The organism is Streptomyces sp. NPDC002446 (assembly GCF_053595675.1).
Genome location: NZ_JBSFYC010000024.1, coordinates 56,769 through 101,745, shown reverse-complemented (window position 1 = coordinate 101,745; position 44,977 = coordinate 56,769). Strand labels below are relative to the sequence as shown.

36 protein-coding genes (1 of these 36 running past the window's edge) are annotated in these 44,977 nt (G+C 70.9%); 30 read left to right on the top strand and 6 right to left on the bottom strand.

The features are described from left to right. The 3 genes from ACWD6P_RS16415 to ACWD6P_RS16405 form a co-directional block, all read right to left on the bottom strand. Positions 1–1,110 (bottom strand): Hsp70 family protein (locus ACWD6P_RS16415; RefSeq protein ID WP_451444766.1); only part of this gene is annotated, 1,110 nt, incomplete at its 3' end. A 217-nt stretch (positions 1,111–1,327) separates the two neighbouring features. Continuing rightward, a complete protein-coding gene (locus ACWD6P_RS16410) occupies positions 1,328–2,389 on the bottom strand; it encodes a type III polyketide synthase (protein WP_451444765.1) in 1,062 nt (353 codons plus the stop codon). A gap of 204 nt (positions 2,390–2,593) precedes the next feature. Continuing rightward, positions 2,594–3,799 carry a cytochrome P450 gene (locus ACWD6P_RS16405; RefSeq protein WP_451444764.1) on the bottom strand — a complete coding sequence of 402 codons (1,206 nt, stop codon included), beginning with the start codon at positions 3,797–3,799 and terminating at the stop codon, positions 2,594–2,596. A 426-nt stretch (positions 3,800–4,225) separates the two neighbouring features. Between ACWD6P_RS16405 and ACWD6P_RS16400 the strand changes: the two genes are divergently transcribed. From ACWD6P_RS16400 to ACWD6P_RS16390, 3 genes are all read left to right on the top strand, one after another. Next, on the top strand, positions 4,226–5,035 hold the full coding sequence (locus tag ACWD6P_RS16400; RefSeq protein ID WP_451444763.1) for an S-methyl-5'-thioadenosine phosphorylase: 810 nt from the start codon (positions 4,226–4,228) through the stop codon (positions 5,033–5,035). 348 nt (positions 5,036–5,383) lie between these two features. Next, entirely contained in the window at positions 5,384–6,559 is a 1,176-nt protein-coding gene (locus tag ACWD6P_RS16395) for a PP2C family protein-serine/threonine phosphatase (RefSeq protein ID WP_451444762.1), read from the top strand. Between the two features lie 452 nt (positions 6,560–7,011). Next, positions 7,012–7,980 (top strand): quinone oxidoreductase family protein, encoded by a 969-nt coding sequence (locus ACWD6P_RS16390; RefSeq protein ID WP_451444761.1) that lies wholly within the window; start codon positions 7,012–7,014, stop codon positions 7,978–7,980. A 102-nt stretch (positions 7,981–8,082) separates the two neighbouring features. Here ACWD6P_RS16390 and ACWD6P_RS16385 read toward each other — a convergent pair whose 3' ends face one another. From ACWD6P_RS16385 to ACWD6P_RS16375, 3 genes are all read right to left on the bottom strand, one after another. After that, on the bottom strand, positions 8,083–8,676 hold the full coding sequence (locus tag ACWD6P_RS16385) for a hypothetical protein (RefSeq protein WP_451444760.1): 594 nt from the start codon (positions 8,674–8,676) through the stop codon (positions 8,083–8,085). Positions 8,677–8,699: 23 nt separating this feature from the next. Beyond that, positions 8,700–9,422: a hypothetical protein gene (locus ACWD6P_RS16380; RefSeq protein ID WP_451444759.1), complete on the bottom strand. Its 723-nt coding sequence runs from the start codon at positions 9,420–9,422 to the stop codon at positions 8,700–8,702. A gap of 723 nt (positions 9,423–10,145) precedes the next feature. Then, on the bottom strand, positions 10,146–10,733 hold the full coding sequence (locus ACWD6P_RS16375; protein WP_451444758.1) for a TetR/AcrR family transcriptional regulator: 588 nt from the start codon (positions 10,731–10,733) through the stop codon (positions 10,146–10,148). A 74-nt stretch (positions 10,734–10,807) separates the two neighbouring features. Between ACWD6P_RS16375 and ACWD6P_RS16370 the strand changes: the two genes are divergently transcribed. The 27 genes from ACWD6P_RS16370 to ACWD6P_RS16240 all read left to right on the top strand — a co-directional run. Further along, positions 10,808–11,263 (top strand): MarR family winged helix-turn-helix transcriptional regulator, encoded by a 456-nt coding sequence (locus ACWD6P_RS16370; RefSeq protein ID WP_451444757.1) that lies wholly within the window; start codon positions 10,808–10,810, stop codon positions 11,261–11,263. Further along, positions 11,260–12,312 carry an ATP-binding cassette domain-containing protein gene (locus ACWD6P_RS16365; protein WP_451444756.1) on the top strand — a complete coding sequence of 351 codons (1,053 nt, stop codon included), beginning with the start codon at positions 11,260–11,262 and terminating at the stop codon, positions 12,310–12,312. Before ACWD6P_RS16370 ends, ACWD6P_RS16365 begins: the two co-directional genes overlap by 4 nt. After that, on the top strand, positions 12,272–13,135 hold the full coding sequence (locus tag ACWD6P_RS16360; RefSeq protein ID WP_451444755.1) for an ABC transporter permease: 864 nt from the start codon (positions 12,272–12,274) through the stop codon (positions 13,133–13,135). Before ACWD6P_RS16365 ends, ACWD6P_RS16360 begins: the two co-directional genes overlap by 41 nt. Before the next feature lie 354 nt (positions 13,136–13,489). Then, complete coding sequence (locus ACWD6P_RS16355) at positions 13,490–15,322, top strand: sugar-binding protein (protein WP_451444754.1); 1,833 nt, start codon at positions 13,490–13,492, stop codon at positions 15,320–15,322. Positions 15,323–15,462: 140 nt separating this feature from the next. Beyond that, positions 15,463–18,396 carry a helix-turn-helix transcriptional regulator gene (locus tag ACWD6P_RS16350; RefSeq protein ID WP_451444753.1) on the top strand — a complete coding sequence of 978 codons (2,934 nt, stop codon included), beginning with the start codon at positions 15,463–15,465 and terminating at the stop codon, positions 18,394–18,396. Positions 18,397–18,759: 363 nt separating this feature from the next. Next, positions 18,760–19,140, top strand: a complete 381-nt coding sequence (locus ACWD6P_RS16345; protein ID WP_451444752.1) for a hypothetical protein — start codon at positions 18,760–18,762, stop codon at positions 19,138–19,140. Between the two features lie 129 nt (positions 19,141–19,269). Further along, positions 19,270–19,926, top strand: a complete 657-nt coding sequence (locus ACWD6P_RS16340; protein WP_451444751.1) for a hypothetical protein — start codon at positions 19,270–19,272, stop codon at positions 19,924–19,926. Between the two features lie 48 nt (positions 19,927–19,974). Further along, on the top strand, positions 19,975–20,361 hold the full coding sequence (locus tag ACWD6P_RS16335; RefSeq protein WP_451444750.1) for a hypothetical protein: 387 nt from the start codon (positions 19,975–19,977) through the stop codon (positions 20,359–20,361). A gap of 3 nt (positions 20,362–20,364) precedes the next feature. Beyond that, positions 20,365–20,784: a hypothetical protein gene (locus ACWD6P_RS16330; protein ID WP_451444749.1), complete on the top strand. Its 420-nt coding sequence runs from the start codon at positions 20,365–20,367 to the stop codon at positions 20,782–20,784. Positions 20,785–21,090: 306 nt separating this feature from the next. Further along, on the top strand, positions 21,091–21,387 hold the full coding sequence (locus tag ACWD6P_RS16325) for a hypothetical protein (protein ID WP_451444748.1): 297 nt from the start codon (positions 21,091–21,093) through the stop codon (positions 21,385–21,387). 705 nt (positions 21,388–22,092) lie between these two features. Further along, positions 22,093–23,571, top strand: a complete 1,479-nt coding sequence (locus ACWD6P_RS16320; RefSeq protein WP_451444769.1) for a sugar transferase — start codon at positions 22,093–22,095, stop codon at positions 23,569–23,571. Between the two features lie 82 nt (positions 23,572–23,653). Then, positions 23,654–24,979: a nucleotide sugar dehydrogenase gene (locus tag ACWD6P_RS16315; RefSeq protein ID WP_451444747.1), complete on the top strand. Its 1,326-nt coding sequence runs from the start codon at positions 23,654–23,656 to the stop codon at positions 24,977–24,979. Next, on the top strand, positions 24,969–26,234 hold the full coding sequence (locus ACWD6P_RS16310) for a glycosyltransferase family 4 protein (protein ID WP_451444746.1): 1,266 nt from the start codon (positions 24,969–24,971) through the stop codon (positions 26,232–26,234). Before ACWD6P_RS16315 ends, ACWD6P_RS16310 begins: the two co-directional genes overlap by 11 nt. After that, positions 26,231–27,604: a Wzz/FepE/Etk N-terminal domain-containing protein gene (locus ACWD6P_RS16305; RefSeq protein WP_451444745.1), complete on the top strand. Its 1,374-nt coding sequence runs from the start codon at positions 26,231–26,233 to the stop codon at positions 27,602–27,604. Before ACWD6P_RS16310 ends, ACWD6P_RS16305 begins: the two co-directional genes overlap by 4 nt. Beyond that, entirely contained in the window at positions 27,601–29,163 is a 1,563-nt protein-coding gene (locus ACWD6P_RS16300) for a Wzz/FepE/Etk N-terminal domain-containing protein (protein ID WP_451444744.1), read from the top strand. The genes ACWD6P_RS16305 and ACWD6P_RS16300 overlap by 4 nt, the downstream gene beginning before the upstream one ends. Before the next feature lie 3 nt (positions 29,164–29,166). Further along, entirely contained in the window at positions 29,167–31,092 is a 1,926-nt protein-coding gene (asnB, locus tag ACWD6P_RS16295) for an asparagine synthase (glutamine-hydrolyzing) (RefSeq protein ID WP_451444743.1), read from the top strand. Between the two features lie 26 nt (positions 31,093–31,118). Then, entirely contained in the window at positions 31,119–33,311 is a 2,193-nt protein-coding gene (locus ACWD6P_RS16290; protein WP_451444742.1) for a bi-domain-containing oxidoreductase, read from the top strand. After that, positions 33,308–35,293, top strand: a complete 1,986-nt coding sequence (locus ACWD6P_RS16285; RefSeq protein ID WP_451444741.1) for an alginate lyase family protein — start codon at positions 33,308–33,310, stop codon at positions 35,291–35,293. Before ACWD6P_RS16290 ends, ACWD6P_RS16285 begins: the two co-directional genes overlap by 4 nt. Before the next feature lie 8 nt (positions 35,294–35,301). Then, positions 35,302–36,834 (top strand): right-handed parallel beta-helix repeat-containing protein, encoded by a 1,533-nt coding sequence (locus tag ACWD6P_RS16280; protein ID WP_451444740.1) that lies wholly within the window; start codon positions 35,302–35,304, stop codon positions 36,832–36,834. Between the two features lies 1 nt (position 36,835). After that, positions 36,836–38,116 (top strand): O-antigen ligase domain-containing protein, encoded by a 1,281-nt coding sequence (locus ACWD6P_RS16275; protein ID WP_451444739.1) that lies wholly within the window; start codon positions 36,836–36,838, stop codon positions 38,114–38,116. 2 nt (positions 38,117–38,118) lie between these two features. Further along, complete coding sequence (locus tag ACWD6P_RS16270; protein ID WP_451444738.1) at positions 38,119–39,342, top strand: glycosyltransferase; 1,224 nt, start codon at positions 38,119–38,121, stop codon at positions 39,340–39,342. Next, positions 39,343–40,614 carry a class I SAM-dependent methyltransferase gene (locus ACWD6P_RS16265; RefSeq protein WP_451444737.1) on the top strand — a complete coding sequence of 424 codons (1,272 nt, stop codon included), beginning with the start codon at positions 39,343–39,345 and terminating at the stop codon, positions 40,612–40,614. Beyond that, the gene (locus tag ACWD6P_RS16260) at positions 40,611–41,438 is read left to right on the top strand and encodes a glucose-1-phosphate cytidylyltransferase (protein ID WP_451444736.1); all 828 of its coding nucleotides are present in this window, start codon (positions 40,611–40,613) and stop codon (positions 41,436–41,438) included. Before ACWD6P_RS16265 ends, ACWD6P_RS16260 begins: the two co-directional genes overlap by 4 nt. Next, positions 41,435–42,112, top strand: a complete 678-nt coding sequence (locus ACWD6P_RS16255) for a PIG-L deacetylase family protein (protein ID WP_451444735.1) — start codon at positions 41,435–41,437, stop codon at positions 42,110–42,112. The genes ACWD6P_RS16260 and ACWD6P_RS16255 overlap by 4 nt, the downstream gene beginning before the upstream one ends. 3 nt (positions 42,113–42,115) lie before the next feature. Further along, positions 42,116–43,141 (top strand): NAD-dependent epimerase/dehydratase family protein, encoded by a 1,026-nt coding sequence (locus ACWD6P_RS16250; RefSeq protein WP_451444734.1) that lies wholly within the window; start codon positions 42,116–42,118, stop codon positions 43,139–43,141. After that, the gene (locus ACWD6P_RS16245; protein ID WP_451444733.1) at positions 43,138–44,460 is read left to right on the top strand and encodes a DUF4910 domain-containing protein; all 1,323 of its coding nucleotides are present in this window, start codon (positions 43,138–43,140) and stop codon (positions 44,458–44,460) included. Before ACWD6P_RS16250 ends, ACWD6P_RS16245 begins: the two co-directional genes overlap by 4 nt. Continuing rightward, positions 44,457–44,977, top strand: partial view of a hypothetical protein gene (locus ACWD6P_RS16240; protein ID WP_451444732.1) — the 5' portion only. Its footprint extends 763 nt past the window's final position; only the first 521 of its 1,284 coding nucleotides appear in the window; its start codon is at positions 44,457–44,459; its stop codon lies beyond the right edge, outside the window. The genes ACWD6P_RS16245 and ACWD6P_RS16240 overlap by 4 nt, the downstream gene beginning before the upstream one ends.

Here is a 44,977-nt window from a genome sequence, read left to right as displayed (position 1 = left end):
GTCCAGCAGGAGGACGTCCTTGACCTCGCCCTTGAGGACACCGGCCTGGAGGGTGGCGCCGATGGCGACGACCTCGTCCGGGTTGACGCCCTTGTGTGGATCCTTGCCCGTCAGCTCCTTGACCAGCTCGGTCACCGCCGGCATCCGGGTCGAGCCGCCGACCAGGATCACATGATTGACATCGGAGAGCTTGATCCCCGCGTCCTTGACCGCGTTGTGGAACGGCGTCTTGCAGCGCTCCAGAAGGTCCGCGGTCAGCTGCTCGAACTGGGAGCGGGTGAGCTTCTCGTCCAGGTGCAGCGGGCCGTCGGCGGACGCGCTCAGGTACGGCAGGTTGATCGTGGTCTCGGTGGCGGCCGACAGCTCGATCTTCGCCTTCTCGGCCGCCTCCCGCAGCCGCTGGGTGGCCATCTTGTCCTGGGACAGGTCGATGCCGTACCCGTTCTTGAACTGCTTGGTCAGATGCTCGACGATCCGCTGGTCCCAGTCGTCGCCGCCCAGATGCGTGTCGCCGTTGGTGGCCTTCACCTCGACGACGCCTTCGCCGATCTCCAGCAGCGAGACGTCGAAGGTGCCGCCGCCGAGGTCGAAGACCAGGATCGTCTGGTCGTTCTCCTTGTCCAGTCCGTAGGCCAGGGCCGCGGCGGTCGGCTCATTGACGATCCGCAGCACCTTCAGCCCCGCGATCTCCCCCGCCTCCTTGGTGGCGGTGCGCTGCGCGTCGTTGAAGTACGCCGGAACCGTGACGACGGCGTCCGTCACGTCCTCGCCCAAGTACTGCTCGGCGTCGCGCTTGAGTTTCTGGAGCACCCGCGCGGAGATCTCCTGCGCGGTGTACCGCTTGCCGTCGATGTCACCGCCCCCCTCCGGGAAGCGCCACTGGGCGTCGCCCATGTGGCGCTTGACCGACCGGGCGGTGCGCTCGACGTTGGTCACGGCCTGCCGCTTGGCGATCTCGCCCACGAGCACCTCGCCGCCCTTGGCGAACCCGACCACCGACGGAGTGGTGCGGGTCCCCTCGGCATTGGTGATGACCGTGGGCTCACCGCCCTCCAGCACACTGACCACCGAGTTCGTCGTACCGAGGTCAATACCCACTGCGCGTGTCATGGTTCTCTCCTCACCCTGGCCACAGGCCCTCTCACCTGCTGGTATGGAGAGAGCACCGGCTCCACCCTCTGGATAGAGCGCGCCGCGACACCTGTCAAGATGCCCAGATTCACGGCATATGTACCCTCGGTCTGTACCCTCGGTCGCCGTGGGACTGTGACGCGCGCGTGACAGGCTGTGACGCGCGCGTCGGGACAGTCCGTGACTGCCGTGACTGCTACGCCGTCGCCGGAGCCGACGTCCAGGTGCCCAGCGCCATCTCGGCGGTGATGCCGGGACCGAAGCCGGCCAGCAGGCCGCGGTGGCCGTCCAGGGAGGACGCCTCGTCGAACATCCGGGCCAGGGCGTCGAGGATCACCGCGCTGGCGATGTTGCCGTACTCGGTCAGCGTCGCCCGGCTGAACCGGAACGCCTCCGGCGGTACCTCCAGGAAGCGGCTCAGGTCGTCCAGGATGCGCGGACCACCCGCGTGGACCAGGTAGAAGTCCAGGTCGCCGGCGTCCCACTGCTGCTGCTGTGCCACCGCGCGCAGGGCCGGGGCGAGCGGCTCCATCGTTCCCGGCACCCGCTTGTCCAGCAGGAAGTGGAATCCGGTGGACCGCACCGCGTAGGAGATCCAGTCCTCGGTGTGCGGGATGAGGTACGAGCCGTTGCGCTCCAGATGGATGCCGGTGCCGCCCTTGCCGCGGACCACGGCGGCGGCGACCGCGTCGCCGAAGAGGCCGTTCGACAGCAGCGACCCCACGCCCAGATCGGTGGGCTGGTAGCACAGCGAGCAGAACTCACACGCCACGATCAGCGTGTTGGCGTCCGGGTACGCCGTGCAGAAGTCGTGCGCCCGGTTGATCGCGGCGCCACCGGCGGCGCAGCCGAGCTGGGCGATCGGCATCTGCCGGGTCTCCGAGCGGAAGCCCAGAGTGTTGATGAGCCAGGCGGTCAGCGCCGGCATCATGAAGCCGGTGCAGGAGACGTAGACGATCAGGTCGATCTCCCGTGCCTCCAGCTCGGCCTGGTCCAGTGCCTGACGCACCACGGCGGGCACGCGGGCCTTGGACTCCTCTTCGTAGACGGCGCTGCGGGCATCGAGCCCCGGGTGCTTGAGGACCTTGTCGATCGGCTGGATCAGATGGCGGGTCAGCACGCCGGTGTGCTCGATCAGCCGGAGAACCAGTTTCAGCTGCGAATGATCCTTGTGCAGCCGCCGTGCCAGTTCCAGGGTGTCTTCCTGGGTGATGACGTATTCCGGGACGGCTATCGCTGGTTTGCACAGAACTGCCATGGGATCCACTCCTTGCAGACTGTGGTCCGCCCAATGCACATCCCTGTGCTGAATTCGATGTGGCGGGCCTTCTTCGGAGAAGGGAATCTCTCGAAGAAAATGAACTCTCCCCGAAGGATGAACTCTTCCCGAGCAGATGGGCCAACTACCCGAACAACGGTAATCCAGGCGGGTGAGTTCCGCACGCCCGCCTGTGGCGCACCGTCACCAGGAGACCGGAAGCTCAAGCGGGTAACGCCAGATCGAGGTCTTGTTCCACGGTACTTCCTCGGCCGGCTTCGCCAGTTTCAGCTCCGGGAAACGCTCCAGGAGGGCGCTGAGCGCGACTTGGAGCTCGGTGAGGGCCAGCGGGGCACCCAGGCAGTGGTGCCCGCCCCAGCCGAACGTCATGTGCGACGGCCCCTGGCGTTCCAGATCCAGCTCGTCGGCCCGCTCGAATTTCTCGGCGTCCCGATTTGCCGTCAGATAGGAGACGTGCACGATGTCCCCGGCCCGGATCGTCACCCCGCTCAATTCCACGTCCTCCAGGGCGACCCGGGGAATACCGACGCCCTTGCGGAACGGAATGAACCGCAGCATCTCCTCGATCGCCTGCGGGAGCAGCTCGGGGCGGGCCCGCACCGCGTCCAGTTCGGCCGGTCGGGTGAGCAGCGTGTAGGCGAGGTTGCCGATCTCGTACGTGGTGGTGTCCTGGCCGGTGATGAGCAGCACCATGGCCATGACGGTCAGTTCCCGCTCGTCGAGCAGCTCGTCGCCGTCACGGGCCGTGGCCAGCGCGCTGATCAGGTCGTCCCCCGGGTTCCGGCGCCGCTCGGCGGTGAGCGTGGCGAAGTACGCCCGCATGTCGGCCTTGGCCCGTACGGCGTTGTCCTTGTTGTCGAGACTGGTGTCCATCATCGTCCGGGCGTGCCCGCGCAGCCGGTCGCGATCGCCCTCGGGGATGTCGAGGACCTCGCAGATCGTCGTCAGGGGCAGCGGGGACGCCAGACTCTCCATCAGGTCGGCCGGCGGGCCGTGCCGCTCCATGCGGTCCAGCAGCTCGTCCACGACGTGCTGGGTGCGGGTCCGCATGCGCTCCACCTGGCGCGGGGCGAACGCCTTGGAGACCAGGCTCCGCAGGCGGCTGCTGGCGGGCGGGTCCATCACGTTGATCGCCTCGTCCTGGACGATCGGCTCCGGCGTCATGCGGGGGAAGTCCCGCCCGACGATGGCGTGGCGGCTGAAGCGCCGGTCGGTGGTGACCGTGCGCACGTCCTCGTACCGCGTGACGAGCCAGGCCTCACCCTCTCCGTACGGCAGCTTGATGCGCGCGACGGGTTCCTCCGTCAGCAGACGCTTGAGCGTCGGATCGAATTCCAGGGCCTCGGCGTAGTCGAACGGGCAGTTCCAGACGTTGGATCCGGATTCCATGATGGCTCCCGAAGTCAGAGGTGCGGACACGAAGTCAGAGGTGCGGACACGAAGTCAGAGGTGCGGACATCATTTCCGACCTCTCATTATCGCGAAACGGGAGGAAGCGGGGCTGCCGGGCGTTCGCGCATTGCGCCGAATGGGTGGTGGGGCGCAATTCCGGCCGCCCGCGATTCCCGCCCGGTACCGGAAGTCGTGGTACTCGCCGTGGTACTCGCCGCACTCCTCGCCTGCCGAAATCTTTACCAATTCGCCGGCCGAGTTGCTCACCGCGCTGATTTCTGCACTGTTTGCCACCCGGTGACCGGGCGGGGTGTCATACGGCGCGGGACCCCGCCGGGAAGCCCCTAAGCCTCTAAGCCTCTTCGAAACGCCCTTCCCGCAGAAGGCGGAGGGCGGCCGCACCACCTGACCGGGACAGGACACATGACCACCACCCCCACCGCCGAGTTCGCCGTCATCGGCGGCAGCGGCTTCTACGAGCTCCTCGCGGACGCCGAACGCATCACCGTCGACACCCCCTACGGCGCGCCGTCGGAAGGGATCACCCTCGGCGAGGCCGGCGGCCGGCGGGTCGCCTTCCTGCCCCGCCACGGACGCGGTCACGCCCTGCCCCCGCACCGGATCAACTACCGCGCGAACCTGTGGGCGCTGCGCTCCCTGGGCGTCCGCCAGATCCTCGCCCCGTGCGCCGTCGGCTCGCTCCGCCCCGAGCTGGGGCCCGGCTCCGTCGTCGTCCCCGACCAGCTGGTGGACCGTACGAGCGGCCGCGCACAGACCTTCTACGAGGAGGGCACCGTGCATGTCTCGTTCGCCGACCCCTACTGCGCGCACGGCCGCGAGGCGGTACTGGAGGCGGCCGCCGCGACCGGCGCCGAGGCGACCGACGGCGGCACCATGGTCGTGATCCAGGGGCCGCGGTTCTCCACCCGGGCCGAGTCGCAGTGGTACGCCGCCGCGGGCTGGTCGCTGGTCAACATGACCGGCCACCCCGAGGCCGTACTCGCCCGTGAACTCGCCCTCTGCTACACCGCGGTGGCGCTGGTCACCGACCTGGACGCGGGCATCGACGCCCACCACAGCGTCTCCCAGGAGGAGGTCTTCAGGGTCTTCGCCCAGAACACCGAGCGCCTGCGCGGCCTCGTACTCCACACCCTCGACCGCCTCCCCGAGGAGCGCAGCTGCCTGTGCCCGGGCACACTCAGCGATATGAGGCTGCCGTTTCGGCTGCCGTGACGGGGCGGACTGGTCTGGCGGTCCGGGCTGGTCTGGCGGCCCCGGCTGCTCTGACGGGCCCGACTTCCGTGACGGCGTCGACTGCTCTGACGGGCCCGACGGCTCTGAGGCGCACGCCGGGTGACATGCCGCAGACGGCGTAATGGGCGGGCGGGGCCGTTGCGGCGCGCAAGGCTGTGGCGTCGGGGCGAACAAGGCTGTGGCGTCGGGGCGAACAAGGCTGTGGACCTTGATCACGGTCGTATCAGGAGCCCGTGGGTGAACAGATCGGGTGAGTCGGTCTTCGAACGGTGCCGGCGCGACCGTCGGCCGGGCCGCGGCCGACCGGCAGAGAGGCGCGCCGCGAGGGTGACGCGGAGCGGCTTCGAGGTGCCCCGTCCCCCGGCCTGGATGCGCTGGCTGCCGGCCGCCTACGTCGTGTTCGTGATGCTGCTGGAATGGGTGACCCCCACGAAGTGGGCGGTGAGCTTCCTGCTCATCGCGCTGCCGGTGGTCGCCGCCTACAGCCTCGGTCCCGTCAGCGTCGCCGCCGTCACGGTCTTCGCCGTCGTGCTGCTGGGCGTGATCGCCGGCACCCCGTGCTGTACCGGCCACAACCTCCACCAGCTGTGGGAGAACTACCACGTCGCCGCATACATCGCCACCGGCCTGGTCGGTGTCCTCGGCGTGGCGCTGGCCGCCCACCGCCGGCGCCAGGAGCGGTACCTGGTCCGCGTCAACTCGGTGGCCGAAGCCCTGATGCGCACCCTGCTGCGGCCGGTGCCGCACCGGGTGGGACACGTCCTCGCGGCCGGCCTCTATCGGTCCGGAGAGGTCGGCACCATGGTCGGCGGCGATCTCTACGACATCCGCGCCACCGAGTCCGGGGAGCGCGCCATCATCGGCGACGTACGCGGCAAGGGACTGAAGGCGGTACGCACCGTCGCCGACATCCTCGGCAGCTTCCGCGAGGCCGCCTACGACCAGCGGGACCTGCTGTCCGTCGCGGCCCGTATGGAACGGCGGCTGGCCCGCGAGGCCGAAGAGATCCGCGACGACGAACTGTTCGTCACCGCCGCCCTGATCGAGTACGACGCTCTCGCCGGCCGGGTCACGATCGTCAACCACGGGCACATCGAACCGGTCCTGATCTCCGGCGGCGAGGTGACGGCCCTCGTCGGACCGCCCGCCCTCCCGCTCGGCCTGGCCACCCTCGCCGACGATCCCCCCGTCTCCTACACCCACCCCTTCGCCCCCGGCGACGTCCTCCTCCTGTGCACCGACGGCCTGATCGAGGCCCGCGACCACACCGGCGCCTTCTACCCCCTCCTCGACCGCCTCCGCCACCGCTTCGCCGACCGGCCCACGCCCGGCCCGGACGACGTGATCGACTTCCTCAACACGGATCTGCCGCGCCACACCCGCGTGTTCCACGACGACGTGGCGATCCTCGCGATCGCACCGCACGCCGTCGACGGCCGCCCAGCGGCGGTCGCTTGGGACTCCCGGGATACTTGGGAGTCTTGGGACTCGCGGGACTCTTGACTGGCTTTTGGGGGTTGGTGCGCGACGGGCGTCATGTGATCCCCGTTGGCAGCCGGGTGTCAGCCGTCAGACCTGTTGTCAGCCGCCAGGTCTGTTGTCGGTACTCAGTGCTCGGGACTCGGTACTTAGCGCTCAGCCGCCAACCCCCATCGACCCCCGTCGACGCGCCGACCCCATCGACCTCCGCCGACGCGCTCCGATCCCGTCGCTCCCTGCTGGCTCGCGGCCGATCGCATCGATCCCGTCAATCTGGCCGGTCCCGTTGATCCGGCCGATCCCACTGATCCGGCCGATCCCATTGATCCGGTTGATCCGGATCACCTCAGTCTCTGGTGAACCACGGGAATACCGCCCGGTCCCAGCGCCGTTGTGGCCACGCAGGGGGCGCTCGCATCCCCTACGGGATGTGTTCGCCTCCCCCCTAAGGCCTGACAAAGCTGGGAGCGACGTTCATGCGTGCCATGCAGTTCGAGCGGTTCGGTGGTCCGGAAGTCCTGACGGAGGCCGATGTGCCGGACCCGGTGGCGGGGGCGGGCGAGACGCTCGTCGAAGTGGTGGCCGCGGGCGTCAACTTCGGTGACATCAAGCAGATCGCGGGCGAGCACACCGACGGTCCGTACGCGCCGAAGGGGCCGCTGCCGCTGATCCCCGGCCTGGAGGTGGTCGGCCGGACCGCGGACGGTCGGCGGGTCCTCGGGTACGTGCGTCAGGGGGGTTACGCCGAGAAGGCGGTCGTCGCCGACCGCGACCTGGTCGCGCTACCGGACGGTGTGAGCGCGGGCGAGGCGCTGGCCGTACTCGTGCAGGGGCTGACGGCGTGGCATCTGCTGCGGTCGGTCGCCCGTATGAGCCCTGGCGAGAGCGTGGTGGTCCATGCCGCCGCGGGGGGAACGGGCAGTCTCGCCGTCCAGTTGGCCCGGGAGTTCGGGGCGGGCCGCGTCATCGCCACGGCGTCGTCCGACGAGAAGCGTGCCTTCGCCCTCGAACTCGGCGCGGACGCGGCGATCGACGGCCGCGCGGAGGACTACAAGCAGCGTGTCCTCGACGCCAACCACGGACGCCCGGTCGACGTCATCCTGGACGCCATCGGCGGCCCGGTCCTCGACTCCGCCTTGGACGCGCTCGGATATCTGGGGCGACTGGTCACCTACGGCGCGTCGTCCCGGCAGGCCGCCTCGGCCATCGCGCCGAGCCGCCTCGCGGTGGAGAGCCTCACCGTCGCCGGCTTCTGGCTCATCCCGCTCATCGCCCGGCACGGGGCCGGTGGCGCCGTGCTTGAGGAGTTGCTCGGGCTCATCGCGCGGCGTCGTCTGCGGCCGCTGGTCGGCGCGGAGTACGACCTTGCGCGCGCCCGCGACGCCCACGAGGACCTGCTCGCCCGCCGCACGAAGGGGAAGTTGCTCCTCCGCCCTCGGGGCTGAACGTCGGCCGTGCGGGGTGAGCAGTGACGCTTCGCTCAGCCGCACCGGCATCGTCCGCATGGACCCGCGCGGACGAGCTGGTGGCGGCTTGAGCATCAGTCTCTAACGTGCGTCCGAGGGTGCGGGTCGGCTTCGGCGCCGTGCTGCTGGTGCGGTTACGCCGGGCGGCGTCTGGTGTGCGTCCCGTGCCGCGTCGACGAAGCTCTCCAGCGCTGCCCAGAAGGGGCTGTAGGCCGCGTCGAATGCGCCGCGTCCCTCGGCGTCACCGGCCAGTTCGGCTTTGACGGCGGCGTAGAACGGGCCGGTCGCCTTCTGGAGGGCGAGCGCCGCGGCCGATGCCGTGGGCGGGCCCTCCAGTTCGACGACGCGTGCGCAGCGGCGGATCTTCGCGTACTCGGCGACCTCCCGGTCATGCAGGTCTTCGAGCATGACGGTGCGTTCCTCGGAGTCGGGCAGCCGCAGCGCAGCGGAGATCTCCCAGTACAACTCTCCCATCTGGTGGGTCTGTTCGATCAGATCCAGATAGGCGGTGCGCCGGCTCTCCCGCAGCCGCTCGGTGCTCTGCGAGCGTGCGGCGATCTCGGCCTGGATCCTGGCGGCCTGGGTGTTGCCGCGGCTGGTGACCCAGCTGGCGAGCACGGCCGTGCCACCGGTCACCGCCGCGATCGCCAGAGTCCACCATGTGCTGTCACTCACGCGGCGCCACAATACCGATCCGCCTAGGACGGGAACTCGCCCGGTGGCACCTCACTGGTGGTCGCATTGCCGCCGATCACCTTGTTCAGAGTGAAGGTCAGCACCGTGTACTGCGTCCCCCCGGCCACCCGCACCGTCCGGAAGTTCGCCTTGTCGTCGAACTTCTCGAAGTTGCACTCGCGGGTGAAGGAGCGCTTGGCGCCGTTCCAGTCCACACCGGTCGTGAAGTACACGGTGTACGAACCGCTGTTGACGCTGCGTATGGTGGTGCTTGAGCCCTTGCGTATGTATACGGAGAACGCCGTTCGCTTGCTTTGGGCCAGGGTCACCACCGCATCCGTGCGGGTGCCGTTGTTGATCGTCAACCGCCCCAGCCCGCCCCGGCTGCCGTCGCGGATGAAGGCGCCGTTGGCGAGCCGCCGGTGCTTGGCCTTCTCCGTACGGGGCAGCTTCAGCGTGGCGTCATAGCCGAGCGCGCTGAGCGCACGTCCGGCTTCCTTGACGCTCTGCGGGCTCTGGGCCGAGCCGAGTTCGACACGCGGTGAGGCGGCGCAGCGGCCGCCCTCGCCACGGGCGCTCTTGAGGTCCTGCCCCAAAGCACGCAGGGAAGTGGCGAGTTGGCTGTTTCCGGCGCTGGCGTTGTCCGGTGTGCGGACCGTCTGCAGTGCGTCCGCGGCAGCGTCGGCCCTGGCGGCGGCGGTGTCGAGGGCCTTGTCCAGCGATCCGCCTTCGTGTGCCCTGTCCACTGCGCGCAGCGCGCTGTCTAGCGGGCGAAGGGCCTTGGCCAGCGACTGGCGATAGGCGCCGGGGTCGACGGAGGGAGTCGGTGGTGTCGCGGGGCTGGTCGACGAGGCGGAGCCGCCCGCCCTGTCCGCGCTCGCGCCGTCCGACGAACAGGCTGTCAGGGAGAGGGAGAGGGAGAGGGAGAGGGAGAGGGAGAGGGAGAGGGGGACGGAGAGGGCGAGGATCGCTGCGCGGAGAGCGGTAGTCCGGCGGGTCTGTCGACTCTGTCCTCCTCGTCGCCTCGGTGCTTGCTGTGGCGCCCGTGTCCGCCGTTGTTCCCGTTCCGGCCGTTCCCCTCGTCCCGGCTGCGATCCCCGTTCCGGCCGCGGTCCTCGTCCCGGCCGCGGTCCTCGTCCCGGCCGCGGTCCTCGTCCCGGCCGCGGTCCTCGTCCCGGCCGTTCCCCCCGTTGCTGCCGTGCTTCGCTTGCGGTGTGTGTTGCGTTGTCCGTCGATGTCGCGCTCGTGCGCACAGACGTATACCTGAGCATGAGCCCCCGATTCCCCCGTCACCTCCGGTACCCCCGGTACCTTCGGATTCCCCCAACTTCCGGCAATGGCCGGAAGAACCAGACTTCTCCGCCCACATGTGGCTGTCAAGGCCGTCCATCGAGGCTGTGGACAACGTGCGGCCGCCTGGAATTGCCGACCGTGTCGGTGCTGGTCGGCAGCCGGTGTGCGGAGGGCGCTCAGGCAGCGGGGGAGAGGCCCTTGAGGGCCTGGTCCACCGCCTCGGTCAGATAGCCGTGGTCGGCGGCCTTCTCCATCACCCGCAGCCCCTGCGTGAACGTCACCAGGAACCGGGCCGCGCTGCGCACGTCCGTGCCGGGCGCGAGCTCCCCGTTGGTGCGGGCGCGCAGCAGCAGGAAGGAGAAGGCCTCCTCCAGCGCCCCGAGTGCGGCGCGCAGCCGGTCGGCGGCCTCCGGGTCACCGGGCAGGCGTTCCATCACGCCGTGGGTCACCATGCACCCGGTACGCTCCGGGTCCGCGAGCGCGGCCTCCACATAGGAGAGCAGGAACGCGCGAAGGGCGGGCAGCGCCGGACCGCTCCCCGACAGCTCCTCCCGCGCCTTTACGGCCTCGCCCGCGCTGTAGCGTTCCAGGGCCTTGAGGTAGAGGTCGTGCTTGGAGCCGTAGGCCGCGTACATGCTGGAGCGGTTGATCCCGAGCGCCGCCACCAGATCCTGTACGGAGGTGCCCTCGTACCCCTGGCGGCGGAAGGTCTCCGTCGCCACCGCGAGCGCGGCGTGCGGGTCGAACTCCTTGGGTCTGGCCATGGGGCGTGATGCTATCGCGTGCACCCGCGTGTGCTTCCTGGCCGCTAGCTCTCACTCAGAGCTAAAATCAGGGTATGGCTGCAGGGGAGTTCCCCGATTCGCTCGCCGATGTCCTGGCCGGTGTCCAGCGGCTGATCCGGCGCCGGCTGTGGAGCGGGCTGACCGTCCCCCGACTGCGCGGCGCGCAGGTGGAACTCCTGCGGCTGGTCTCCGCCCGCCCCGGCATACGGGTGTCCGCCGCCGCGAAGGAACTCTGTCTCGCGGGCAACTCGGTCTCCACCCTCGTCCATCAGCTCAGCCGGGCCGGCTATCTGCGCCGCGAGACCGCCCCCGACGACCGGCGCTCGGCCCTGCTGTTCCCCACGGCCGCGGCCCGGTCGCGGCTGCGTGACTGGGAGACGCGGCGCAGCGCGCTGGTACGCGAGCAGGTCGCGCGCCTGCCCGAGGCCGACCAGGCGGCGCTGGCCGCCGCCCTGCCGGCGCTGCGCAGGCTCGCTCACAACCTGCACGAGGAGGCGGAGGGCGGATGACCACCGGCGACGCGCGCAGACCGGGACCGGCCGCCGAAGGGGGACCGGCCGCCGAAGCGGGACCGGCCGCCGAAGCGGCGCCGCCCACGCCCGCTCCCGATGCCGTGACCTGCCGCGCTCTCCACTACGCCTTCGGCGAGACCAAGGCCGTGGACGGCGTGGACCTCTCCGTACGCGCCGGTGAGGTCTTCGGCCTGCTCGGCCCGAACGGTGCGGGCAAGACCACCACGATCCGCTGTATCACCACGCTCCTGCCCGTCCCGGCGGGCATGGTGCGGGTATTCGGGCATGACGCGGCGAAGGAGCGGATGGCGGTCCGCCGGCTGCTGGGCTACGTACCGCAGCAGCTCTCCGCCGACGCCGGACTGACCGGCCGCGAGAACGTCGCCCTGTTCGCCCGCGTCTTCGATGTCCCGCGCCGTGAGCGCGCCGCTCGTGTCACTCAGGCGCTGGCCGCCGTCGGTCTCACCGACGCCGCCGGCCGGCTCGCCAAGACGTACTCCGGCGGCATGATCCGCCGTCTCGAACTCGCGCAGGCGCTGGTCAGCGCGCCGCGCCTGCTGATGCTCGACGAGCCGACGATCGGCCTCGACCCGATCGCCCGCACCAGCGTCTGGGAACACATCAACGCGGTACGGGCCGCCACCGGTATGACCGTGCTGGTGACCACGCACTACATGGACGAGGCCGACCAGTACTGCGACCGCGTCGCCCTGATACACCACGGCCGTATCCGCGCCCTTGGCACACCGGACGCCCTCAAAGCCGCCCTGCGCGCCCGGCGCCGCGCAGACCGCACTGCGGCGCCACCTGCCACGGCACCGGCACCGAGCCCGTCCACGGCACCGAGCCCGTCCACGGCTCCGAGCACCTCCACCGCCCCCGGGCCATCCACCGCCCCGAGCCCCTCAGCCACATCGCGCTCATCCGACGCCGTGCCGACTCTGGAGGACGTCTTCCGGGACGTCGCCGGCAGCGGCCTCGACGAGCAGGCAGGAGACTTTCGCGATGTCCGAAGCACCCGCCGCACGGCCAACCGGGTCGGCTGACACCACCACCGGCGCCGGGGGACTGGATCTGCTGCTGGCCCCACCGCGCCCCCGCACCGGGTGGCGGGTGCTGCCCGCCAGAGTCGCCGCGATGTGCGTGGTCGAGGTGCAGAAGCTGCGCCACGACCGGACCGAGCTGTACACCCGCGCCGTCCAGCCTGCCCTGTGGCTGCTGGTCTTCGGCGAGACCTTCACCCGCATCAACGCCATCCCGACCGGTGGCACCCCGTACATCGACTATCTGGCGCCCGGCATCATCGCGCAGTCGGCCATGTTCATCGCGATCTTCTACGGCATCATGATCATCTGGGAGCGGGACGCCGGCATCCTCACCAAGCTGCTGGTCACGCCCACCCCACGGTCCGCGCTGATCGCCGGCAAGGCCTTCGCCGCCGGGGTGAAGGCGCTGATCCAGGCCGTGGTGGTGATCGTCATCGCGGCGCTGCTGGGCGTGGCCATGACCGGGAATCCGCTGCGGCTGATCGGTGTGGCCCTCGCTGTGATCCTCGGTTCGGCCTTCTTCTCCTGCCTCTCCATGACGATCGCCGGGATCGTGCTCACCCGCGACCGTCTGATGGGTATCGGCCAGGCCATCACCATGCCCCTCTTCTTCGCCTCCAACGCCCTGTATCCGGTGGCGGTCATGCCCGGCTGGCTTCAAGCGGTCAGCATGGTCAACCCCCTGAGCTATCAGATCGATGCCCTACGCGGCCTCCTCCTCGGTACACACGCTCATCTGGCCCTGGACTACGCCGTTCTGACGGCGGCCGCCGCCCTCGGCATCGCTGCCGCCTCCTCCCTTCTGGGTCGTCTGGCACGCTGACACGCCCACCTGCCCGTCATCTCGTCCCAGTACCCCTTCGCGGGCCCCTGCCCGCCCCTGCCCACCCCTGATCACTCATGGTTCCCACGGTACGAGGCACCACTGACAACGCCCGAGGACGCCCAAGGACGCCCAAGGACGCCCGAGGCACAGGCTCCGAGTGGCATGGTCCGCGCGGATCTTGGAGCGATGCGTCCGTCCGCAGGCGACGGGTGAGGGTGCGCAGCTGCCGTACGCGCTTCCGGCGTCGGTGCATCACTCACTCGGACGGATCCCGGCCGGTCGTCACCTGCGGAAACGCTTCGGGGCCGCAGCCTCTGACGGGAGCGCCGACGGCACGGAAGGGGACCCGAGATGTTTCTGCGGCACGCCACAAGAACGCTGCTGGGCCTGGTCCTGGGCCTCGGCCTGAGCCTGGCGGCCGCCGCGCCCCTCCCCACCGCGGCGGTCAGCGCGCAGCAGCCGCCCGGGGCGGTACGCGCATCGGATCCCGCGCACACCGACGTCCTCTTCATCGGGGCCCACCCGGATGACGAGTACCAGTCCCTGGCCGCCTTCGGGCAGTGGAACGAGCGGGACGGCCAGAGCGCCGGCGTTGTGACGATCACCCGCGGTGAGGGCGGCGGCAACGCGGCGGGCCCCGAGGAAGGCGCCGCGCTCGGGCGGATCCGGGAGGCCGAGGAACGGTCGGCCCTCGGGCCCGTCGGCATCCGCAACGTCTTCTACCTCGACAAGCCGGACTTCTGGTACACCCTCTCCGCCCCGCTGACCTCCCGGGTCTGGGACGGCCCGCCCCGGCGGCCCGACACCCTGGAACGGCTCGTCCGGTTGATCCGCGCCACCACCCCCAAGACCGTGGTGACGATGGACCCGCGCCCGTTCGACCAGCACGGTGGCCACCAACTCGCCGCCCGTCTGGCGGCCGAGGCGTACCGGCTGGCCGCGGACCCCGGCGCCTTCCCGCGGCAGATCACCGAGGAGCGGTACCGGCCCTGGCGGCCGGCCCGGCTGCTCGCCCAGAACTGGCGCTTCAAGGGACCGGTCGGTCCCGGCTGCGCCGCCGCCCAGGTGCGCGACCCGGCCACCGGGCTGCCGCAGCAAGGCGTCTGGGAGGGCGAGTGGTCGCAGAAGTACGGCACCACCTGGGCGCAGCAGGAACGCAACGCGGCACGCAAGTACGTCACGCAGGGCTTCGGGACCCTCCCCGCCGAGCTCAGCACCCGTCGTGACCGCCTCGGGTGCGACTGGTTCTCCGTACTTGCCGTGGACGGCAAACCGGTGCCGGCCCCCGTCCGCGAACAGCGGCAGCTGCGCCCGCTGTTCGCCGAATTCCGGGCCTGGACACAGAAGGCGGGGATGCCATGGCTCGCCAACGACGCCCAGCCCGACTACCCCGACCCGCCCGCCACCACGGTCCCCGCCGTCTCGCGCACGCCCGAGGTCGACGGCGCCGGCTCCCCGGGCGAGTACCCGGGCGAGAGGATCGGGCTGGTGCACTGGCAGGACGCCGAGTGCGCATCGGCCGACGACTGCTCGGCCTCCGCCCGCCTCGTCCGGCACGGCGATGACCTGTACGTCCTCGTGGAGGTCCACGATGACGTGAAGGGCAGTGCGCTCGGCGGGGACGACTGCAAGCGGCACTGGCGCACCGACTCGGTCGAGATCGGCCTCGACCCGCGCGGCGACGCCGATGACACCTCCGCCACGTTCAAGGCCGGCATCCTCCCCTTCACCTCCGGCGGCGGGCCGTGCGCGGCCAGGGATGCCGACCACCGTCAAGGGCCCGCCCACGAGACGGCCCCGGGCCTGGAGGTCGCCTCCAGCGTGAGCGAGCCGTACGACGGCTACACCGTCGAGGCGAAGATTCCGCTCCATGCGTTGCCGGCCACCGTCGATCCCGGCGCGATGACGGCGAACATCCTCGTCTACGACTCCGACGCGACGAACGGGGCGGGGCGGTCGCGGCTCGCCTGGTCGCCGTACGGCAGTGCCCAGGCCGATCCGTACGTCTGGGGCACGACACGGCTGCCCGGCTACAGGCCGTCCGGTGAGCGGCCGCCGTACAGGAAGCCGGTGATTCCGCTGGAGGCGGCGCGGAGCGGCGGCTCTCCGGCGTCGGCCGCCCAGAGCCGCCGCACCGGCGTACCCCTCGCCGCGGGCCCCCGCCGCCCCCGCAACCGGCCCTGACCTCGGCCACCGGCGCCTCCTCGCCGCTGAGGCGGTCACCCCGCCCCGCGCATCCGCCCCGCGCATCCGGTCGCCCGGCGCAGGCAACCGCGTCGCTCACAGGGACGTCTCGAAAGCCAGACGAAAGCCAGACGAGAACGATGAGAGTTGAGCAACTGGTGACGTTCGGGCATTCCCGCGATGCGTGTGGTGACGACTGGCCGCTGGTGGGGCGCGAATGCGAGCTCGCTGCCATCGACGCGGTGGCCGCCGACGTCCTCTCCGGCCGGGTCCGCGTCGTACAGCTCGAAGGTTCGGCCGGCATCGGCAAGTCGGCCCTGCTCAGCACCTGGTGGGAGCGTCACGAGCAGTTCCGGGTGCTGCGGGCCCGCTGCCACCCACTGGAGCGCGACTTCGCATTCGGGGCGGTGCGGCAGCTGTTCCGGCCCCTGCTGGCGGACGTCTCCGAAGCCGAGCGGGCGGCACTCCTGGCGGGGACCGGACCGGCCACGCTGCGGGCGCTGGACGATGCCGCCGCCACCGATCCACTGCCCGAGGCGGCGGACGTGACGGCCTCGACATTACGAGGACTTGACGATCTCGTCGCCCGGTTGTCCCGCCGGCAACCCCTGCTCCTGGCGGTCGACGCCCTGCAGTGGATCGACCGGCCGTCGCTGCGGTGGCTGGTCCACTTCGTCGGACGGGCCGACGGCCACCCCGTGCTGATCGCCGTGACCACCCGCAGCGCCGACGCCAGAAGGCTCGATCCGCTGTTCGCCGAGCTCGTTCGCCCCGCCAACTGCCACACCGTCGTCGTGACGGCGCTCGACCCGGACGACGTGGCGAAGCTGGTGCAGACGGTGTGGGGCGCCGAGGAGCCCGATGCGGCCTTCTGCGCCGCCTGCCACGCCGCCACCGGCGGGCACCCGCTGTTCGTCCGCGCGCTGCTCCACCAGGCGCGGCGCAGCGGGGTGCGGCCGACGACGGAGTTCCGGGACCGGATCCCCACGGTCACCCTGCCGAGTCTCGGCGCGGAGATCTCCCACCGGCTCTGTCAGGCCTCCGACGAGGTCGTGGAGGTGGCGCGGGCGCTGGCCTTCCTGGGGGACCGCAAACCTCCGGAACTGCTCGCCGCGTACTGCGGGACCGGGCGGGCCGTGGTGCGGTCCGCGGCACAGGACCTGCGGTCGCTCGGCCTGCTGCGGGCGGACGGCGACCCCCGCTTCACCCATCCCGTCGTACGCGACACCGTGCTCGGCACGCTCTCGCCCGAGGAGCTCGGTCTGGGCCACGCGCGCGCCGCCCAGGTGTCCTGTCTCAGCGGACGTCCCGACGAGGAGGTCGCGGCCCATCTGCTCGCGGCCGGCCCCGTGCACGGCTCCTGGGTCCTGCCGGCGCTGCGCAGAGCGGCCGCCGAGGCGATACGCCGGGGCGCACCGGAGACCGCCGTGACCTATCTGCGCGCCGCGCTGAACCAGCCCCTGGACGGCCCCGAACGTGCCCGGGTCCTCCTGGAACTCGGCATCGCGGCCAGCCACTACGACGCCGCCCTGGCCATCTCCTGTGTGACCAGCGCGCTCGAAGGGCTGCCCGACGAGAAGGCCCGCAGCGACGCCCTGGGAGTCCTGGCCTACTCCCTGCTCCTGTCGTGCGGCTCCCGTACGGACCTGTCGAGCGTGGACCGGAAGATCGCGGCGCTGTGCGACCGGCCCACGGCGGGCTCGGGGGCGGCCGATCGCGAGCTGGCGTTGCGGATGACCGCGCTGCGCTCCTGGATGGAGTTCGAGCGGCCGTCCGCTACCGGCCCGGCTCCGGAGCCGTCTCCTGGTGCGCCCGACGAACTGGCCGACCGCACCGCGGGGGAACGGCAACTGCTCGCGATACATGCCTTCGGCGCCCTGCGAGCGGCCGCGCCCGCCCCGTACGTCGCCGGGCTCATCGAGCGCGCCTCGGTCAATCTTCCGGCGTTCTCCCACGATCTGTTCCCGCTGCACTACTTCGTCGCCCAGACCCTGCTCTACCTCGATGACCTCGATACCGCGGAGCACCTCAACCGCCATCTGGCACGGGAGATCTCGGGCAAGGGCATGGAGCTGCTCGTCTCCTCCCTGATGGTCTACCAGGCCGCGCTGGCGCTGCGCCGCGGGAACATCGCCGCAGCTCTCCGTACGGCGCAGGCCGCCGCGGAGCAGGCTTCCCCCACCGGGAGGCTCCCGTACGCCCTGTCGCTCGACACGATCAGGATCGACGCACTTCTCGCTCAGGGCCGGATCGAGGCCGCCGAGCGGGTTGCGGCCGGGCATTCCGTCGGAGGGCAGGCGGACGTGGCATGGGCACGGCCGAGGTTCCTCCTGAGCCTGGCGGCCCTGCGCATCGCCCGGGGTGATCTGCGTGCCGGGCTCTCCCTGCTCCGCGAGTCCGGCCACTACAGCGAGGCGGCGGGGACGGTCAGCCCCGCGATCGCGCCGTGGCGCTCCCGTGCCGCGGCCGCCCATCTCGCCCTGGGGGACGCCAGATCGGCCCGTACGTGTGCCGAGCAGGAGCTCGAACTCGCACGGCGCTGCCGGATCCCGCGGGCCCTCGGGGTGGCGCTCCGGGGGGCGGGAGCGGCGACGGGCGGCCCCCAGGGGCTGGACATGCTGGCCGAAGCCGTGAACGTCCTCGGCGCCAGCCCCGCACGCCTCGAACTCGCCCGCGCCTTGAAGGACTTCGGGGACGCCCTGCTGCGGCAGGACGACAAACGCGGCGCCCGCAGGGCACTGCGCCAGGGCCTGGACCTCGCCGTCGAGTGCGGCGCCACGGTGCTCGCCACGCGGCTGGAGGAGCGGCTGCACCTCGCCGGCGGGCGCGTGGCACGATCCGGGGGCCCGGGAGTCCGCGTGCTGACGGCGGGGGAGGAGCGCGTCAGCGCGCTGGCGGCTCAGGGATACAGCAACAAACAGATCGCGGAACTGCTCTTCGTGTCGCTGCGGACCGTGGAGACCCACCTCACCGGCGTCTACCGCAAGCTCGGGATCACCGGTCGTCCGCATCTGGCGGCCGCGATGGCCGATGCCGAAAGAAACCGCAGCGGGAGGGATCCCGCGGACTCCTGAGACGCCGGCATCTGCCATCTGGCATCCGGCATCGCCGTATCCGAGGCGATTTGCTTGACGAACGAACCTCTCCTAGCCCCTCGCCCCGGCGTGAGGGGCTTTCGGTATTCCCGGGGGCAGTCGTCGGACCTGTGGTGCTCAGGCGTCGGGAGTCGTGGGTCCTCGTGGTCGAAAACCGTGGTTCGCGGTTTCTTCCGGCCTTCCTCGTGGTTGCCCCGAGGGCCTTACTCCGGGGACCGCAGTCTTAACCGGAACCAATTGATTTGGTTCCCCCTCCCATGACTTACTCAGAAAAGCAATGCAGTGGGAACTGCGCAAGAGGGAACTGCGCAAGACGGAACTGCGCAAGAAGGAGTGGCAACCGTGAAGGTTAACCATCGGGCCGTAATCGGTCTGCTCGCGGTGGGTGCCGCGTGCTTCTCGACCGTGCTCTCCGCCCCCGCCGCCTACGCGGGATCCGACAACTACATCCAGATAACCAACCACGCCGGCATCCTCGCCAACACCTGCTACAAGTGGCGCGGTGCCGAGGGCAAGAACTACTGCCACAACGTCCGGCCCGTGAACGACACCTGGAAGGCGTATTTCCCCGCGGAAGCGACCGGCGCCAAGATCGACCTCAGCGCGAGTGTGGTCACCTACGACACGGTGGACAGCGCTGTGGTGGCCGACACCAACACCAATCACTGCTTCGAGATCACCGGACTCGTCGACCGGCCGAAGCTCCAGGAAACGGGCTGCTGAAGGCAGGCATCGCGGGAGAGCACGGGGACGGACTCTCCTTGGCATCGGGTTTCGGGTTCCACCGGCAACAGAGTGAGGAACACATTGATCTCCGCATCCACATCCCGAATAGCTCTCGGCCTCGGCGCGGTGACTTTCGCGCTGGCCATGGCGGCACCTACGGCATCGGCTGCGCAAGGCGCAGGATTCACCGATGTCAATGGCCACACCGACACCTGGGTGGAGCAAGGCAGCCCCTCCGTCACCTACGACAACGGTTACCGGGTGGACTCTGCCGAAGAAGTCAAGCGTGCACTGGAACAGTGCAAGGACGGCAAGGTGTCGTGCGCTTCGACGACCGTGGAATCCAAGCAGGTCACGAAGTGGTTCGACGTCGACAACGCCGGAATGGGCATCGGTCCCATTCAGAACTGCAGCGGCGGTCAGGCGGAGATGAACCAGACGCTCAGCGGAAGCAAGACCTTCACCTGGGGGTGGAACGTCGGCGGCAGCGTCGATATCACCCTGGTGAAGGACAAGCTGGGAGTCGGCGCCTCCGCCCAGTACAGCGAGACCAACGCCGAATCGAAGAGCGGCGACATCAGGATCACCATCAAGCCCGGGCAGAAGGGGATGCTGATGATGGGCCATGACATGGAACAGCGGACCTCCGATGTGACGATCCAGGGAGGCGAGTTCGGCGGCGCGAAGATCACCGGGCTGCGCACCGAAATCCCGCTGAACGTGGCGGCGCGGGCGGACACCGACGTGGTCGCGTGCGGTGCCACGCTGAAGAACGGCCGCTGAGCCGCCGGCCCCGCTCCGCTCCGCTCCAACTCCACGAAGGGTCATCCTGTGCGGAACATCAAGAAATCGGCGGCCTATGGTGCCGCCGCCCTGGGAATGGCGCTGGCCGGCGCGGCGATGACGGCACCGTCCGCCGCCGCTGCGAGCTCGGGCAACTCCATCGGTTTCACCAACAACGGCTGGTTCCTCGTCGACACCTGCTACCACTGGAAGTCCTCGGCAACCCCGGATTCCTGCGACTACGCAAAGCCCAAGGGGACGGACTGGCGAGTGGAGATCCCCGATGACGCCCAGGGCGTCAGGGTCGAGGTCACGGTGGCGGCCCAGATCGGCGGCGGCAATGTGTCCCCCCAGATCACGGACCTGGGCCGCAGTCACTGCTATGAACTCAGCGGCTACACCTTCGCCCCGAAAATCAATGAGAAGGGCTGCTAGGACATGCTCGGACCATCGAAGCCGACGCTGAACTCCAGCGCACACAGCACACCGCGCAGGCTGACATTCGGTGCCGCCGCACTGGGCCTCGCCCTGGCCGGCGCGGTAATGACGGCGCCGTCCGCGGCGGCATCCTCGGACAACTACATCTCGTTCGAGCACAAGGCGGGGTCCCTCATCGATACCTGTTACGCCTGGCAGGGCCCGGACGGCATAGCGAACAAGAACTACTGCCAGCACGACAGGCCGATCGGCACCAGCTGGAAGGGCTACTTCCCCGCGGAGGCAACGGGAGTCACGGTCACCGTGTACTGGTCGGGAGGCTCACAGCCGCTGTACATCAACGAACCCGACAAGAATCACTGCTACAAACTCGAGGGCACGCTGGTGTCCGGTATTCACGTCCTCAAGGCGAACTGCTGACTCACCGCTGAGCCGCTCCCGGTGGTCAACTCCCGCCGTCACCAGCCGCAGAGGCCCTGCCAGGCATTGCCCGGCGGGGCCTCTGTCGCCATCGAGGAGACCGGCGAATACCGGTAGACAGCTGTTGACCCAGCGGAATGATTCAGCGGAATGACTCAGCGGAAACGGACCTTGCCGCTACGTAGTCGGAAAAATGCGGCGCGGCAGCCCCGTATGGTACGCCGATCAACTTTCGCGGTGGCAAAGCCAAGGCGTAACGTAGATCGCAGCGAGGGGGCTGCTTGAGTTGCTTGAGAGGAGAGGCCCATGCGCAAGCGTCTCTTCAGGGCAGGTGCTGTTACCGGCGCCGGGCTTTCGGGCCTGGTCATGGTGGTCGGCGGCGTGACCGAGACGGCCTTTGCCGCCCCGAATGCGTCCGCGCCGAGCCGGACGGCCGCGGTTCAGCACCCTCGGCTGGTACCGGAGGACTGCGGGGTGGTGCCGGTGAAGACGGTCGTCATGTCGCACGGCAAGGAGATCGTCGTGACCACGTGGAATTTCGCGTGCGTTACTTTCAAGCCGCCGCAGCCCACGAATGATGACCTTCCTCCCGCAAAGCATTAGCCAACGTGCTCAGAGCCGGTCCCGCCGCTTGAAAATGACGTACAAGTTCGTACAGATGACCGCCATCAGCGCGACGGACGGCGAAGAGTTGGTCGAACAGTCGTGCGGGCGTGCGGGTAAGCGGAAGCTGTCAGGGCCTGGTCGACTATCCGCGTGAACTCCCATCACCGCAGCTCACGCGGCACGTCTTCGTCGTCGGGGCACTCGTAGGCGGTTGCCGATCGATGGTTCAAGTCTCAAAGCCTGACCACAAGTTGCACACATCCCCTCTACATACTGGTCCCGATGGTCTAGATTGACCGTGCTTCAGCTGGTCGGTCACGAGGCGACCATTAATGATCTATAGGTCCGGCACTACGGACGGCCAGTAGTCGCGTCCCCGGGCCATAGGTGGGGGTGGTCAATTCTTGGAGCCCGAGAGGGGCCTTGGGTGCGGGGAGCGCCCGGGGTTTCGACGGTTCCCACGCACCTTGAGGGTCTGGCAGGACGTACAAGTCCGCTGCCGCCAGGGTGAGTTGTTCAAGTAGCGCTGCAGTAGCCGGGATGTGTCATGCGCGGGGGGCGGGGGCCTCCCCAGGGGAGGAACAGCGCGGCGCGGGGGGCGGGGGCCTCCCGAGGGGTGGAACAGCGGGGGGCGGGGGCCTCCCGGGGGGAGGAACCGTGTTGAGCGAGCACGTCGAGCCCGCTGGCAACTTGGGCGGGTCGGTGAAGCAGGGGGAATTATCCAGTTCTTTTCCCTCGGCGCGCGGGCGTCTGGAGAACGGGGCGATCCGCCGGCCTGTGATCGACTGGGAGCAGCGGTACCGCCGTACCGTGATCACCAGCGATACGGTGGCCACCGCCTTCGTGGTGGCGGCGATCGGCGGCTTCTTCGGGGTCCGGGACGCGGCCAACTGGCACGAGAAGTGGAGGATTCTCGCCTTCGGCACCGAGCTGCTGGTGCTGGGGGCGCTCGCGGTGAGCCGGGCGTGGGCTCCGGCCGTGCTCGGCCAGGGCGCCGAGGAGTTCCGTCGGCTCGGACGCTCACTGTTCACGGCGGCCGTCGTACTGGCGCTCAGCGGGATAGCCCTCACCTCGCGCAACATCAAACTCTGGATCTTCGTCGCGATCCCGGCGATCGCGCTCATCACCATGACCGAGCGGTATCTGCTGCGCCTCTGGCTGCACAAACAGCGGAAAGAGGGCCGGTGTCTGCGCCCGGTGCTCGCTGCCGGGAGCCTGGCCACCGTGCGCGACCTGATCACCCGCACCCGCAAGTTTCCGCACCTCGGCTGGCGGGTGGAGGCGGTGTGCACGGCGGACAGTCCCGGGCTCGACGGTGACCAACTGGACGGAGTGCCGGTCGTCGGCCGACTGGCCGACGTCGCGGGCCACGTCCACCGCAACGGCTACCGCGTCGTCGCGGTCACACCGGACCCGCACTGGTCACCGGACCGGCTGCAGCGGCTGGCCTGGAACCTCGAAGGCAGCGATGCCGAGATGGTCGTGGCCCCCGTGCTCATGGAGGTGGCAGGACCGCGGCTGCACGTCGACGCGGTGCTCGGGATCCCGCTGCTGCGGGTCAGCATGCCGACCTTCACCGGGGGCCGCCGGGCGGTCAAAGAGGTCGTCGACCGGATGGGCGCGGCGATCCTGCTGATCCTGTTCGCGCCGCTGATGGTGTGCGTCGGGCTGCTCGTGCTGGCGGACAGTCGGGGTGGGGCGTTCTACCGCCAGCGCAGAGTCGGCAAGGACGGCCGCGAGTTCACCATTTTCAAGTTCCGCACCATGGTCGCCGGGGCTGACGGGGTACGTGCCGCGCTGGCCCACCGCAACGAGGGTGCAGGGCTGCTGTTCAAGCTCCGCCGGGATCCGCGGGTGACCCGGGTGGGAGCGGTACTGCGCCGGTACTCGATCGACGAGCTCCCGCAGCTCTTCAACGTGCTCACCGGCTCGATGTCGCTCGTCGGTCCGCGGCCTCCGCTGCCGGAGGAGTCCGCCGCGTACGGCCCGGACATCCGGCGGCGGCTGCTGGTCAAGCCCGGGCTCACCGGCCTGTGGCAGATCAGCGGACGCAGCGACCTGCCGTGGGAGGAGGCGGTGCGGCTGGACCTGCGGTACGTGGAGGACTGGTCGCTCGCCCTGGACACAGTGATCTTGTGGAAGACGCTGCGTGCGGTGCTCCAGGGGCAGGGGGCCTACTGATGCGCGGCGGGCTGCGGCTCAACGGTCCCATCGGAGTACGGACTGCAGGCCAAAAGGGCCTGCCTGGGGGGAGGGACGGGTCATGAAGGTCAGCGTCTTAGGGCTCGGCTACGTGGGCTGCGTGTCGGCCGCGTGCCTGGCCAGCCAAGGCCACGAGGTCATCGGGGTGGACGTCAACCAGGCGAAGGTCGACCTGGTCAACGACGGCAAGGCCCCGGTGGTCGAGGAGCGGATCGGCGAGCTCACCGCCGAGGTCGTACGGACCGGAGCGTTGCGCGCCACCGTCGACGTCCGCGAAGCGATCATGGGCAGCGATGTCTCGCTGGTCTGCGTGGGCACACCGTCGGAGCCCAACGGCAGCCTGTGCACCACATATCTGGAGCGGGTCACCGAGGAGATCGGCGCCGCGCTGGCCGAGGGGGCCAAGCAGGGGGGTCGGCACACCGTCGTGTTCCGCAGCACCATGCTCCCGGGGACCTGCCTGAACCTGCTGGTACCGATCCTGGAGAAGTCCGCCGGCGGTACGGCCGGGGTGGACTTCGGGGTCGCGGTCAACCCGGAGTTCCTGCGCGAGGGCACGAGCGTGCGGGACTTCTTCGACCCGCCCAAGACCGTCATCGGCGAGCTCGACCCGGCGAGCGGCGACGTGGTGGCGGCGCTGTACGACGGCCTGCCCGGCGAGGTGTTCCGGGTGCCGGTCCCGACGGCCGAGGCGATCAAGTATGCGGACAACGCGTTCCACGGCCTCAAGATCGGCTTCGCGAACGAGCTGGGCGCGGTGTGCCAGGCGCTCGGGGTGGACTCGCACCAGGTGATCGACGTGTTCCTGGCCGACCGCAAGCTGAACATCAGCCCCGCCTACCTGCGGCCCGGCTTCGCCTTCGGCGGCTCCTGCCTGCCCAAGGACCTGCGCAGCCTGGTCCACGCGGCGCGGCGGGCCGATGTCTCGGTGCCCATCCTCGCCCATGTGCTGCCCTCCAACTCCGACCATCTGCAGCGCGCGGTGGACCTGGTCGAGCGCACCGGCAAGCGCCGGGTGGGCCTGTTCGGGCTGTCCTTCAAACCCGGCACCGACGACCTCCGCGAGAGCCCGCTCGTCGAGCTGGCGGAGCGGCTCTTCGGCAAGGGGTACGACCTGCGGATCCACGACGCCAATGTGAGCCTCTCCCGGCTGATGGGCGCGAACCGCGAGTACATCGAGACCCGGCTGCCGCACCTCGCGCAGCTGCTCGCGGAGTCCGTCGACGAGGTGCTCGAACACGCCGAGGTGTGCCTGGTCGGGACCAGGGACCCGGACGTGCTCTCGGCGCTGCCCCATGGCGACGGCCCGGTGATCGTCGACCTCATCCACCTCCCCGACGCCGATGCGCGCCGGGCCGAACCGGGGTACATAGGCCTTGCTTGGTGACGCAATAGGCGGCGACGGGCCGGCCCGTCGCGCGCTGATTCTGGTGGAGAACCTGTCGGTGCCGTTCGACCGGCGGGTGTGGCAGGAGTGCACGACGTTGCGCGACGCGGGCTGGGAGGTGCATGTCATCTGCCCCCGGGGGGAGAAGCGGGACAGGGAGCCGGAGGCGGTGATCGACGGGGTGCGGATCCACCGCTACCCGTTGCGCGCGGCCACCGGAGGGCCGGCCGGCTACCTGCGGGAGTACGGATCGGCGTTGTGGCACACGGTCCGGCTGGCCCGCAAGGTCGGCCCGGTCGACGTGGTCCACGCCTGCAACCCGCCCGACCTGCTGTTCCTGCCGGCACTGTGGCTGAAGCGGCGCGGCGCGCGGTTCGTCTTCGACCAGCACGACCTGGTGCCCGAGCTGTACCTCTCCCGGTTCGACCGCGGCGAGGACCTGCTCTACCGCGCCGTGTGCGCGCTGGAACGGCGGACCTACCGGGCCGCGGACATCGTGCTCGCCACGAACGAGAGCTACCGGGACGTCGCGCTGCGCCGTGGCGGCAAGCGGCCGGAGGACGTCTTCGTGGTGCGCAGCGCCCCCGCGGTCGAGAGGTTCCAACCGGTGCCGCCCGAGCCGGAGTTGAAGCGCGGCAAGCCTCATCTGCTGTGCTACCTCGGCGTCATGGGCCCTCAGGACGGCGTCGACTACGCCTTGCGGGCCCTTGCCAAGCTGCGCGACGAGCTCGGGCGGACCGACTGGCATGCGGTGTTCGTCGGCGCCGGCGACGCCTTCGACGCGATGGTGGCGCTGTCCCGGCGGCTCGGACTCTCCGAGCAGGTGCAGTTCACCGGGCGCATTCCGGACGCCGACCTGGTGCGCTACCTGTCCACCGCGGACGTCTGCCTCTCCCCCGACCCGCACAATCCGCTCAACGACGTGTCGACCATGAACAAGGTCCTGGAGTACATGGCGATGGGTCGCCCGATCGTCTCGTTCGACCTCCGGGAGGCGAGAGTCTCCGCCGGTGACGCCGCCGTCTACGCGCCCGCCAACGACGAGGCCGAGTTCGCCGGGCTCATCGCGCTGCTGCTGGACGATCCGGAGCGGCGGGCCCGGATGGGCAAGGTCGGCCAGGAGCGGATCAGCGGGCAGCTTTCCTGGCGGAACTCGCAGGCGTCGCTGCTCGCCGCCTACGCCGCCGCCTGCCGTGACCGCACTCCGGTGCCGGCGGGCGGTTCGGTCCGGGCTGGGAAGAGGCCCCGGCGTTGAGCGATGACACGATACGCCTGGTCACGATCGGGCGGATTCTCCGTCGGCGCTGGCGGCTTCTCGCCGTCGTCGCCGTGGTGGGCGCGCTCGTCGGCTACGGCGCCTCCCTGCTGTTCCCGCCGAGTTACACCACGTCGGCATCGGTGCTGCTGGCGGGGCAGTGGGAGGAGCGCGAGCTGCTGACCCAGGCGGAGATCGCCGCCAGTTCGGCGGTGGTCGACCGCGCGGCCGACACGCTCGGCTGGAGGGGCGTCAGCGGCAGCGAGCTGCTGGACCGGGTGAGCGCCAAGGCCGCCGACGGGAACATCATCAAGATCTCGGGTACGGCCGACACCCCGGAGCGCGCGCAGCGGCTCTCCGACCAGGTGGCCCAGCAGTTCGTCACCTTCGCCGCGCGGATCGCGGGCGACAACGCCGACCCCGACGCGGCGGGGCCCGAGGCACTGCGGCAGAAGGTGGTGCAGGCCGACCGCCGCATCACCGACCTGGCCAACGCGGCCGATCCGGGGCAGACCGTGGAGAGCGTGCAGGCCCGCACCGAGCTCGAAAAGCTGCGCACCGCGCTGCAGGAGGCCATGAAGAAGCTGGACGAGGCCGACCCGGCGAGCAACAAGGCCAACATGGTCGTCATGGGGCCGGCGGTCCGGCCGACCGGTGAGGCACCGCCGACGAGAGTGCAACTCATCGGCGCCGGGGCGCTGTTGTTCTTCCTGCTCGCGGTCATCGGCCATCTCGCCGCCGCACGGATGAGCCGCCGGCTGCGCACCGAACCGGAGATCGCCGCGGCGCTGGGCTCGGCGCTGCTGGGTACCGTCGACGTGCCGGGAGAACGGCCCGCGCACCGGCCCGAAGGCCGTGGCCCGCGGGCCTGGCTGCGCCGGATGCTGGGCGTGGACACCCGGTGGGACATACCGGCCCCGCGGATGTCCGGCGACGAGACCAGCAGGCGGATCCGCTACGGGCGGGTGTGCGCTCGCCTCCGGGAGAAGCTGCCGGCGCCCCGGCGGCTGCTGGTCGTCGTACCGGACGGCGACGAGATCGGCCGCCGGGCCGCCGGGCTGCTCGCCGCCGAGGCCGAGAGCGATCCTTCCCCGAGCGTGCTGCGGGTGGTGGGGGTTTCGGTGTCCCGGCCGCTGGTGCCGGACCGCGGCACCGAGTCCGGTGCCCTGGTCGTGCTCAGCGCGGGCAGCTGGACCGCGGGGGAGCTCGCCGGCATCGCCGAGGCGTGTGCGGACGCGGGGCATGAGGTCGTCGGCATCGTCGTCGCCGGTACGGTCCGGGCCCGTCCGACACGGTCTGCCGGCCATCCTCCGGATGACGCCACTTCGGCGCTCGCGGGTCGCGGCCACGCGACGGGAGGTGCGGTGTGACGACGCGTACGACTGCGGAGCCGTCGGCCGCCGCTCCGCTGCTGGACCTGCACGCGCTGGTGGTGGCGGTGCGCAGGCGCCGCCGCCTCTGGTGCTCCATGGCGCTGCTGGGGCTGCTGGTCGGCGCGGCGGTGGCGGTCCTGCTGGTGCCGCCGCCGACCGCGGTGACCAAGGTGCTGGTCGCGCATCAGGAGGACCAGCCGAACGACACCGGAACGCTGATCCGCACCGACGTCGAGCTGCTGGGGACCACCCGGATCGCCGGCGAGGCCCTGCGGTCCCTCAAGTCCCCGGAGAACCCGGAAGACTTCATGCGGGACTACCGGGGCACCGGCTTGACCAACAACCTGCTGCAGATCGAGGTGACGGGTCACAGCGACACGGAAGCGGTGGCCCGAGCCGAGGCGGTGGCCGATGCGTTCGTGGCGGACCATGTGAAGCGGATGCGGGAAGCCGCGAAAGCCGAGGCCAAGGCCCTGCTCGACCAGCGTGACCGCATGCGGAACGAACTCGCCAGGACCAACAAGGCGATCGGAGACCGGTCGCCGGAGAGCGACCCGAAAGCGTCGGCGAGCATCGAGTCGCTCTTCGCCCGCCGGGCCGAGCTCAACTCGCGGATCGCCGATTTCGCCCAGCGCGCCGAGGAAGCGCGCATCGGCACCCCCAAGCTCATCACCGGCACACAGATCGTGGACGCCCCGCGCGCGGTGCGGCACTCCCTGCCCAGGGCCGCTGCCACCCACGCCGCGATCGGGCTCGTCCTCGGGCTGGTCCTCGGGCTCGCGGTGGCCGCGGTCGGCGCGGTGGTGGCGGACCGCCCCGTGCTGCGCCGGGAGATCGCGGCGAACCTGGGCGCCTCGGTCATCGCGGAGCTGCCCCGCGTGCCCCGCCGGCCGGCCGGGCTGTGGCAGAGCCGACAACACCGCGCGGCACGCGAACGGCTCACCACGACCCTGGCCCGCACCGTGCGCAGCTCCGCGGAACCGGTGTCGCTGCTGGAACTGGGCTGTGCGCGCAGCACGAGCCTGATCGCCCTGAACGTCGCCAGGGCACTGGCGGCGGAGGATCCGGTGGTCATCGTCGACGGTCTGCCCGGCCCGCAGCTCGCGGGCAGCCGCCGGAAGCCGGGCGACCCGGCCGTGGTCAGCGGCGAGCGTGCCGCGGCCGTGCCGCCTCAGGTGCGCAGGATCGGCGTCGGCTCGGTCGCGCCCGGCACGGCGTGGACCGACCTGCAGTACCTCGGTGGCCGGACCGTGCTCGTCGTGCGTGCCGGGCACGGCAGCGCCGCATGGCTGCACACCGTGGCGCGGCAGCTCGCCGACCAGCGCGTTCCGGTGATCGGGGTGGTGCTGATCGACCCCGATCCGCGTGACCGGACCGACGGCACGCTGTGGGACGGGCTGCACATCGCGCTGCGGGGCCGCAGCGAGCGGCCGGCCCGGCAGAACGGTGGGGGTACCTCCCCCGCCGTTCAGGCAGTGGGGGAGGGCGGGCTGCGGACCGAGCGGCTGTCGATGGCGGCCGGGCGAGCCCCGGACAGCGACCAGGAGGCGTGGTAGGACATGTGTGGCATCGCAGGCACTTACCGATGGCCGGACGGGAAGGCCGTGGCCGACCGGCTCACCGATACCCTCGCCCACCGCGGCCCGGACGCGGCGGGCCGGTACAGCCACCCCGCCGGTGACGGCGAAGTGCACCTCGGGCACCGCCGGCTGGCCGTCATCGACCTGTCCGAGACCGGCGCCCAGCCGATGGTCTCGGGCGGCCTCGCCCTTACGTACAACGGCGAGCTGTACAACGCGCCCGAGCTGCGCGCCGAGCTGGCAGCCGCCGGGGTGCGCTTCCGCGGTACCTCCGACACCGAGGTGCTGCTGGAGGCCTGGCGGCGCTGGGGCACCGACTGCCTGCCCCGGCTGCGCGGCATGTTCGCGTTCGGGATCTACGACGAGCGAACCGGTGAACTGGTCCTCGCCCGCGACCAGTTGGGCATCAAGCCGCTGTTCCTGCTGAGGCGCGGCGAGGGTGTGGTGTTCGCCTCCGAGCTCAAGGCGCTCGCCGCCGTGACCGGCGGGTCGCTGCAGGTGGACCATGCGGCGCTGGTGGCCTCGCTGCTGTACTACTGGGTGCCGGACTCGCGCTGCGCGTTCCGCGAAGCGGAGAAGCTGCCGCCGGGGAGCTGGCTGCGGTGCCGGCCCGACGGCCACGTGGAGCGCGGCCGGTTCTGGAACCTGAAGGACGTCGCCGCCGAGGGCCGGGAGCGGGCCCGCAGCGGCGAGCAGCCGGATGTCGCCGCTGTCGTCGAGGAGTCGACTCGACGCCACCTGCTCTCCGACGTACCCGTGGCGACCTTCCTCTCCGGCGGGCTGGACTCCAGCTACCTGACCGCGCTGGCGGCCCGCCACCAACCCGGGATCTCCGCCTACACGATCGGCTTCCGCGCCGAGGACGCCAGGTTCGAGGCGATGCCGGACGATCTGCGCTATGCCCGGCAGGTGGCCGAGCGGTTCGGCGTCGACCTGCACGAGATCGAGATCGCCCCGAACGTACTCGACCTGCTGCCGCAGATGACGTACCACCTGGACGAGCCGATCGGCGACCCCGCCGCGATCAACACCTTCCTGATCTGCTCGGCCGCCCGGGAGGCCGGGGTCAAGGTGATGCTCTCGGGGATGGGCGCCGACGAGCTGTTCGCCGGATACCGCAAGCACCTGGCCAACCTGCTCGCGCTGCGCTACCAGCGCGTCCCGCGGCCCCTGCGGCGCGGCCTGTCCAGGGCCGTGGACCGGCTGCCGGTCGCCACAGCCCGCCGGGGGTACCGGTCGGTGCGCTTCGCGAAGCGGTTCCTCTCCTTCGCCGATCTGCCGGAGGAGACCGCGTTCCGCCGCAGCTACACCATGTACGACCAGGACGAGCTGCTCGCCCTGGTCGATCCGGACCTGGCGGGGACGGTCGACGACGTGCTGACCGAGCATGCGGACGTCTACCAGGACAACGACCTCGACGACTTCGTCAACCGCATGTGCCTGGGCGACGCCCGGATGTTCCTGCCGGGACTGAACCTCACGTACACGGACCGCTCCAGCATGGCCGCGTCGACCGAGGTGCGGGTGCCGTATGTGGACGTCGAGGTGGTCAGGGCGGCGTTCGCGGTACCCGGCGATCGCAAGATCGTCGGACGGCAGGGCAAGGCCGTCCTCAAGGAGGCGGCCACCTCGGTCCTGCCCCGGGAGATCGTGTACCGGCCCAAGGGCCTGTTCAGCGCCCCGCTGCGGGCCTGGATGAGCCGGGATCTGGCACCGCTGGTGCGCGAGGTGGTCAACGACGGCGTGCTCGTCAACTCCGGGCTGCTGCGCCGCGACGCGCTGGCGCGCATGGTCGCCGAGGACGCCGCCGGGCAGCGGGACTTCTCCAAGCATCTGTGGCACGTACTGACCCTCGAGTACTGGTATCGCGGCGCGACCTCTGGGTCCGGCCAGAGCACTCGGTGAACGGCTTAGGAATCAGAGGAGTTCGGGTGAAACAGGTTGTGCAGAACTACAAGAGCGGCGAGCTGACGGTGCTCGACGTGCCGGTGCCGGGGTGCAAGCCGGGCGGTGTGCTGGTCCGCACCGCCTACTCGCTGATATCCACCGGGACCGAGCTCATGAAGGTGTCCGAGGCCGGCATGTCGATGCTGGGCAAGGCCCGCTCCCGGCCTGACCAGGTGGCCAAGGTCGTGCAGAGCGTGGCCACCAACGGGGTGCCCGCCACCTACCGCAAGGTGATGGGCAAGCTGGACTCCTACACGCCGCTGGGCTACTCGCTGTGCGGGGTGGTCGAGCAGGTCGGCACCGGGATCGACGAGGTGAAGGTCGGCGACCTCGTTGCCTGCGCAGGCAACGAGCACGCGCTGCACGCCGAGCTGAACTGGGTGCCGAAGAACCTCTACACCCCGGTGCCGGACGGCCTCGCGCCGCGGCACGCGGCCTTCGGCACCGTCGGGTCGATCGCGTTGCAGGGCGTCCGCCAGGGCGAGCCGCAGCTCGGCGAGGTGGCGCTGGTCATCGGCCTCGGCCTGATCGGGCAGCTGGTCGTGCAGCTTCTTGCGGCCTCCGGGGTCCGCGTCGTCGGTGCCGACCCCGACCCGGTGCGCTGCGCGCTCGCCGAGCGCCTGGGCGCCGTGGCCTGCGGCGATCCGGCGTCCGCGGCGGTGGAAGCCGCCGTCGCCGAGCTCACCGGCGGTCACGGAGTGGACCAGGTGTACCTGGCCGCCGGCGGCGGCAGCAACCAGCCCGTCGAACTGGCCGCCCGGCTCTGCCGGGACCGCGGCCGGGTCGTCGACATCGGCAAGTGCCGCCTGGACCTGCCGTGGAACGCGTACTACGAGAAGGAGCTCGACGTCCGGTTCTCCCGGTCGTACGGTCCCGGTCGCTACGACCCGGAGTACGAACTCGAAGGGCGCGACTACCCGATCGGCTATGTGCGCTGGACCGAGCGCCGCAACCTGGCGTGCTTCCTCGATCTCCTCGCCCGCGGCCGCGTCGACGTGGAGCCCCTGGTCTCCCACGTCGCCGACTTCGACGACGCCGTCGAGACGTACCAGCGCCTGAAGGACGGCGAATTGAAGGCCGTGGCGGTGCTGTTCCGGTACCCCGAGCACGCGGAGGAAGGGAAAGCGGAAGCGGAGGCCCCGGCGGTGGCGGTGCCCGCGGTGCGGCGCGGCGGCAAGGCGTCCACCCCGGCCCGGTTCGCCAAGATGCCGGTGCGCCTTGCGTTCGTCGGCGCGGGAAACTACGCGACGTCGATGCTGCTGCCGCACCTGGCAGGGCGCGAAGGCGTCGCGTTGTCGACCGTCGTCACCACGACGGCGCTGTCCGCGGCCAACGCACAGCGGAAGTTCGGCTTCGCCGAGGCGACCACCGATCTCGACGCCGTGCTCGGCGACAAGTCCATCGACGCGGTGTTCGTGGTCACCCGGCACAGCTCGCACGCCGAACTGACCCGGAGGGCGCTGCTGGCCGGCAAGGCGGTGTTCGTGGAGAAGCCCCTGGCCCTCGCCGAGGACGAGCTGGCGGGCGTACTCGCGGCGGTGGAGGAGTCCGGCAACGACCGGCTGCAGGTGGGCTTCAACCGCCGGTTCGCGCCGCTGCTGCAGGAGGCCAGAAAGCGGTTCGGCGCCCGGACCGGTCCGGCGAGCCTGCGCTACCTGGTCAACGCGGGCCGGCTGGAGCACGGCAGCTGGTACCTCCAACAGGGCAGCGAGGGCTCGCGGTTCGCCGGCGAGGGCGGGCACTTCATCGACACGGCGAGCTGGCTGCTGGAGGCCGACCCGGTCTCGGTGTACGCGGTCGCCACGTCCGGCAACGAGGACCTGCAGGTCGTGCTGCGCTACCCGGACGGGTCCACCGCCACCATCAGCTATGTCACCACCGGCTCGTCCGGCTTCCCCAAGGAGACGCTGGACCTGATCGCGGACGGCAAGGTGCTGCGGCTCGACGACTTCGTCCGGGCCTCGGTGTACGGGCGCAAGCGGTGGGTCTCCTCTCGGCTGCCCAAGGCCCGGGACAAGGGCCAGAACGCCGAACTGGCCGCGTTCGTCAGGGCCGTGCGGACCGGCGGGCCGATGCCGGTGCCGCTGGAGTCGCTGGTCGCCACCACGGCGGCCACCCTCGCCGTGCAGACCGGCCTGGCCGGCGGCGCGCCGGTGACGTTGGCGAGGGCGCGATGACTGTGAACTCGGGGAGTCCGGGCTGGTACCTGCGACGCCTGTCCCGGATGGGACCGCAGGAGGTCGCGGGCCGGGTGGGCGACGCGGTGCGCAGGCGGCGGTGGCGGTCGGCGCGGCCCAAGTGCCCGAGCGGGACCGGCGCCCGGTTCACCGCGGTACTGCCCGCCGGGGCGATCACCGCCGTGCCGCCGGACGCCGCGAAACGTCTCATCGCCGAGGCGGACCGGCTGATGGCCGGGCACGCCGAGTACTTCGGGGTGGACCGCGACGACCTGGCCGACCCGGACTGGTGGTACGACCCGAAGACCGGGCGCCGGGCTCCGTGGGGCTACGCCTTCGACGTGCCGTACCGGAACGAGGACGCGGTCGGGGACATCAAGCAGATCTGGGAGCCGTCCCGGCACCAGTACCTCACCGTGCTCGCCGCCGCCTACGCGATCACCGGGAACGAGCGGTACGCCGAGCGCGTGGCCGAGCACCTGCGGTCCTGGTGGGCGGCGAACGCGCCGCTGCGCGGGGTGCACTGGATCAGCGGTATCGAGCTGGGGATCCGGCTGCTGTCCTGGGTGTGGATCCGCCGGCTGCTCGACGGCTGGCCGGGCGCGGCCGGGCTGTTCGAGGGCAACCCGGTGGCGGTGAACCAGATCTGGCACCACCAGCGCTGGCTGGCCGCCTTCCCCAGCCGGGGGTCTTCGGCGAACAACCACGTCATCGCCGAGGCCGCCGGGCAGTTGGCCGCGGCCTGCGCGTTCGGGTGGTTCCCCGCCTCGGCGCGCTGGCGAGCCGGTGCGCTGCGGTCGCTGGAGCGGCATCTGCGCAGCAACACCTTCGGCTCCGGCCTCAACCGCGAGCTGGCCACCGAGTACCACGGACTGGTGCTGGAGCTCGGCCTGGCCGCGGTGGCCGAGGCGGACGCCGCCGGTGTGCCGGTCCCCGCGTCGATCCGGCAGGTGCTGCTGCGGATGACGGACGCGCTCGCGGCCATCGTGGACAACCACCTGCGGCCGCCGCGCCAGGGGGACGCGGACGACGGGCACGGTCTGGTCGTGGACGGCGCGGGCACCGACCGCTGGGCCTCGCTGCTGGCCACCGGGGACGCCGTGTTCGGCCGGCTCGCCTGGTGGCCGGCGGCGGGTGGCACCGATGTGCGCACCCCGCTGCTGGCCGCGCTCATCCAGCCGTACTCGAAGAATGAAACCGCACCGGCAGTGCCCCGCCCGGCAAGCCGACCGGCCCACTTCGCCGACGCGGGCATGACGATCCTGCGCGGACCGGAAGGGACGGGAGAGATCTGGTGCCGCTGCGACGGTGGTCCGCACGGCTTCCTGTCCATCGCCGCGCACGCCCACGCGGACGCGCTGTCCGTGGAGGTCCGGCACGACGGGGTCGACGTGCTCGCCGACCCGGGGACGTACTGCTACCACGGGCAGCCCGAGTGGCGGCAGTACTTCCGGTCGACGCTCGGCCACAACACCCTGCAGCTGGACGGCGGTGACCAGTCCGTCTCCGGCGGCCCGTTCCTGTGGACCCGGCAGGCCCGCAGCCGCGTCCTGGCCGTGGACACATCCGGCGCCTTTGACGGGGGGACGGCCCGCTGGTGCGCCGAGCACGACGGCTACCAGGGCTCCGTGCACCGCCGCCGGGTGGAACTGACCGCCGAGAGCCGGGAGTTGCGGGTGGTCGACGAGGTGCGCGGCCCGCGCCGGGCCGTGCGCCTGGCGTTCCACCTCGGCCCGGCGATCACCGCGGACCTGGAAGGGAACCGGGCACAGCTCACCTGGACCCGGGACGGCGAGGACCGCTCCGCCGTACTCGACCTGCCCGGGCAGCTGACCTGGCGGGCGCATCGCGGCGCGACCGAACCCCCGCTGGGCTGGTACTCCGCCGGCTTCGGACGCAAGGAACCCGCCACCACGCTCGTCGGCACCGGCTTCACCGACGGCGCGCAGGGGTTCACCACCGTGCTCGGGTTCCACGGCTAGGGGGGCGCGTGGGGATCAAGAGACGGCATGGGGCGTGGGCGGCGGCACCGCTGGCGCTGGCCCTGCTGGCGACCGGCTGTGTGAGCGCGCCGGGCGCCCCGGCGGCGGAGCCGACCGCTGCGCCGCCCACGTCCGCGGCCCGGTCCGTGGCCCGGGTGTGCGCCAAGCCCGCGGCCGGGCCGGCGAAGGCGCCGGCGGGCGCGGTGACGGTCGACCCCGCGGTGGTCGGTGACCTGGCCGCGAAGACCAAGAGCAGCCCCCCGAACACCACGTTCTGGCTTCGACCGGGCAAGCACCGGCTCGCATCGGACCGCTACGCCCAGGTCGTCCCCAAGAAGGGGAACCGCTATCTCGGCGCGCCGGGCGCGGTGCTCGACGGCCGGAAGACCAACCAGTACGCGTTCAGCGGTACCGCCCGCGACGTCACCCTCCGCTACCTGACCGTGCAGGGTTTCGTCCCGCCGCACAACGAGGGCGTGGTCAACCATGACTCGGCCGACGGGTGGGTGATCGAGCATGCGACGGTCCAGCACAACTCCGGCGCCGGGCTGATGGCCGGTGCCCGCCAGCGGGTCCGCGCCAGCTGTCTGCGCGGCAACGGTCAGTACGGCATGAACGCGTACAAGTCCACCGGCCGTATCAGCGGCCTGGTGGTCGAGGGCAACGAGATCGTGGACAACAACCGCGACGACTGGGAGCGGCGGCGGAAGGGCTGCGGCTGCACCGGAGGCATCAAGTTCTGGGCCGTCAACGGCGCCGACGTACGCGGCAACTGGGTGCACGACAACCGCGGAGCCGGGTTGTGGGCGGACACCAACAACAACGACTTCCGCATCGAGGACAACGTGCTGGAGGCCAACGACGGTGCCGCGCTGATCTATGAGACCAGCTACAACGCGGTCATCCGGAAGAACACGATCCGGCGGAACAACTGGGCCGAGGGCCGCCGGTCCGCCGACCGCGGCGACAACTTCCCGTTCGCGACCGTCTACCTGTCCGAGGCCGGCGGCGAACCACGGATCCGGGCCCGCACCGACAAGATCGAGATCTACCGGAACGTGCTGGAGAACAACTGGTCAGGGATCACCCTGTGGGAGAACGCCGACCGGTTCTGCAACAGCCCGGCCAACACCTCCTCCGGTGACTGCACCTTGCTGGTGCGGCACCCCGACCGCTGCGCGCGGCCGGCGATCGCCAAGGCTCCGCTCTACGCCGACTGCCGGTGGAAGACCCAGCGGGTGGACATCCACGGCAACCGCTTCGTGCTGGACACCTCCGTCGTCGACTGCACGGACAAGTGCGACCGCATGGCGGTCCTCGCCAACTACGGCACCTATCCGGACTGGTCGCCGTACCAGGGCGAGCGGGTGGCCGAGGCGATCACCGGCAAGCAGCGCAACCGCTGGCACGACAACGTCTACCTCGGACCGTGGAAGTTCGTCGCCCACGACCCGAGCCGGGTGCTCGACTTCGGGCAGTGGCAGGGCATGCCGTACCGGCAGGACGCGGGCAGCACCTTCCGCGCACGGGACGGTGGTTGAGATGGGCGAGGCGCCCGACGTGTCCGGTCCGCCCGGCAGCCCACCGAGGCTCGTCGCCATCGTCTGGGGGCTGCTGGTCCTCAACACGCTCGGCTCCGCCGGGGCGAAGACCATCGTCCCGCTGCCCCGCTCCCTCATCCAGATGGTCACCATGGGCGCGCTGGTCGTCGCGTTCGCGCTGGCGCTCGCGCTCAATCTCCGGCTGCGCATCCGAGCCAGCGCCTTCTTGTTCCTGCTCACCCTGCTGCTGGTGCCGAGCGTGATCTCCAGCGTGCACCTGGAGTCCGGGTTCGGCGCGCTGTTCCGCTGCGCCCGGCTGGCTCTCTTCGTCGGCACGCTGTGGCTGCTCAGCCGCTGGTGGGGCGGCGGCATGACGTTCGTCCGGCACCACATCCGGATGTACTTCGCGGCCCTCGGGTCGGTGGCCGCCGGCCTGGTCATCTCACCGGGCGCGGCCATGCCCGAGCTCTACGGCGGGCGGCTGGTCGGCGCGTTGTGGCCGCTCACCCCGCCGCAGATCGGACAGTACGCCGCGGTGATCATCGGGCTCACCGCACTGCTGGTCATGGGCCGCCGGACCGACAGGGCCAGCGCGGCGGTCATCATCGTGCCGTCAGTCATCCTGCTCGCGTTGACCCATACCCGCACGGCCACGCTCGGTCTGCTCATCGGGTTGGCGTTGGCGATCGGCTCGCTCGTCCTGACCAGCGCCGCCGCCCGCCGGTTCTTCGCCTGGGCGGTGCTGTGCGCCGCGGTGGCCGCGGTGGTGCTCGGCTCCGCGCTGCAGGCGTGGTTCCTGCGCGGACAGAGCCAGGAGCACCTGACCAGCCTCACCGGCCGGGCCAAGGTCTGGGACGCCCTGCTGGCGGCGCCCCGGACGGCCTCGGAGCAGCTGTTCGGCGTGGGCCTGGGCGACAAGTCGTTCGGCGGGCTGCCGATAGACAACAGCTGGCTGGCCGTGTACCACGAGCAGGGTCTGACCGGCATCGCCCTCGTGGCGGCGATCATCATCGTGCTGGGCGGCGTCGCGTTGCTGCGGCCGCCGTCGCTGCCGAGGGCCTGCGCGATCTTCCTGATCAGCTACTGCGCGATCGCGTCGTACACCGAGGCCGGGCTGGGCGACGCCTCGCCGTATCTGCTGCATCTGACCGTGGCCGCCTCGCTGCTGGCGGCACCTGCCGCGGCCACACCCCTCGCGACGACCGAAGTCCCTCGGCTCTCGACGCCGGAAGTCCCCCGACGACGCATACCGCGATGGGCCCGGAAATCGGAGGTGATCTGAGCATGCACGTCCTCGTGGTGCACAACCGCTACGCCTCGGCGCAGCCGAGCGGGGAGAACAAGGTCGTCGACCAGGAGGTGGCGCTGCTGCGCGGGGCCGGCCACCGGGTCGAGGTGTTCGAGCGGCGCAGCGACGACATCGCCGCCCGGTCCCTGCCGGGCAAGGCCGCGGTGCCGCTGCTGGTGCCGTGGAACCCGGCGGTCCGCGCGGAGCTCGCCGCCCGGCTCCGCACCTCACGCCCTGACGTGGTCCACGTCCACAACGTCTTCCCGCTGCTGTCGCCCGCGGTGCTGGCCGCCTGCGCCGACGCCGGCGTGCCCGCCGTCGCCACGCTGCACAACTACACCCAGGTCTGCCCGCCCGGCACGCTGCAGCGGGACGGCCGGCCGTGCACCGAGTGCGTCGGGGCGAAGGCACCGCTGCCCGCCGTCCGGCACGGCTGCTACCGCAGCTCCCGGCTGGCGACGGTGCCGCTCGCGGTCAGCCTGTCGGTCAACCGGCGGCGGTGGTGGTCCGGCGTGGAGCGGTTCTTCTGCATCTCCGCGGCGCAGCGCGACGTCCTGGTGCGGGCCGGCATGCCCGCCGAACGCCTTGCGGTGAAGCACAACTTCGTGCCCGACCCGGACGCCCGCCGGTCAGGCGCCGGCGAGCATCTGCTCTACCTCGGACGGCTCGCGGAGGCCAAGGGCGTGCGGCTGCTCATGGCCGCGTGGGAGGAGCTCGCGGCGAGCGGCGGTGTGGGCGTGCCGCTCGTGATCGCGGGGGCGGGGCCGCTGGAGCACGAGGTGGCCGCCTGGGCGGCGGACCGGGACGACGTGCGGTACGTCGGTCTGTACGACACGGCGGAGTGCCAGAAGGCCATCGCGCGGTCGGTCGCCGTGGTGGCTCCCTCGACGTGGCTGGAGGCGTTCGGCCTGGTGGTCGTGGAGGCGATGGCGGCCGGGGTCCCGACCGTCGCCGCCGGTCACGGCGCCTTCGTCGAACTCGTCGAGGACGGGGTGACCGGGCTGCTGCACCGGCCGGGCGAGGCAGCCTCGCTCGCGGACTGCATACGCCGGATCACGGCCGGGCCGGACCGCAACCGGGAGATGGGCCAGGCGGCCCGGCGCCGTTACGAGCAGGGCTTCAGCCCGGCCGTCGGCCTGGAGCGCCTGGTGGAGGGGTACCGCACCGCGATCGCGGGGCGGACGGAATCAATGGGGGACCGAATCAATGGGGGGCAGTAAATGACACGATGCCGACTCTGCGGCTCGGCGACGCTGGCGAGCGTCGTCGATCTGGGGGCGACCCCGCCGTGCGAGAGCTTTCTCGCCGCGGACCAACTGGACCAGCCGGAGCCCGCGTACCCGCTGCACCTGCGGGTCTGCACCGACTGCTGGCTGGCGCAGATCCCGCCGCTGATCACGCCGGAGGAGACGTTCAAGGAGTACGCGTACTTCTCCTCGTACTCGACCTCCTGGGTGGAGCACGCGCGCACCTTCGTCGCCGACGCGGTGGAGCGGGTGGGTCTCGGCTCCGAAGGTTCCGGCGGCTCCGAGGCCTTCGTGGTCGAAGTCGCCAGCAACGACGGGTACCTGCTGAAGCACGTGGTGGACCGGGGGATCCGCTGCCTGGGCATCGAGCCGTCGGTGAACGTCGGCGCCGCGGCACGGGACGCGGGCGTACCCACGCTCACGGAGTTCTTGTCCCCTGACACCGGTGCGGCCGTCCGCGCCGAGCACGGCCCGGCGGACCTGGTCGTGGCCAACAACGTCTACGCGCACATCCCCGACGTGGTCGGGTTCACCCAGGGGCTGCGCGCCCTGGTCGCCGACGACGGCTGGGTCTCCATCGAGGTGCAGCACCTGCTGACCCTGATCGAGGAGAACCAGTACGACACGATCTACCACGAGCACTTCCAGTACTACACGGTCGCGTCCGCGATCCGGGCGCTGGCGAGCGGCGGACTCGCGCTCGTGGACGTCGAGTTGCTGCCCACGCACGGCGGCTCCATCCGGCTGTGGGCCCGGCCGGCCGAGGTGGCCGGTGAGCCGTCCCAGCGGGTGGCCGACGTGCTGGCCCGGGAGAAGGCCGCCGGGCTGCAGGAGCTGTCCGGGTACACCGAGTTCTCCGCCCGGGTGGCCAAGGTGCGCCGGGACCTCCTCACGTTCCTCATCGGGGCGGCCGAGCGCGGCGAGACGGTCGTCGGCTACGGCGCCCCGGGCAAGGGCAACACCCTGCTCAACCACTGCGGCATCCGGCCCGACCTGCTCGCGTACACGGTCGACCGCAACCCCTACAAGCACGGCAGGTTCACCCCGGGCACCCGCATCCCGATCCTGCCGCCCGAGCAGATAGCCGCCGACAAACCGGACTACGTCCTCGTCCTCCCGTGGAACCTGCGGGACGAGCTGGTCGAGCAGCTGTCCTTCGTCCACGACTGGGGCGGCCGCCTGGTCTTCCCGATCCCGGAACTGAGCATCGTCGAGGTCACGTCTGTGAAAGAGGGCACAGCATGAAGGTCGTTCTGTTCTGCGGCGGTTACGGGATGCGGATGCGCAGCGGCGCCGCCGACGACGTGCCCAAGCCGATGGCGATGGTCGGGCCGCGGCCGCTGATCTGGCACGTCATGCGCTACTACGCGCACTTCGGGCACACGGAGTTCATCCTGTGCCTCGGATACGGCGCCCACCACATCAAGAACTTCTTCCTCAACTACGAGGAGACGACGTCCAACGACTTCGTGCTGCGGGGCGGGCGGACCGAGCTGCTGTCCACCGACATCGCCTCCTGGACGATCACTTTCGTACAGACCGGCATCGAGTCGCCGATCGGGGAGCGGCTGCGCCGGGTGCGCCACCACCTGGACGGCGACGAGATGTTCCTCGCCAACTACGCCGACGTGCTCACCGACGCCCCGCTGCCGCAGATGATCGAGAACTTCGCCCGGCGTGACGCCGGTGCGTCGATGATGGTGGTGCCGCCGCAGTCCTCGTTCCACTGCGTGGACCTGGGCGAGGACGGCCTGGTGGGGGGCATCACCGCGGTGAGCGACATGCCGCTGTGGGAGAACGGCGGCTACTTCGTGCTCCGCCAGGAGGTCTTCGACCACATACCGGAGAACGGGGACCTGGTCGCCGACGGATGCGCCCAACTGGCCAAGCGCGGCCGGCTGGTGGCGCATCAGCACCGCGGCTTCTGGAAGCCGACCGACACCGTGAAGGAGCGGGCCGCGCTCGACGCCGCGTACGCCCGGGGCGACCGCCCGTGGGCCGTATGGGAACGGGACGGCGCGGCGGCGAGCGTGACCGGCAGCAGGCACGGCGCCGGAGCGAGGGCGTGATCCGCCTCGGGGCCGGGCGCCTGGACCGGATCGTCGCGGTGGGCGCGCACTGCGACGACATCGCCATCGGCGCCGGCGGCACGCTGCTGACGATGTGCCTCGCGCGGCCGGGTGTCCGCGTCGACGCGCTGGTGCTCTCCGGCGGCGGCAGCGAGCGGGAGCAGGAGGAGCAGGCCGCGCTCGCCGCCTTCTGCCCGGGCGCCGACCTGCGCCTGACCGTGCTCAAGCTGCCGGACGGCCGGCTGCCCGCACACTGGGAGGAGGCCAAGGCCGCGGTCGAGGAGCTGCGCGAGCGGACCGAGCCGGACCTGATCCTCGCCCCGCGCACCGATGACGCGCACCAGGACCACCGCGGCCTGGCCCAGCTGCTGCCCACCGCGTTCCGCGACCACCTGGTCCTCGGCTACGAGATCGTCAAGTGGGACGGCGATCTCGGCCGCCCGTCGGCGTACCAGCCGCTGACGCCGGAGACCGCCGAACAGAAGGTACGGCTGCTGCAGGAGCACTACCCCTCGCAGCGGCACCGCCCCTGGTACGACCGCGAGGCCTTCCTCGGCCTCGCCCGCATCCGGGGCATCGAATGCCACGCGCGCTACGCCGAGGCGTTCGCCGCCACCAAACTCACGCTCAACCTGGGCACTTTCACTCTGGGCACTTCCGATGTGGGGGACTGAACCTTGCGCGTACTGCTGACCGGACACCAGGGCTACCTGGGCACCGTCATGGCCCCGGTCCTCGCGGCCGCCGGACACGAAGTCGTCGGCCTCGACTCCGGCCTGTTCGCCGACTGCGTCCTCGGCCCGCCGCCCGCGGACCCGTCCGGACACCGGGTGGACCTGCGCGACGTCACGGCCGACCACGTGGCCGGGGTGGACGCCGTGATCCACCTGGCCGCGCTCTCCAACGACCCCCTGGGAGCGCTGGCGCCGGACCTCACCTACGACATCAACCACCACGCCTCCGTGCAGCTGGCCCGGCTGGCCCGCGACGCCGGAGTGAAGCGCTTCCTGTACGCGTCGACCTGCTCCGTCTACGGCGCCGCCGGCGGCGGCGACCTGGTGGCCGAGGACGCCCCGCTGCGCCCGGTGACGCCGTACGCGGAGTCCAAGGTGCGGGTGGAGGACGACCTGCACGCGCTCGCCGACGACGACTTCACCCCGGTGTACATGCGCAACGCCACCGCCTTCGGCTACTCACCCCGGCTGCGCGCCGACATCGTGCTGAACAACCTGGTGGGCCATGCGCTGCTGTCCGGCGAGGTCCTGGTGCTCTCCGACGGCACCCCCTGGCGCCCGCTGGTGCACGCCGCCGACATCGCACGGGCCTTCGCGGCCGCGCTGACCGCACCGCGGCAAGCGGTGCACGACCGGGCGTTCAACATCGGCAGCGAGACCAACAACGTCACGGTCGCCGAGATCGCCGAACAGGTCGCCGAGGCGGTGTCCGGCGCGAAGGTGGTGATCACCGGGGAGACCGGCGCCGATCCGCGGTCCTACCGGGTGGACTTCTCCCGGTTCCGCGCCGCGATACCCGGCTTCGACTGCGAGTGGACGGTGAAGCAGGGCGCCCTCGAACTCGCCGACGCCTACCGGAAACACGGGCTGACCCAGGAGGACTTCGAGCAGCGCTTCACCCGCCTCGCCGTGCTCCGCGCGGCCTCCGACGCCGGCACCGTCGACGACACCCTGCGGCGGCGCCGATGACCACGCCCGGCGAACAGCCGATGACCGCGGCAGGCGAGCAGCCGACCGCCACGCCCGGCGAGCAGATGCACGCCCTGGTGGAGCGGCTGTACCCGCTCTGCCGGAGCATCACCGGCGACGGTGTACGCGCCACCCTGGAGATCGTCGGCGAGTACATCCCGCTGCAGGTGCACGAGGTACCGACCGGGACGCAGGTGCTCGACTGGACGGTGCCGCAGGAGTGGAACATCCGGGACGCGTACATCGCCGACACCGCGGGCAACCGGGTCGTCGACTTCGCCGCGTCCAGCCTGCACGTACTCGGCTACAGCGTGCCGGTGTCGCGGACCATGCCGCTGGCCGAGCTCCGCGCACATCTGCACACCCTGCCGGACCACCCGACCTGGGTGCCGTACCGCACCAGCTACTACAAGCCGGAATGGGGGTTCTGCCTGGCCCAGGAGACCCTGGACGCACTGCCGGACGGCGACTACGAGGTGCGCATCGACTCCACCCTCGCGGACGGCCACCTCACCTACGCCGAGCACGTGGTCCCCGGGCAGGTCGCCGACGAGGTGATCGTCTCCTGCCACGTCTGCCACCCGTCGCTGGCCAACGACAACCTGGCCGGCATCGCGGTGGCGACGTTCCTGGCCCGGGCCCTTGCGCGGGAAACGCCGTACTACACCTACCGGTTCCTCTTCGCGCCCGGCACCATCGGGGCGATCACCTGGCTGGCCCGCAACGCGGAGCGGATCGACCAGGTCAAGCACGGCCTGGTGCTGGCCTGCGCCGGCGACCCGGGCCAACTGACCTACAAGCAGAGCAGACGCGGCGACGCGGAGATCGACCGGGCGATGCGGCACGTCCTTGCCGCCTCCGAACGCCCGCACCACATCGCCGAGTTCACTCCGTACGGATACGACGAGCGGCAGTACTGCTCGCCCGGGTTCGATCTCGGCGTGGGCTCGCTCAGCCGGACCCCGTACGCCGGGTACCCCGAATACCACACCTCGGCGGACAACCCGGACTTCGTCACCCCGGAGGCGATGGCGGACACGCTCGCCCTCTGCCGCGAGGCGTTCGCCGTCCTCGACCGCAACCGGCGGTACGTCAACCTCAGCCCCTACGGCGAACCCCAGCTGGGGCGGCGCGGGTTGTACGACTCGCTCGGCGGCCGCAGCGACGCGAAGCAGGCCCAGATGGCCATGCTCTGGGTGCTCAGCCTCTCCGACGGCGAGCACGGTCTGCTGGACGTCGCCGAACGGTCCGGCCTGCCGTTCGACGCCGTCGCCGCCGCGGCCGGTGCCCTGCGGGGCGCCGGGTTGATCAAGGCATGACGCCGATGACCACCGAGGGGGAGAAGCGGACCGCCAAGCGGGCCATGGCGGGCCGGCTGTCCTGGGGCCTTGCCGACCAGGCGGTCTGCAGCCTGAACAACTTCGCGGTGGGAATCTACGTGGCACGGTCGCTGGGGCTGACCGCGTTCGGCGTGTTCAGCCTGGCCTGGGTGACCTACGGCGTGGTGCTCAACGTCTCCCGGGGCCTTGCCACCGATCCGCTCGTGGTGCGCTTCAGCGGCGTGCCGACGGAGTCCTGGCGTGCGGCGGCGGCCCGGTCGACGGGTACCGCGCTCGGCGTCGGCGGCGCCATCGGTGCGCTGTGTCTGGTGGCCGGACTCGCTCTCGGCGGCCAGGTGGGGCCCGCGTTCGCTGCGCTCGGCGTCGTGCTGCCGGGGCTGCTGCTTCAGGACGCCTGGCGGTTCTCGTTCTTCGCCGCGGGCACCGGGCGCAAGGCGTTCACCAACGACGTCCTGGCGACCGTCGCGCTCGTCCCGGCCATGGTGGTGGCGACGCG

Excerpts from the sequence above, each read along its gene's own strand:
- ACWD6P_RS16410 (WP_451444765.1), bottom strand. The coding sequence starts at position 2,389 with ATGGCAGTTCTGTGCAAACCAGCGATAGCCGTCCCGGAATACGTCATC.
- ACWD6P_RS16405 (WP_451444764.1), bottom strand. The coding sequence starts at position 3,799 with ATGGAATCCGGATCCAACGTCTGGAACTGCCCGTTCGACTACGCCGAG.
- ACWD6P_RS16400 (WP_451444763.1), top strand. The coding sequence starts at position 4,226 with ATGACCACCACCCCCACCGCCGAGTTCGCCGTCATCGGCGGCAGCGGC.
- ACWD6P_RS16390 (WP_451444761.1), top strand. The coding sequence starts at position 7,012 with ATGCGTGCCATGCAGTTCGAGCGGTTCGGTGGTCCGGAAGTCCTGACG.
- ACWD6P_RS16375 (WP_451444758.1), bottom strand. The coding sequence starts at position 10,733 with ATGGCCAGACCCAAGGAGTTCGACCCGCACGCCGCGCTCGCGGTGGCG.
- ACWD6P_RS16370 (WP_451444757.1), top strand. The coding sequence starts at position 10,808 with ATGGCTGCAGGGGAGTTCCCCGATTCGCTCGCCGATGTCCTGGCCGGT.
- ACWD6P_RS16365 (WP_451444756.1), top strand. The coding sequence starts at position 11,260 with ATGACCACCGGCGACGCGCGCAGACCGGGACCGGCCGCCGAAGGGGGA.
- ACWD6P_RS16360 (WP_451444755.1), top strand. The coding sequence starts at position 12,272 with ATGTCCGAAGCACCCGCCGCACGGCCAACCGGGTCGGCTGACACCACC.
- ACWD6P_RS16355 (WP_451444754.1), top strand. The coding sequence starts at position 13,490 with ATGTTTCTGCGGCACGCCACAAGAACGCTGCTGGGCCTGGTCCTGGGC.
- ACWD6P_RS16350 (WP_451444753.1), top strand. The coding sequence starts at position 15,463 with ATGAGAGTTGAGCAACTGGTGACGTTCGGGCATTCCCGCGATGCGTGT.
- ACWD6P_RS16330 (WP_451444749.1), top strand. The coding sequence starts at position 20,365 with ATGCTCGGACCATCGAAGCCGACGCTGAACTCCAGCGCACACAGCACA.
- ACWD6P_RS16325 (WP_451444748.1), top strand. The coding sequence starts at position 21,091 with ATGCGCAAGCGTCTCTTCAGGGCAGGTGCTGTTACCGGCGCCGGGCTT.
- ACWD6P_RS16315 (WP_451444747.1), top strand. The coding sequence starts at position 23,654 with ATGAAGGTCAGCGTCTTAGGGCTCGGCTACGTGGGCTGCGTGTCGGCC.
- asnB (WP_451444743.1), top strand. The coding sequence starts at position 29,167 with ATGTGTGGCATCGCAGGCACTTACCGATGGCCGGACGGGAAGGCCGTG.
- ACWD6P_RS16285 (WP_451444741.1), top strand. The coding sequence starts at position 33,308 with ATGACTGTGAACTCGGGGAGTCCGGGCTGGTACCTGCGACGCCTGTCC.
- ACWD6P_RS16275 (WP_451444739.1), top strand. The coding sequence starts at position 36,836 with ATGGGCGAGGCGCCCGACGTGTCCGGTCCGCCCGGCAGCCCACCGAGG.
- ACWD6P_RS16270 (WP_451444738.1), top strand. The coding sequence starts at position 38,119 with ATGCACGTCCTCGTGGTGCACAACCGCTACGCCTCGGCGCAGCCGAGC.
- ACWD6P_RS16265 (WP_451444737.1), top strand. The coding sequence starts at position 39,343 with ATGACACGATGCCGACTCTGCGGCTCGGCGACGCTGGCGAGCGTCGTC.
- ACWD6P_RS16260 (WP_451444736.1), top strand. The coding sequence starts at position 40,611 with ATGAAGGTCGTTCTGTTCTGCGGCGGTTACGGGATGCGGATGCGCAGC.
- ACWD6P_RS16245 (WP_451444733.1), top strand. The coding sequence starts at position 43,138 with ATGACCACGCCCGGCGAACAGCCGATGACCGCGGCAGGCGAGCAGCCG.